The organism is Arthrobacter sp. 05T423 (assembly GCF_056396245.1).
The window spans coordinates 112030-168516 of record NZ_JBFTLC010000007.1 but is presented as its reverse complement, the minus strand read 5'-3'; the positions used below and the strand labels follow the sequence as shown (position 1 = coordinate 168516).

The 56487-nt window shown below is 65.9% G+C and carries 51 protein-coding genes and 1 pseudogene (1 of these 52 only partly in view); 18 read left to right on the top strand and 34 right to left on the bottom strand.

All coding sequences use genetic code 11. The features are described from left to right. Window positions 1–185 (top strand): annotated as a pseudogene (locus tag AC1DFE_RS08440) (amino acid permease); the annotation flags it as partial. A 173-nt stretch (window positions 186–358) separates the two neighbouring features. After that, window positions 359–2002 (top strand): thiamine pyrophosphate-dependent enzyme, encoded by a 1644-nt coding sequence (locus tag AC1DFE_RS08435; RefSeq protein ID WP_476905450.1) that lies wholly within the window; start codon window positions 359–361, stop codon window positions 2000–2002. Between the two features lie 77 nt (window positions 2003–2079). Here the strand turns inward: AC1DFE_RS08435 and AC1DFE_RS08430 are convergent, their stop codons facing one another. After that, window positions 2080–2862 (bottom strand): glycoside hydrolase family 16 protein, encoded by a 783-nt coding sequence (locus AC1DFE_RS08430; protein WP_476905443.1) that lies wholly within the window; start codon window positions 2860–2862, stop codon window positions 2080–2082. Window positions 2863–3033: 171 nt separating this feature from the next. After that, on the bottom strand, window positions 3034–3417 hold the full coding sequence (locus AC1DFE_RS08425; RefSeq protein WP_476905442.1) for a VOC family protein: 384 nt from the start codon (window positions 3415–3417) through the stop codon (window positions 3034–3036). 98 nt (window positions 3418–3515) lie between these two features. Here AC1DFE_RS08425 and AC1DFE_RS08420 point away from each other — a divergent pair, with 98 nt between their 5' ends. Both AC1DFE_RS08420 and AC1DFE_RS08415 read left to right on the top strand, forming a co-directional pair. Next, complete coding sequence (locus tag AC1DFE_RS08420; protein WP_476905441.1) at window positions 3516–3926, top strand: DUF3054 domain-containing protein; 411 nt, start codon at window positions 3516–3518, stop codon at window positions 3924–3926. A 113-nt stretch (window positions 3927–4039) separates the two neighbouring features. Beyond that, window positions 4040–4321 carry an Lrp/AsnC family transcriptional regulator gene (locus AC1DFE_RS08415; protein ID WP_476905440.1) on the top strand — a complete coding sequence of 94 codons (282 nt, stop codon included), beginning with the start codon at window positions 4040–4042 and terminating at the stop codon, window positions 4319–4321. 84 nt (window positions 4322–4405) lie between these two features. Here the strand turns inward: AC1DFE_RS08415 and trpD are convergent, their stop codons facing one another. Next, complete coding sequence (trpD, locus tag AC1DFE_RS08410; RefSeq protein WP_476905439.1) at window positions 4406–5467, bottom strand: anthranilate phosphoribosyltransferase; 1062 nt, start codon at window positions 5465–5467, stop codon at window positions 4406–4408. A 148-nt stretch (window positions 5468–5615) separates the two neighbouring features. Here trpD and ctaE point away from each other — a divergent pair, with 148 nt between their 5' ends. The 4 genes from ctaE to qcrB all read left to right on the top strand — a co-directional run bounded on the left by ctaE (window position 5616) and on the right by qcrB (window position 9951). Then, window positions 5616–6254, top strand: a complete 639-nt coding sequence (ctaE, locus tag AC1DFE_RS08405; protein WP_476905438.1) for an aa3-type cytochrome oxidase subunit III — start codon at window positions 5616–5618, stop codon at window positions 6252–6254. A gap of 88 nt (window positions 6255–6342) precedes the next feature. Further along, a complete protein-coding gene (gene qcrC / locus AC1DFE_RS08400; protein WP_476905437.1) occupies window positions 6343–7131 on the top strand; it encodes a cytochrome bc1 complex diheme cytochrome c subunit in 789 nt (262 codons plus the stop codon). A gap of 101 nt (window positions 7132–7232) precedes the next feature. Further along, window positions 7233–8303: a cytochrome bc1 complex Rieske iron-sulfur subunit gene (qcrA, locus tag AC1DFE_RS08395; protein ID WP_476905436.1), complete on the top strand. Its 1071-nt coding sequence runs from the start codon at window positions 7233–7235 to the stop codon at window positions 8301–8303. Next, entirely contained in the window at window positions 8281–9951 is a 1671-nt protein-coding gene (qcrB, locus tag AC1DFE_RS08390; protein ID WP_476905435.1) for a cytochrome bc1 complex cytochrome b subunit, read from the top strand. Before qcrA ends, qcrB begins: the two co-directional genes overlap by 23 nt. Window positions 9952–10121: 170 nt before the next feature. On the opposite strand, the gene AC1DFE_RS08385 is transcribed toward qcrB, so the two are convergent. After that, the gene (locus AC1DFE_RS08385) at window positions 10122–10913 is read right to left on the bottom strand and encodes a GntR family transcriptional regulator (RefSeq protein ID WP_003800861.1); all 792 of its coding nucleotides are present in this window, start codon (window positions 10911–10913) and stop codon (window positions 10122–10124) included. Between the two features lie 183 nt (window positions 10914–11096). On the opposite strand from AC1DFE_RS08385, the gene AC1DFE_RS08380 reads away from it, so the two are divergent. After that, a complete protein-coding gene (locus tag AC1DFE_RS08380) occupies window positions 11097–11390 on the top strand; it encodes an HPr family phosphocarrier protein (RefSeq protein ID WP_476905434.1) in 294 nt (97 codons plus the stop codon). Between the two features lie 80 nt (window positions 11391–11470). Here AC1DFE_RS08380 and AC1DFE_RS08375 read toward each other — a convergent pair whose 3' ends face one another. The 5 genes from AC1DFE_RS08375 to AC1DFE_RS08355 all read right to left on the bottom strand — a co-directional run bounded on the left by AC1DFE_RS08375 (window position 11471) and on the right by AC1DFE_RS08355 (window position 16641). Beyond that, window positions 11471–11872, bottom strand: coding sequence for a cytochrome c oxidase subunit 4 (locus tag AC1DFE_RS08375; RefSeq protein WP_476905433.1), 402 nt, complete (start codon window positions 11870–11872; stop codon window positions 11471–11473). After that, window positions 11869–13590, bottom strand: coding sequence for an aa3-type cytochrome oxidase subunit I (ctaD, locus tag AC1DFE_RS08370; RefSeq protein ID WP_476905432.1), 1722 nt, complete (start codon window positions 13588–13590; stop codon window positions 11869–11871). The genes AC1DFE_RS08375 and ctaD overlap by 4 nt, the downstream gene beginning before the upstream one ends. Before the next feature lie 10 nt (window positions 13591–13600). After that, the gene (ctaC, locus tag AC1DFE_RS08365; RefSeq protein WP_476905431.1) at window positions 13601–14473 is read right to left on the bottom strand and encodes an aa3-type cytochrome oxidase subunit II; all 873 of its coding nucleotides are present in this window, start codon (window positions 14471–14473) and stop codon (window positions 13601–13603) included. A 185-nt stretch (window positions 14474–14658) separates the two neighbouring features. Continuing rightward, complete coding sequence (locus AC1DFE_RS08360) at window positions 14659–15048, bottom strand: HesB/IscA family protein (protein WP_476905430.1); 390 nt, start codon at window positions 15046–15048, stop codon at window positions 14659–14661. Window positions 15049–15210: 162 nt separating this feature from the next. Next, window positions 15211–16641, bottom strand: coding sequence for a M20/M25/M40 family metallo-hydrolase (locus AC1DFE_RS08355; protein WP_476905429.1), 1431 nt, complete (start codon window positions 16639–16641; stop codon window positions 15211–15213). Window positions 16642–16772: 131 nt separating this feature from the next. On the opposite strand from AC1DFE_RS08355, the gene AC1DFE_RS08350 reads away from it, so the two are divergent. After that, window positions 16773–17363 (top strand): DUF3043 domain-containing protein, encoded by a 591-nt coding sequence (locus tag AC1DFE_RS08350; protein WP_476905428.1) that lies wholly within the window; start codon window positions 16773–16775, stop codon window positions 17361–17363. Between the two features lie 117 nt (window positions 17364–17480). On the opposite strand, the gene AC1DFE_RS08345 is transcribed toward AC1DFE_RS08350, so the two are convergent. After that, window positions 17481–18557 (bottom strand): quinone-dependent dihydroorotate dehydrogenase, encoded by a 1077-nt coding sequence (locus AC1DFE_RS08345; RefSeq protein ID WP_476905427.1) that lies wholly within the window; start codon window positions 18555–18557, stop codon window positions 17481–17483. An 89-nt stretch (window positions 18558–18646) separates the two neighbouring features. Between AC1DFE_RS08345 and AC1DFE_RS08340 the strand changes: the two genes are divergently transcribed. Then, entirely contained in the window at window positions 18647–19618 is a 972-nt protein-coding gene (locus tag AC1DFE_RS08340) for an alpha/beta hydrolase (protein ID WP_476905426.1), read from the top strand. A 48-nt stretch (window positions 19619–19666) separates the two neighbouring features. On the opposite strand, the gene AC1DFE_RS08335 is transcribed toward AC1DFE_RS08340, so the two are convergent. Genes AC1DFE_RS08335 through leuA form a run of 3 tightly spaced genes read right to left on the bottom strand, consistent with a single transcriptional unit; the run spans window position 19667 to window position 23053 of the window. Continuing rightward, window positions 19667–20488, bottom strand: a complete 822-nt coding sequence (locus tag AC1DFE_RS08335; RefSeq protein ID WP_476905425.1) for an isoprenyl transferase — start codon at window positions 20486–20488, stop codon at window positions 19667–19669. A 2-nt stretch (window positions 20489–20490) separates the two neighbouring features. Beyond that, on the bottom strand, window positions 20491–21255 hold the full coding sequence (gene recO / locus AC1DFE_RS08330; RefSeq protein ID WP_476905424.1) for a DNA repair protein RecO: 765 nt from the start codon (window positions 21253–21255) through the stop codon (window positions 20491–20493). Between the two features lie 58 nt (window positions 21256–21313). Then, window positions 21314–23053, bottom strand: coding sequence for a 2-isopropylmalate synthase (gene leuA, locus AC1DFE_RS08325; protein WP_476905423.1), 1740 nt, complete (start codon window positions 23051–23053; stop codon window positions 21314–21316). 248 nt (window positions 23054–23301) lie between these two features. Between leuA and AC1DFE_RS08320 the strand changes: the two genes are divergently transcribed. After that, window positions 23302–25254, top strand: coding sequence for a M13 family metallopeptidase (locus AC1DFE_RS08320; RefSeq protein ID WP_476905422.1), 1953 nt, complete (start codon window positions 23302–23304; stop codon window positions 25252–25254). A gap of 90 nt (window positions 25255–25344) precedes the next feature. Here the strand turns inward: AC1DFE_RS08320 and AC1DFE_RS08315 are convergent, their stop codons facing one another. From AC1DFE_RS08315 to AC1DFE_RS08295, 5 genes are all read right to left on the bottom strand, one after another. Then, window positions 25345–26916, bottom strand: coding sequence for an LCP family protein (locus AC1DFE_RS08315; protein WP_476905421.1), 1572 nt, complete (start codon window positions 26914–26916; stop codon window positions 25345–25347). Window positions 26917–27024: 108 nt separating this feature from the next. Further along, the gene (gene era, locus AC1DFE_RS08310) at window positions 27025–27984 is read right to left on the bottom strand and encodes a GTPase Era (RefSeq protein ID WP_476905420.1); all 960 of its coding nucleotides are present in this window, start codon (window positions 27982–27984) and stop codon (window positions 27025–27027) included. Then, window positions 27968–29311 (bottom strand): hemolysin family protein, encoded by a 1344-nt coding sequence (locus tag AC1DFE_RS08305; RefSeq protein ID WP_476905419.1) that lies wholly within the window; start codon window positions 29309–29311, stop codon window positions 27968–27970. The genes era and AC1DFE_RS08305 overlap by 17 nt, the downstream gene beginning before the upstream one ends. After that, window positions 29308–29781 (bottom strand): rRNA maturation RNase YbeY, encoded by a 474-nt coding sequence (gene ybeY / locus AC1DFE_RS08300; RefSeq protein ID WP_476905418.1) that lies wholly within the window; start codon window positions 29779–29781, stop codon window positions 29308–29310. The genes AC1DFE_RS08305 and ybeY overlap by 4 nt, the downstream gene beginning before the upstream one ends. Further along, a complete protein-coding gene (locus AC1DFE_RS08295) occupies window positions 29765–30865 on the bottom strand; it encodes a PhoH family protein (protein ID WP_476905417.1) in 1101 nt (366 codons plus the stop codon). Before AC1DFE_RS08295 ends, ybeY begins: the two co-directional genes overlap by 17 nt. A 344-nt stretch (window positions 30866–31209) precedes the next feature. Between AC1DFE_RS08295 and AC1DFE_RS08290 the strand changes: the two genes are divergently transcribed. Then, complete coding sequence (locus AC1DFE_RS08290; protein WP_476905416.1) at window positions 31210–32127, top strand: GerMN domain-containing protein; 918 nt, start codon at window positions 31210–31212, stop codon at window positions 32125–32127. Window positions 32128–32160: 33 nt separating this feature from the next. Here AC1DFE_RS08290 and AC1DFE_RS08285 read toward each other — a convergent pair whose 3' ends face one another. From AC1DFE_RS08285 to hrcA, 3 genes are read right to left on the bottom strand one after another with little or no spacing between them, the layout of a single operon-like run. Then, the gene (locus AC1DFE_RS08285; protein WP_476905415.1) at window positions 32161–32931 is read right to left on the bottom strand and encodes a 16S rRNA (uracil(1498)-N(3))-methyltransferase; all 771 of its coding nucleotides are present in this window, start codon (window positions 32929–32931) and stop codon (window positions 32161–32163) included. 2 nt (window positions 32932–32933) lie between these two features. Then, window positions 32934–34061 carry a molecular chaperone DnaJ gene (gene dnaJ / locus AC1DFE_RS08280; RefSeq protein WP_476905414.1) on the bottom strand — a complete coding sequence of 376 codons (1128 nt, stop codon included), beginning with the start codon at window positions 34059–34061 and terminating at the stop codon, window positions 32934–32936. A 58-nt stretch (window positions 34062–34119) separates the two neighbouring features. Continuing rightward, window positions 34120–35133 carry a heat-inducible transcriptional repressor HrcA gene (gene hrcA, locus AC1DFE_RS08275; RefSeq protein ID WP_476905413.1) on the bottom strand — a complete coding sequence of 338 codons (1014 nt, stop codon included), beginning with the start codon at window positions 35131–35133 and terminating at the stop codon, window positions 34120–34122. Between the two features lie 212 nt (window positions 35134–35345). Here hrcA and AC1DFE_RS08270 point away from each other — a divergent pair, with 212 nt between their 5' ends. Both AC1DFE_RS08270 and AC1DFE_RS08265 read left to right on the top strand, forming a co-directional pair. Next, window positions 35346–36200, top strand: coding sequence for a DUF3097 domain-containing protein (locus AC1DFE_RS08270; protein WP_476905412.1), 855 nt, complete (start codon window positions 35346–35348; stop codon window positions 36198–36200). 134 nt (window positions 36201–36334) lie between these two features. After that, complete coding sequence (locus AC1DFE_RS08265) at window positions 36335–36754, top strand: DUF4870 domain-containing protein (RefSeq protein ID WP_476905411.1); 420 nt, start codon at window positions 36335–36337, stop codon at window positions 36752–36754. Between the two features lie 143 nt (window positions 36755–36897). Here AC1DFE_RS08265 and hemW read toward each other — a convergent pair whose 3' ends face one another. Then, the gene (hemW, locus tag AC1DFE_RS08260; protein WP_476905410.1) at window positions 36898–38127 is read right to left on the bottom strand and encodes a radical SAM family heme chaperone HemW; all 1230 of its coding nucleotides are present in this window, start codon (window positions 38125–38127) and stop codon (window positions 36898–36900) included. Window positions 38128–38163: 36 nt separating this feature from the next. After that, window positions 38164–40017 carry a translation elongation factor 4 gene (gene lepA / locus AC1DFE_RS08255; RefSeq protein WP_476905409.1) on the bottom strand — a complete coding sequence of 618 codons (1854 nt, stop codon included), beginning with the start codon at window positions 40015–40017 and terminating at the stop codon, window positions 38164–38166. A 180-nt stretch (window positions 40018–40197) separates the two neighbouring features. On the opposite strand from lepA, the gene AC1DFE_RS08250 reads away from it, so the two are divergent. Beyond that, window positions 40198–40743, top strand: a complete 546-nt coding sequence (locus AC1DFE_RS08250) for a type II toxin-antitoxin system PemK/MazF family toxin (RefSeq protein WP_476905408.1) — start codon at window positions 40198–40200, stop codon at window positions 40741–40743. A gap of 185 nt (window positions 40744–40928) precedes the next feature. Beyond that, entirely contained in the window at window positions 40929–41189 is a 261-nt protein-coding gene (rpsT, locus tag AC1DFE_RS08245; protein WP_214856828.1) for a 30S ribosomal protein S20, read from the top strand. A gap of 256 nt (window positions 41190–41445) precedes the next feature. Here rpsT and AC1DFE_RS08240 read toward each other — a convergent pair whose 3' ends face one another. The 10 genes from AC1DFE_RS08240 to AC1DFE_RS08195 form a co-directional block, all read right to left on the bottom strand. Then, on the bottom strand, window positions 41446–42411 hold the full coding sequence (locus AC1DFE_RS08240) for a hypothetical protein (RefSeq protein WP_476905407.1): 966 nt from the start codon (window positions 42409–42411) through the stop codon (window positions 41446–41448). A gap of 182 nt (window positions 42412–42593) precedes the next feature. Beyond that, window positions 42594–43607, bottom strand: coding sequence for a DNA polymerase III subunit delta (gene holA, locus AC1DFE_RS08235; RefSeq protein ID WP_476905406.1), 1014 nt, complete (start codon window positions 43605–43607; stop codon window positions 42594–42596). Next, window positions 43544–45433, bottom strand: coding sequence for a ComEC/Rec2 family competence protein (locus AC1DFE_RS08230; RefSeq protein WP_476905405.1), 1890 nt, complete (start codon window positions 45431–45433; stop codon window positions 43544–43546). The genes holA and AC1DFE_RS08230 overlap by 64 nt, the downstream gene beginning before the upstream one ends. Window positions 45434–45491: 58 nt before the next feature. Further along, window positions 45492–46445 carry a ComEA family DNA-binding protein gene (locus AC1DFE_RS08225; RefSeq protein WP_476905404.1) on the bottom strand — a complete coding sequence of 318 codons (954 nt, stop codon included), beginning with the start codon at window positions 46443–46445 and terminating at the stop codon, window positions 45492–45494. Window positions 46446–46631: 186 nt separating this feature from the next. Beyond that, on the bottom strand, window positions 46632–46817 hold the full coding sequence (locus AC1DFE_RS08220; RefSeq protein WP_307103089.1) for a hypothetical protein: 186 nt from the start codon (window positions 46815–46817) through the stop codon (window positions 46632–46634). Window positions 46818–46885: 68 nt separating this feature from the next. Beyond that, entirely contained in the window at window positions 46886–47914 is a 1029-nt protein-coding gene (locus tag AC1DFE_RS08215; protein WP_476905403.1) for a DegV family protein, read from the bottom strand. 91 nt (window positions 47915–48005) lie between these two features. Beyond that, window positions 48006–50531, bottom strand: a complete 2526-nt coding sequence (leuS, locus tag AC1DFE_RS08210) for a leucine--tRNA ligase (RefSeq protein WP_476905449.1) — start codon at window positions 50529–50531, stop codon at window positions 48006–48008. A gap of 439 nt (window positions 50532–50970) precedes the next feature. Then, on the bottom strand, window positions 50971–52485 hold the full coding sequence (gene glpK / locus AC1DFE_RS08205) for a glycerol kinase GlpK (protein ID WP_476905402.1): 1515 nt from the start codon (window positions 52483–52485) through the stop codon (window positions 50971–50973). A gap of 105 nt (window positions 52486–52590) precedes the next feature. Next, the gene (locus AC1DFE_RS08200) at window positions 52591–53337 is read right to left on the bottom strand and encodes an MIP/aquaporin family protein (protein ID WP_476905401.1); all 747 of its coding nucleotides are present in this window, start codon (window positions 53335–53337) and stop codon (window positions 52591–52593) included. Between the two features lie 58 nt (window positions 53338–53395). Further along, complete coding sequence (locus AC1DFE_RS08195; protein ID WP_476905400.1) at window positions 53396–55168, bottom strand: glycerol-3-phosphate dehydrogenase/oxidase; 1773 nt, start codon at window positions 55166–55168, stop codon at window positions 53396–53398. Between the two features lie 140 nt (window positions 55169–55308). Here AC1DFE_RS08195 and AC1DFE_RS08190 point away from each other — a divergent pair, with 140 nt between their 5' ends. Further along, a complete protein-coding gene (locus AC1DFE_RS08190) occupies window positions 55309–56271 on the top strand; it encodes a sugar-binding transcriptional regulator (RefSeq protein ID WP_476905399.1) in 963 nt (320 codons plus the stop codon). Between the two features lie 53 nt (window positions 56272–56324). Here the strand turns inward: AC1DFE_RS08190 and AC1DFE_RS08185 are convergent, their stop codons facing one another. Next, window positions 56325–56487: the end of an NAD-dependent epimerase/dehydratase family protein gene (locus AC1DFE_RS08185; RefSeq protein ID WP_476905398.1), read on the bottom strand. It continues 833 nt past the right edge of the window; the window shows 163 of its 996 coding nt (coding positions 834–996); the start codon falls outside the window, past its right edge; the stop codon is at window positions 56325–56327.

Sequence of the window (56487 nt, the reverse complement as noted above, 5' to 3'; positions counted from 1 at the left end):
TCATCGGCGTGCTCGTCATGGTCTTCATCGACTCACCACTGACACTGTTGGTCACCCTCATCGCCATCGCCCTCATGGTGGCCGGCTGGTACGCCTGCCGCAAACGCATCCACGAGATCGCCGAAGCCCGCGAAGGCTTCACCGGCATGACCCCCGTCATCGCCAACCCGACGCCACTCAGATAACAGTCCGCATCCTCACAAACACCCGCCCATCCAATAACCAAAGAAAGCACATGACAACAGAGTCTCAGTCCACCTTGACCGCAACCGATGTCCCCTCTGATCTGGGGCAGTTCAACGACCAAAAGCTCCAGCAGACTGGCTCCGGGAACAGCACCGCACCGTCGCACACCGGCATGAAATCCGCAGGGCATGTAATTGTTGACTCCCTCGCTGCCCATGGCGTGAAACGCACCTACGTGGTTCCCGGTGAAAGCTTCCTCGACGTACTCGACGGCCTGCACAACAACTCGGAGATGGAAACCATCGTGTGCCGGCACGAGGGCGGGGCAGCGTACATGGCAGAGGCCGACGGAAAAATGAACCAACTGCCCGGAGTGGCGATGGTTACCCGGGGACCGGGCGCAGCCAACGCGCACGTGGGACTGCACACCGCCTGGCAGGACTCGACGCCGATGCTCCTCTTCGTGGGCCTGATTCCGTTCGCGCACCGGGACCGCGAGGCCTTCCAGGAGTTCGACATCAAAGCCTGGTTCGATACCGGCGCCAAGCGCGTCATGGTCCTTGACCACGCGGACCGGGCATCCGAGATCGTGGCGGAGGCAATGTTTGCGGCTATGAGCGGCCGGCCAGGGCCCGTGGTGGTGGGCCTGCCTGAGGACATCCTTCGGCAGTTGGTCGATCCGACACTCCACCCGGCAATCCCGGTGGCAGCCGGTGGCATGAGCAGCAGCGATGCCGAAGCCCTGAGTGCTGCGCTGGCCTCGTCCAGCAAACCTCTTTTTGTGACGGGCGGCAACGACTGGACCCAGTCGGCTGCTGACCAACTCACCGCTTGGCTGGAGCGGCACCAGATTCCAGCAGCAGCGGAATGGCGCACCCAAGGAACCGTTTCCTTTGACTCCCCGTCCTATGTGGGGCCCATCGGGTACGGTCGCCCCCGCCCCACCTTCGACCTGCTCGAGGAAACCGACCTTCTGGTATTTGTGGGCACCGTCCCGGGGGATGTGATTACGGACGGATTCGTCTGCCGGCAGGACTGGGGCAAGAAAAACTTTCTGGTCACCGTCGACCCTTCGCTCCGCGGCCGTTCCGGTCCTGTCTCGCGGCAGATCCTGGCGAAACCGGAGGCCTTTGTCCGCGACCTGGCCGGCATCGACCTGCCAGTGAAGGATGAGTGGAAGGCGTGGACAAGCCGGATGAGGGCCGAGCAGGAGGCTTTTGCCGCGCTCCCCTCTTGCACTCCCGCCGCGGGTCCGGCCAGGATGGACACCTTGATGGCAAACCTGGTCCCCGCACTGCCGGAGGACGCGCTGGTGACGTTCGGAGCGGGCGAGCACACCAACTGGGCCCACCGGTACTTCCCCACCCGCCGCTACGCATCTATGCTCAGTGCCAGGAACGGTTCCATGGGCTACTCCATCCCGTCGGCCGTCGCGGCGTCACTCGCGGAACCACGGCGGCGCGTGGTCACCATCGCTGGTGACGGGGAATTCCTCATGAACGGCCAGGAACTTGCCACCGCCGCCCAGTACGGCGCCACGCCGCTGGTTATTGTGATGGACAACCAGGAGTACGGCACCATCCGCACCCACCAGGAGCGGCACTATCCCGAACGCGTGTCCGGTACCCAGCTGAAGAATCCCAATTTCGGCATGATGGCCACGGCCTTTGGCGGTTTCGGCATTACTGTCACCAAGGACAGCGACGTTCCGGCCGCCTTGGACGCGGCACTTGCCGCCATTGATGACGACCGCGTCTTCGCCCTTATCCATATCGTGGTGGAACAGCGGGTCAAGGCATACCACGCCACTCCCTGACAGAAAAACGACCGGACAGACAACGGACGACGGCGGGACCTCCCGCCGTCGTCCCCCGGAGAGCTTTCCGGTCCGTGCTACCGGTAAACGCGCACCCAGTCGACGATCAACTGTGTTTGCCTGGTGATGGTTCCGTCCGGGAACCAGTCGAGCTGGAGCGTCTGATGCATTCCCACGGCCGGCAGGTGGGCGGGGTTCGTATCGGTGTACCACGGGACCCCGTCGATGTAGCCGGTGATTCCGGTCCGGGTCCACTCGACGGCGTAGTTGTGCCACTGGGTAAGGTCGATGGCCTTGGCCGCCCTGCTCTGATAGTTGGACTTGGTGCAGGCGTAGTGCAGGCTGAACTTGATCACATTGGGATTGGCCAGCGCCTCCGCGTAGTCAACCTCGGCGCAGTTCGGTGAACTGTTGTTGTTGGGCCACAGCAGCGCCACCGGATGGTATTCCAAATCCCGCACGGTGGTCCTCATCCTGGTTTCCCAGCGGCCGTACTTCTGCTGGGCGAACTTCGCGGACATCCCGCCGGTGGTGCCATGGGCGTCGCCGGTGATGAACGCCGCCCCGCTGGCAACCTTCAACGCCTTCGGGCTGCGGATCCCCTTGCCGGCATGGCCCACGCTGTCGTATGCCTTCCATTTGGCCGGGTTGGGCGCCCCCACATAGTTGAACTCGTCGCCGGCCACCACGGGGCCCCATTTGCGCAGGATGGCGGCCTGGACGCCATCTCTCGGTACGACGGCCACGGCGGCCGCGGCGTTAATTTCCCCGACGGAGAAATCGCCATTCAGATTCACTGCCACCACATTGAATGTGACGGCAGCGATGACAGCCGTTGCCAGCTTTCGCCTCCACAGCATGACCTCACCTCGGTTTGCAGCATTCGCAGCGCCCCGCCTACGCGACCTGTTCAGTCCCCCGCCCTTAGGGTACTGACGAACCTTGGGAAAACCTTGGGGTCGGGGGGTGGGGCAGATGCCCGGGTAACTACCGGCCGTCGTTAGCCCGCTGGAGTCCGGCGATGTCCAGCATCAGGCGGGCGCACCGCCGTCGAACGCATGGCTCACCAGTCCGACAGTGTTCCCTTCGCTGTCCCTGATGAACGCCATCCACTCGTCAGTCCCTGCCGGCCCGAGCCGTGCATCATCGTGATGGAAGATCACATGCGGCGCGCCCACCACCTCAACTCCCCTGGACTCCAGCTCAGCCACGCGCTGCTGCACGTCGGGGACGCTGAGGTAAATCATCGACGACGGCGCACCCCGCTCCAGAAGGAGCCGGACGCCGTCGAGATCGAAAAACAGCAGTCCCGGCGGGTCGAAGACCGCCGCCGGGGCAGAGCCCAGCAGTGCGGTGTAGAACTCCGCCGCCCGGTCAAGATCCTCGGCATGCTGCGCGATCTGGGTGAGCTTCATCCGGCCTCCTTGGCGCGGTGCTGATTGTTGCTGCCTGTCATGCTCACCGGATATTCCGGGCGGGGCAAGAGCCGCCAAAAACGGATAGGCTCGGAGGCATGCCTTCCACAACAGACCGTTCCGGAACACGGGCGGTTCCGGCCCTCACAGCAGCCGCAGCAGCGGCGGATTTCGTCCTCATCCTGACCTTCGCCGCCATTGGCCGCGACGCCCATGCGCGCGGCGAATCAGTGACAGGGGTCCTGGCTACTGCCTGGCCGTTCCTGGCCGGCGCGGCCGAGGCCTGGCTGCTTTTTCGTCTTTGGCGGCGGCCCTTGGCGCTGTGGCCGGCAGGGGTGGCTGTGTGGCTGGGCACCGTGGCCATCGGAATGGCGCTGCGGGCGCTCACGGGACAGACCGTGGTCCTGCCGTTTGTCATCGTGGCCCTGCTGAGCCTGGCGGGGTTCCTGCTGGGCTACCGCCTGATTGTCGCCGTCGTTCTCCGCCTGCGGGCACGCCGCCGGGCCTGACTCCCGCGGTCCTTCGCTAGCCGCTGTGCGGCTCGGCGGGTGGCCGCCATGGACGGCATTGCCCATGTATTAGGCTGGCAGCACAGCGCTCAACAGATCCGGAAGGGTTCACAGTGATCACCGCATTCGTCCTGATCAAGACAGACGCCTCGCGCATCCCCGAAACGGCCGAGGAGATATCCGCCATTGAGGGGATCAGCGAGGTTTACTCAGTGACGGGGGAATGGGACCTGATCGCCGTTGTGCGCGTGGCCCAGCACGAAGATCTCGCGGACGTCATCGCCGACAAGCTGTCCAAGGTGCCCGCCGTCGTGCACACCACCACGCACATTGCCTTCCGTGCCTACTCCCAGCACGACCTCGATGCCGCCTTCGCGCTGGGGTTCGAGGAATAGCAGATCGCTCTTACGGCAGAGGGGCCGGGCACCTGCAGGTGCCCGGCCCCTCTGTGCTCGGCGAGTCCCCCTGTTCTCGACGCCTCAGGCAGCCTGCGTGAGGCTGACCCATTTCTCCAAGACGGCGGCGGCTGCGCCTGAGCCAATCGACTCAGCAGCCCGGTCCATCGCGCGCCGCATCCGGTCAGTAAGGGGGCCCTTGGCCTCCAGGTCGTAGGCCACCAGGCCTGCCGCCGCGTTCAGCAGGACGGCGTCCCGGACCGGTCCGGCCTCCCCGGCCAGGACATTGCGGACGACGCCGGCGTTCTCCTGGGCGTTTCCGCCTCGCAGCTGCTCGACAGTCGCCGCAGGAATCCCCAGTTCCCGGGGTGAAAACATCTGTTCCGTCACTTCCCCGCCGCGGATCTCCCACACCGTCGACGGCCCGGTGGTGGTCAGTTCGTCCAGGCCGTCACTTCCCCGGAACACCAGGCCGCGGCTGCCGCGCCGCGCCAGCACGCCGGCCACCAGCGGCGCCATGCGGGCGTTCGCCACGCCGACCGCGGATGCCTGGACCCGAGCCGGGTTGGTGAGGGGGCCCAGAAAGTTGAAGGCGGTGGGAATCGCGAGCTCACGCCGGGGCACCGCGGTGTGGCGGAACGACGGGTGGAAAACCTGGGCAAAGCAGAACGTGATGCCGGCCTCCTCCGCGTTGCGGGCGACGTCAGCGATGGGGAGGTCGAGCCGTACGCCCAGCGCTTCCAGGACGTCCGCGGATCCGGACGACGATGACGCCGCCCTGTTGCCGTGCTTAACGACCTTCGCACCTGCCCCGGCACAAACCAGTGCGGCCATGGTGGAGATGTTGACAGTGTTGAGTTGGTCACCGCCGGTGCCCACGATGTCCAGTTTTTCACCGGAGATGGAGATCGGGTTGGCATGGGACACCATCGCGTCAACGAGGCCGGCAATTTCCTCCACAGTCTCGCCCTTGGCCCGCAGCGCCACCAGGAAACCGGCGATCTGTACGGGCGTGGCAGCCCCGGACATGATGGTGTCCATGGCCCAAGCCGTACTGTCCGCGCTCAGGTGTTCACCGTTCAACAGTGCCGAGATGAGGCGCGGCCAGGTGTTCCCTGCCGCCGGTGCCGATACCTGTGAAGTCACCTCCTGATGCTATCGAGGTGCCTGTCGCAAAGACCAATATGAACACCGCCGGGAACTTTTCAGCGCGATTTCGCGTCTTTGTAGAAAAAGTCTCCGCAAAAGGCGGTTTGCGTTGGGCAAGCCGAAGTTTTACAGACATAATGTCTATGTGACATCTGCGACCCATGCCCCCAGTACCCCCGCGCACCCCACGCTGAACCGCCCGAATATGGTCTCCGTCGGGACCGTCGTCTGGCTCTCCAGCGAGTTGATGTTCTTCGCCGGTCTCTTCGCCATGTACTTCACACTCCGGTCCACTTCCGGCCAGTTGTGGGCGGAAGAGACGGCAAAGCTCAACTTCCCCTTTGCGCTCGTTAACACCATCGTCCTCGTGGCAAGTTCCTTCACTTGCCAGATGGGCGTTTTCGCCGCCGAAAGGCTCCAGCCGCGACGCAGCGGCGGGCCCCTCCAGTTCACCCGCTGGGGCATGAACGAATGGTTCACCCTGACCTTCCTCATGGGCGCCTTCTTCGTTGCCGGCCAGACCACCGAATACGCCATGCTGGTTTCGGAGCACGTGTCGCTGTCCTCCAACGCCTACGGCTCTGCCTTCTACATGACCACCGGTTTCCACGGCATGCACGTCATCGGCGGCCTGGTCGCGTTCCTGCTCATCATGGGCCGCTCCTTCGCCGCCAAGAAGTTCGGTCACTTCGAGGCGACCTCGGCAATTGTCACCTCTTACTACTGGCACTTCGTGGACGTCGTGTGGATCGGCCTCTTCCTGGTCATCTACGTCCTCAAGTAGTCCGGACTTTTCCCCCTCTTCTCCAAGAGAACGAATTTCAAGAAGCGGCTCACGGAGCCGACGCACGATCGAATAAAGGAACCACCACGTGAAGGCACTCTCGCAGAAGCGACGTCACCCACTGGCAGCAATAGCCCTGCTGTTGATGGGCCTCATCCTCACTGGTGGGCTGTACGCCGTTGCCACCACCGTCAACGAGGCCAAAGCCAGCACTGCAGAGTTCACCGCGAGCGATACCCAGGAAGGCCAGAAGCTCTTCGAAGCCAACTGCGCCACCTGCCACGGCATGGGTGCCAGCGGATCGCAGGCGGGACCCTCACTGGTTGGCGTCGGCGCCGCCGCTGTTGACTTCCAGGTTGGCACCGGCCGTATGCCCATGCAGATGAACGGCCCGCAGGCCTACAAGAAGCCGGCCCAGTTCAACGACACGCAGACCCACCAGCTGGCTGCCTACGTTTCCTCGCTGGGCGCAGGTCCTGCTATCCCCGCCGACGAATACCTCGACGAGAAGGGCGACGCCGCCAAGGGTGGCGAGCTGTTCCGCACCAACTGCGCCATGTGCCACAACGCTGCGGCGGCCGGCGGTGCGCTGACCCGCGGAAAGTTCGCCCCGGCGCTGGCCGACGTCACCGGCAAGCACATCTACGAAGCCATGGCCACCGGTCCGCAGAACATGCCGGTGTTCAACGACTCGAACATCACCCCCGAGGGCAAGCGCGACATCGTCACCTTCCTGAAGCAGATTGAAGCCAACGGCTCCCCGGGCGGCGCTGACCTGGGTGCCCTGGGCCCCGTTTCCGAAGGCCTGTTCGTGTGGATCGCCGGCCTGGGCGTCATCATCGCCTTCACGATCTGGCTGACGTCCCGTACGTCCTAGCCAATCCGGCACAAGTAAGAATGTCCTGCTGATCACTCGGCAGGTTTGGAACTGAACATTAACTCGGCGAAGGCCGAGACGAGAGAAGGATGAGGCGAATCATGGGCAACCATAGTGACGGCAGTCCGAACCACTCGGGCACCGTAGCTACGGCTGGTCAGCATGAGGTGGAGAAATTCCAGGATCCTGGAATTCCCCCGCACCGCTTGCGCCTGGCTGACACGGACCCGAAGGCCGCCAAACGGGCAGAACGGCAGGTTGCCGCACTGTTCGCAATCTCAGTCGTTGGAACCATAATCTTCCTGGTGGCGTACTTCGCCATCGACCTGGGAGACGACTCCAGCGTAGCCACGATCCGGCTGCAGAATGCACTGCTCGGCATCGGAACAGCGTTTGCCATGCTCGGCATTGGCACCGGCATCGTGCACTGGGCCAAGGCCCTCATGCCGGACCACGAAGTCTCCGAGGAACGCCACGCAATCCGCACCGAGGATGACCGCCAGGCCGCCGTCCGCATCGTTGACGACATCGTGGAGGAGACGGGCATCAAGCGCCGTCCCCTCATCCGGAACACCCTGCTTGGCGCAGTGGCCCTCGCGCCGCTGCCCGCCCTGGCAGTCTTCGGCGACCTCGGTCCCCGTCCCGACGACAAGCTGGCGCACACCATGTGGGCCCCGCTGGACGGAAAGCTCAAGCGCCTGACCCGCGACCCCGATGGCACCCCCATCAAGGCCTCGGACGTCACCATCGGTTCCGCCTTCCACGTCATCCCGGAAGGCCTCAACGAACTGCAGGAAGGCAAGCTCAACGCAAAGGCCAAGGCCGTCGTTCTGCTTATGCGCCTCGACCCGGCCTCGCTGAACCCCTCCGCGGGACGCGAGAACTGGGGCTACAACGGCATCGTGGCCTACTCCAAGATCTGCACCCACGTCGGTTGCCCTGTTGCCCTCTACGAGCAGCAGACGCACCACCTGCTGTGCCCGTGCCACCAGTCAACCTTCGACCTGACCCAGGAATGCAAGGTTATCTTCGGCCCGGCCAGCCGCCCGCTCCCCCAGCTGCCCATCGCAGTTGACGACGAGGGCTATCTGGTCGCTACCAGCGACTTCAAAGAACCTGTAGGACCAAGTTACTGGGAGCGTGATGAGCATGAGCGCAGCATCAAGAGCTGAAGCCCCCGCCTACGTAGCCAACACCAAAGTCGGACGCATTACTGACTTCGTCGACGAGCGCGTCGGCGGATCCGGGATCCTCCGCGAATTCGGCCGCAAGGTATTCCCGGACCACTGGTCCTTCATGTTCGGCGAGGTGGCGCTGTACTCCTTCGTCATCCTGCTCATGACCGGCACGTTCCTGACGTTCTTCTTCGATCCGTCCATGGCGGAGACGCACTACGCCGGCTCCTACACGCCGCTGAAGAACGTGGAAATGTCCGTCGCTTACAGCTCGTCGCTGGACATCTCCTTCGACGTCCGCGGCGGCCTGTTCATGCGCCAGGTCCACCACTGGGCTGCCCTGCTGTTCGTGGCCTCCGTGGCGGTGCATATGCTCCGTGTGTTCTTCACCGGCGCCTTCCGCAAGCCCCGTGAAATGAACTGGGTGGTGGGCGGTGTCCTGCTGATCCTGTCGATGGCTGCCGGCTTCACCGGTTACTCCCTCCCTGACGACCTGCTCTCCGGTAACGGCCTGCGCATCATCGACGGCGTCATCAAGTCGATCCCCGTGATCGGCACCTACATTTCCTTCTTCCTGTTCGGTGGAGAGTTCCCCGGCACGGTCATCATCAGCCGCCTCTACACGCTGCACATCCTGCTCGTGCCGGCGCTGATCCTTCTCATGATCGTCATCCACCTCTTCATGGTGGTTGTCCACAAGCACACGCAGTACCCCGGCCCGGGCCGCAACGACCGCAACGTCGTCGGCTACCCCCTGGGTCCGGTCTACGCTGCGAAGGCCGGCGGCTTCTTCTTCATCGTGTTCGGTGTCATCGCGCTCATGGCCGGGTTCTTCACCATCAACCCGATCTGGAACTACGGACCGTACGACCCCTCCCCCGTGTCCGCAGGCACCCAACCTGACTGGTACATCGGCTTTGTCGACGGTGCCCTGCGCCTGATGCCCGGTGTGGTCAGCGGCTTCCACTTCGAATACATCATCTTTGGCCACGTCCTCACGCTGAATGTCCTGCTTCCGGCACTTGTTCCGGCTGGCATCATCTTTACCGTGCTGTTCACCTACCCGTGGATCGAGCGCTGGATCACCAAGGACAACCGGGAGCACCACGTTCTGGACCGTCCCCGGAACGCTCCCACGCGTACCGCGATCGGTGTAGCCGGCTTCACCTGGTACAGCGTCATGTGGGCAGCCGCCGGTTCGGACCTCATCGCCACGCACTTCCACGTGGCATTGAATGACGTCACTTACTGGCTGCGTGCACTGTTCTTCGTAGGCCCGTTCATCGCTTTCGCTGTCACCAAGCGCGTGGCCCTGGCCCTGCAGCGTAAGGACCGTGAAATCGCCCTGCACGGCCGCGAGACTGGACGCATCGTCCGCCTCCCGCACGGCGAGTTCATTGAGGTGCACGCCCCGCTGGACGAGTACAAGCGCTACAAGCTGGTTGGCTTCGAGTCGCTCGCACCCCTGCCCGCGGAGCCGAACGAGCACGGTGTGGTGACCCGCAAGGAAAACCGCCGCGCCAAGCTGTCCCGCTGGTTCTTCGAGGACAGGGTCGCTCCGGCAACGCCTGCCGAGCTTGAAGCCGGCCACGGCCACCACGAGGCAGTCGAAGCCGGCGAGGGACAGAAGACCCTCAGCCACTAAGAGCCAGGCCACTTAGAAGCCAGGCCCCTGGGCAACGCTTCACCGCTGGCAACACACAGAATAGGCCCGGTCCACCAGGACCGGGCCTATTCTGTGTCCGGCTTCTCCATCCGGATTGTGCATCCCTAAAGCAAACGCAGTGTCCGTGAAGAAGGCAGCAGCCGCTCCGGCTACTGCTGCCGGTAACCGGACGCGTAGTTGCGGGTGGGCCGGACGCCGGGCCGCTGCAGCGGCACCCAGAGCTTGTAGCGGTCGGCCCGGTAATAGGAGACGGAGTAGTCCACCATGGCCCGGGCGACGAACGCGTGCCGTTGGATCTTCAGCAGCGGCGCGCCGATCTCGACGTTGAGGAGCCGCGCGGTGGAGGGCGACGCCGCCGTGGCCTCAATCATGTCCTCGCCCCATTCCATGACCAGGCCGAACTGTTCGCTCAGGACGTTGTAGAGCGAGGTGGGCGGCTCGCCGTCGAGAAGCCCCGGCACCCGGTGGGCGGGGATGAAGTTCTCATCCACGCTCATTGGCTCATTGTCGGCCAACAGAAGCCGCCGGAAGCGCACCAGGGGCGTTCCTTCCTCCAGCTGGAGTTCGCGGGCCAGGAAGGCGCTGGCGGCGATCTGCTCAAAGCTCAGCACCTTCGCAGCCGGCACCATACCGCGGCGCTGCATCTCCTCGCTGTAGGAGGTCAGCTTGACCTGCAGGTCCAGCTTCGGTTTCCGGACAAAGGTGCCCAGGCCCACCACCCGTTCGATGACCTCCTCCCCCACGAGGGCGTCGATGGCCTGGCGGACAGTCATGCGCGCCAGTCCGAAGCGCTCAGCCAGGTCCCGCTCGGAAGGCAACGCCGAGCCTGGCGGGCAGGACGTTGCAATGTAGGTCCTGAGGATCTCGCGGAGCTGGACGTAGATTGGGGTCCCGCTGGTCCTGTCGATTTCACCGGCGATGCCGGCCACGTTAGCCGCCACAGCGGGCGCCCCTGTATTGCATGTTCACAGATTAAGGGTAAGCCAATCCGCCAACAGGTCTAGACCAGGTCCGCCCCCGTCAGAGAGGCGGCGGAGGGGCCGATATTCTTAGAGACGAACAAAATGAAAGACGACGGCGGCTTCCCCCCAATGTGCCATCCCGTCCAAGACAAAGGAGTCCAGTTGCCCGTTCGTAAGGCAATCGTTTCTGCGGCCATCGGCCTGCACGCCCGCCCGGCAGCGGTGTTCGTACGGGCCGTGACGGACACAGGGTTACCGGTGACCATCCGCAAGGACGGCATTGACGCCGTCGACGCCCGCTCATTGCTTGAGGTCATGACGGCCGACTTCAACTGCGGCTGCGAAGTGGAACTGGCCGTGAAGGAATCAGCCCTGCCTGCCGGCCGAAGCCTTGGGGAGGCCGAGGCGGCTCTGTCCGGTCTCGTTGACCTGCTGGCGTCGCAGAAAGCCAACTAGGGCTGGCTTAAATACAAAGAGAACGACGGCGGGCCCCACCAAAAGGTGGGGCCCGCCGTCGTTCTCCTGGAACTGAACTGCTAGTGTGCGTGGTCTCCGCGGCTGTACTCGTAGACCCAGCCCACGAGGGCCACTACCGCCATACCACCGGCGATGAAGACGATCCAGAAGCCGACGGCTAGGCCGAGGAACCCTGCTGCGCAGGAGAGGCCCAGAACCAACGGCCACCAGCTCCAGGGGCTGAAGTGGCCCTGCTCGCCGGCGCCTTCGTGGATTTCGGCATCCGCACGGTCCTCGGGGCGCATGCCCACGCGCTTCCCGGTGAAGCCGAGGTAGGCACCGATCATGCCCGCCAGGCCGCCCACCAGGAGGATGCCCAGGGTTCCGACCCACTCGGACCAGTGGGTAAGGAAGCCATAGATGATGGAAACCGGAACGAAGAAGAAGACTCCCGCTCCAAAAATCCAGGACTCGATTCTCATTGCGCAGCGTCCTTCTGATCGGCGTTGCCGAGCACTGATGCTGCAGGTGCCGGCGACTCAATGGTGTGTGACTGGGAGAGCTCAGGGTGGTGCAGGTCCAGTGCCGGACGCTCCGAACGGATGCGCGGCAGGGAGGTGAAGTTATGCCGCGGCGGCGGGCAGGACGTGGCCCATTCCAGGGAAGCTCCGAAGCCCCAGGGATCGTCCACCTGAACCCTTTCCGAGCTGCGTGCGGTGATGTACACGTTCCAGAAGAACGGGATCAGGGACGCACCCAGGACGAATGAGGAAATCGTGGAGAACTGGTTCATCCAGGTGAAGCCATCCTCCGGCAGGTAGTCGGCGTAGCGGCGCGGCATGCCCTCAACGCCGAGCCAGTGCTGGATCAGGAAGGTGCCGTGGAAGCCCAGGAACAGGAGCCAGAAGTGGATCTTGCCGAGGCGCTCGTTGAGCATCTTGCCCGTCCACTTCGGCCACCAGAAGTAGAAGCCCGCGAACATGGCGAACACCACGGTGCCGAACACCACGTAGTGGAAGTGCGCCACCACGAAGTAGGAGTCGGAGACGTGGAAGTCCAGCGGTGGGGAGGCCAGGATGATGCCGGTCAGGCCGCCGAAGAGGAACGTGATGAGGAAGCCGATGCTCCACAGCATGGGAGTTTCAAAGGTGATGGAACCACGCCACATGGTGCCGATCCAGTTGAAGAACTTCACACCGGTCGGAACCGCGATCAGCATCGTCATGAAGGAGAAGAACGGCAGCAGCACGGAGCCGGTGACGTACATGTGGTGCGCCCAGACGGTCACCGAGAGGGCCGCGATGGCGATGGTCGCGTAGACCAGGCCCTTGTAGCCGAAAATCGGCTTGCGGCTGAAGACCGGGAAGATCTCGGACACGATGCCAAAGAACGGCAGTGCGATGATGTACACCTCGGGGTGGCCGAAGAACCAGAAAAGGTGCTGCCACAGAACGGCGCCGCCGTTCTCCGGGTCGAAGATGTGGGCACCGAAGCGGCGGTCCGCGCCGAGCGCGAAGAGGGCTGCGGCCAGCGGCGGGAATGCCATCAGGACCAGGATGGCAGTAACCAGGGTGTTCCAGGTGAAGATCGGCATGCGCCACATGGTCATGCCGGGAGCACGCATGCAGATGATGGTGGTGATGAAGTTGACCGCGCCCAGGATGGTGCCGAAGCCGGACAGTGCCAGGCCGAAGACCCACAGGTCACCGCCGACGCCGGGGCTGAAGGTGGTGTTGGAGAGCGGTGCGTAGGCGAACCAGCCGAACGATGCAGCACCCTGAGGGGTGATGAAACCGGAAACGGCGATGGTGGAGCCGAACAGGAAGAACCAGAAGGCCAGCGCGTTCAGCCGGGGGAACGCGACGTCCGGTGCGCCGATCTGCAGGGGCATGATCACGTTGGCAAAGCCGGCGAACAGCGGGGTGGCGAACATGAGCAGCATGACCGTGCCGTGCATGGTGAACAGCTGGTTGTACTGTTCCTTGGTCTGCAGGATCTGCATGCCAGGTTCGAAGAGCTCGGCGCGGATGAGCAGGGCCATCACGCCGCCGAAGCAGAAGAACACGAAGGACGCGATCAGGTACATGTACCCGATGGTCTTGTGGTCGGTGGAGGTGATCCAGTTGACGACGATGCGCCCCTTGGATTTGGGGACTACGGGAGCCTCAAGGATCCCGGGGGTCTGCGTGTAAGTAGCCACTTCGCTTCCCTTACTTCTTCTCGTTCAGGTTCGGGTTGCGGTCGTACTCAGAGCCAAGCAGGCCCGTGTTGCCGTCCTGGCGAAGCTGGTTCATGTGAGCCTGGAACTCGGACTCGGAAACAACCTTGACGCGGAACAGCATCTCGGAGTGGTACTCACCGCAGAGCTCGGCGCACTTGCCGTCGTAGGTGCCCTCTTTGGTGGGGGTCAAGCGGATGTAGTTGGTCTTGCCCGGGATCATGTCCCGCTTCTGCAGGAACGCGGGAACCCAGAAGGAGTGGATCACGTCGCGGGAGTTCAGTTCCAGGTCAACGGACTTGTTGACAGGCAGGTACAGCGTGGGGAGCTTCTCCTTGTCGATCGCTTCACCCGTCAGGTGCGCCTGAACGCCGGCCTCGTGGAGGTCCTCGGTGACGACGTCGCCCTTTTTGTAGTTGAAGTCCCAAGCCCACTGCTTGCCGCGGACGTCGACTACGACGTCGGCCGGCTGAGAGCGGTCATCGATCGCCTGCTGGTCACGGTCGGTGAAGTAGAAGAACACCAGGACCATGAAGAGCGGGATCGTCAGGTAAAAGACCTCAAGGGGCAGGTTGAAGCTGGTCTGCCGCGGGAAACCCACGGTGCCCTTGCGGCGGCGGTAGGCCACCAGGCACCAGACGATCAGGCCCCAAGTGATGATGCCCACCACGAGGGCGGCAATCCATGAGTTGACCCAGAGGTCCATGATGCGGTCAGTGTGATTGGTGGTGCCACGCTCGGTGGGCAGCCACCCCTTCTCTACCTCTGGCGAACATCCAGTCAAAACCAACGCGCCGGCAGATGCCAAGCCAGTGATCATAGTGATCGTTTTGCGTCGGCTGCCGGTTCGGTTCTGCGAACTCACAGACGGCCCTTCCTACTTGTTGCTGTTGCCAGGGCGGCGAAAAGCTTCCCGGGCACACTAAAAGTTTTACTACTCGGTGTAGAGCTTACCGCTCCCCGCAGGTTTTCGCCCACATGTCCCCACCGTGTGGCGGCGCCGGTTTTCACCGGCGCCGCCAAGAGGTTCACGAAGGGCCTACTGACCCTTTAGTGGAACGAATCACCGCAAGCGCATGAGCCGCCCGCATTCGGGTTGTCGATGGTGAAGCCCTGCTTGGAGATGGTGTCTTCAAAGTCGATACTGGCACCACTGAGGTACGGCACGCTCATCTTGTCGACGACCACCTCGACACCGTCGTAGTCGCGTACTGCGTCACCTTCGAGGAGGCGCTCGTCGAAGTACAGCTGGTAAATGAGGCCGGAGCAGCCACCGGGCTGCACGGCTACGCGGAGGCGAAGATCGGTGCGGCCTTCCTGCTCCAGGAGGCTGCGGACCTTGCCCGCTGCAACGTCAGTCAGCTGAACCTCGTGGCTCGCCAGTTCCTCACTGGCCGTGCCGGTGGATTCGGTGCTGTTTTCATTGGTCGTAGTGCTCATTGGCCTACCTTACTAACGACGGTTGTGGCTGCCCCGCTTGCACGGTGCCCGCCCCTACGGAAACGGTACGGGCTATAGCTACATGCTACGTCGATCCGGCGCGGAGCTCTAACTTCAGGCGTAACCCTCACGGGCCCTCAGTTGTTCCCCCCCCGGAGCCCGCTAGCGCAGGCCCTCCGCGTTCAGCCGCGCCAGCAGCAGGGCCTCGGCAACCACGGCCTTGCGGAAGTCGCCGAGATGCAGTGACTCGTTGGCGGAGTGGGCACGCGAATCCGGGTCCTCCACGCCCGTCACCAGGATCTGGACCTCGGGATACAGCTCGGTCAGATCGCTGATGAACGGAATGGAGCCGCCGATCCCCATCTCCACGGCCGGAACGCCCCAGGCCTCGCCGAGCGCCCACAAGGCGAACCCCGCAGCTGCGGAACCGGTGTCCGTCTGGAACGCGTTGCCGCTCTCCCCCGGGGTGAACGTCACCTTGGCGCCGAAGGGTGCGTGCGTTTCCACGTGCCGGCGCACGGCGTCCATGGCTTCCGCCGGGTCCTGGCCGGGGGCCAACCGCAGGCTGAACTTGGCCCGGGCGCGGGGCAGCAGGGTGTTGGATGCAACGCTGACGGCCGGTGCATCGAAGCCGATGATTGACAGGGCCGGCTTGGTCCACATGCGAGACGCGATGCTTCCCGTGCCGGCCAGCCTCACGCCGTCGAGCACTGACGAGTCCGCCCGGTACTCCTCCTCCGTCAGATCCACGCCAACTTCATCCCGGCTCACCAGTCCGGCAATCGCCACGCTGCCATCGTCGTCGTGCAGTGTGGCGATCAGGCGGGAGAGCAGGGTGGGCGCATCGAGCACCGGTCCGCCGAACATGCCCGAATGCACGGCATGATCGAGGACCTGCACCTCGATGGTTCCGTCAACCAGTCCGCGCAGGCTCGTGGTGAGCGCCGGCACGCCCACCTTCCAGTTGCTCGAGTCGGCCACCACAATGACGTCCGCCCGGAGCAGTTCGCGGTGGGTTTCAAGGAACCTCCTGAAGGTCGGAGAACCGGCCTCTTCCTCCCCTTCAAAGAACAGCGTGACGCCCAGTCCGAATTCATCGCCGAGCACCCGGGTCACAGCCCCATAGGCAGCGACGTGAGCCATGATCCCTGCCTTATCGTCGGCAGCGCCGCGCCCGTACAGGCGGCCGTCGCGTTCGACCGCGGTAAACGGCTCGGACTCCCACAACGCCGGATCCCCGGGCGGCTGGACGTCGTGATGGGCGTAAAGGAGGATGGTCGGCTTGCCTGGCGCCGCCTCGCGGCGGGCCACCACGGCGGGCCCGCCGGGCGTGCCGTCTTCCTTGTCACAGCGCAGGATCCGTACATCCCCGATGCCGGCTGCCCGGACCAGCGCGGCGACGGCCTCGGCGCTGGCGTCCAGCGGGGCGGGGTCAAAGCTGGGCCAGGCTATGCCGGGTATGGCCACCAGGTCCTTCAGCTGCGCAACTGTGGTGTCAAAGGCCGCGTCAACGGCGGCCCGCACGGTGTCGGCGTCGATGCCAGCGACGGAGTCGCCGTATTGTTGCGGGGTCGCTGCCGGGAATGTAGTCATGGCCAAACACTACCTGTGTCACAGGCCACAACAAACACTGCAGTCCTCGCACCCGCGCGTGCCGCAGCACGGCGCTCCGCGGGCTGCCGGGGCATGACCGGGGGCACATCCTGCCAAGGTATTCTGGTCTGGTGTTCGGACGTAAAAAGGAAGCGCCAGCGGCGCAGGATTTAGTTGACCAGCAGGCTGCCGAGGCGGCCGCGATAGCAGGCAAAGGCGCACCCACGCCCAAGCGCAAAGCACAGGAGGCTGCCCGCAAGCGCCCGCTCGTGCCGGAGGACCGCAAGGCCTCCAAAGAAGCGGAGCGTGCCGCCGCCCAGGAGCAGCGACTGAAGGCGCGCCAGGCACTGGACACCGGCGACGAAAGGTTCCTGCCTATCCGCGACAAGGGCCCGCAGAAGCGGTTTGCCCGTGACTACGTGGACGCCCGCTTCAGCCTCGGCGAGTACTTGATGTTCGGTGCTTTGGTGTTCGTCGTCGTCTCCCTCGTCGTTCCGGCCAGCAGCAACTCGATGGTCTACGTGCTGGGCGGTTTCTGGGTGATGTTCCTGGCAGTATTCGTGGACGTGTTCATCCTGTCCCGCAAGCTCCGCAGGCGGCTCGCCGATAAGTTTGGCGAGGTTGAGCGCGGCACCGTCTGGTACGGCTCCATGCGGTCGCTGCAGTTCCGGAAGCTCCGCCTGCCCAAGCCCCAGGTCCGCCGCGGGCAGTACCCCTCCTGATTCCCCGTTTTCCTCCTGAGGCACAGCCCCTCAGGCGGCGGTCCCGGACCTCAACACAGCAGCCCGGCGGGGGTTACCGCCGGGCTGCTGTGTTTAACGTCGGCGGGGTTCTGGCGTCTACCGCACGTTCTGGCGGTTCCTGGCCAGTTCCCGGTTGATCCGGGACGCCCAGAACGGCCCCTCGTACAGGAAGGCCGTGTAGCCCTGGACCAGGGTAGCGCCGGCGTCCAGCCGTTCCTGGACGTCGCGGCCGGACTCCACGCCGCCCACGGAAATCAGCGTCAGCCGGTCCTGGGTGACCGACTTCAGCCGGCGCAGCACCTCCAGCGAACGGCTCTTCAACGGAGCGCCGGACAAACCACCGGCACCGCACGCGTCCACCTTGTCCGCTGCAGAGCTGAGCCCGTCGCGGCCGATAGTGGTGTTCGTGGCGATGATGCCATCCAGGCCCAGATCCATCGCCAGGCGGGCGACGTCGTCAACATCCTCGTCGGTGAGGTCAGGAGCGATCTTGACCAGCAGCGGGACGTGCCTGCCCGCGGACTTGTCCGCCTCCTCCCCCACTGCCTTCAGCAGCGGCCGGAGCGTCTCCACGTTCTGCAGGAGCCGCAGCCCGGGCGTGTTCGGCGAGCTGACGTTCACCACAAGGTAGTCAGCCGCCGGCGCGAGGCTGCGGGCACTGATGAGGTAATCCTCCACGGCGTCCTCGAGCTCAACCACTTTGGTCTTGCCGATGTTGACGCCGATCACGGGCCTCAGCCTGGCGTGGCGGCGCTGCAGCGCGGCCCGGGCGGACTTGAGGCGCGGAGCCACGGCAGCGGCGCCGTCGTTGTTGAATCCCATCCGGTTAATCACCGCACGGTCCTCAATCAGCCGGAACAGCCGGGGCTGCTCGTTGCCGGGCTGCGCCTGGCCAGTAATGGTGCCCACCTCGACGTGGCCGAATCCAAGTTCGGTCAGCGCCTCAATCCCGTGACCCTCCTTGTCGAAACCGGCGGCCAGGCCAAACGGCGACGGAAAGGTCAGGCCGAGCGCGTTCGTCTGCAGCGACGCCGGCGGTGCCGTGAACCGCTCCAGCAGGCGTCCCGCCCCCACGGAATGGACCAGCCGGATCCCCTTGAAACCAATCTTGTGGGCGCGTTCGGCGTCCATCCATGAAAAGGCCAGCCTGAAAAAAGTGGGGTATACGCGCATGCCTCTAGTTTTCCGCCTTCGGCGGCGCAGACCAAACCGGGCTGACACAACCCCACCCCGGCGGCGACCGGAAAGCCTACGCTGGTGGCATGGAGTGGCAGAGCGACATCCTGGGGCCGGGGTTCGAATCCTGTGCCTTCGAGGCCGCGGGCGCGGACGGTATCCGCCGCCGGGCGACGCTGGTCCGTTTCACTCCCCCGGACGCCCCGGACGCACGTTCCGCGGCGCTGCGCAAGGCGGTGCTCTTCCTGCACGGCTGGAGCGACTACTTCTTCAACATCGAACTGGCGCGGTTCTGGGACGCCCAGGGCTTCGAGTTCTTTGCTCTGGACATGCACAACCACGGCCGCAGCCTCCAGCCGGACACCCCCGGCGGCTACGTCGCGGATCTCGAGCACTACGACGCCGAAATCGGCACCGCGGTGGGAATGATCGCCGAATCCGCCGGCGCAGACCCCCAGCGGCTCGCCCTCATGGGCCATTCGACGGGAGGCCTCGTGGCAGCACTCTGGGCCAGCCGCAATCCCGGCGCTTTTTCCCACCTGGTCCTGAACAGTCCCTGGCTGGAAATGCACCGCAGCGCGCTGGTCCGTCGCGCGGCCTGGACCATGGTGGAGCCGATCGCCCGGCTGCGGCCCGAGGCCGTGCTCAGGCTGCCGGAGCGCGGCTTCTACTGGCGGAGCATCAGCAGTTCGGCCGAGGGCGAGTGGACCCTGGACGATGCCTACCGGCCGCCCCTGGCCTTTCCGGTGCGCGCCGCCTGGCTCAGCGCCATCCTGGCCGGCCAGGCCAGGGTGGCGCGCGGCCTGGGCATCGGGGCGCCCGTTCTGGTCCTGCTGTCGGCGGCCAGTGAGAACGGCCTCGTGTGGAACGAGGAAATGCGACGGACCGACGCGGTGCTGGACGTCAACATCATTGCCGCCCGTGCCATGTCGCTGGGCAGGAGCGTCACCGTGGAGCGCATCGACGGAGCCCTCCACGACGTGTTCCTTTCCCGCGCCGACGTGCGGGCCGACGCCTACCGGCGGCTGGCCCGCTGGATCAGGGGCTACGCCGCCTAACTGGAGGGCCCGGTTGCTGGAGGGCCCGGTTGCTGGAGGGCCCGGTTGCTAGAGGGCCTGGGCGGCGTCCACCGCACCGCCGTACCGGCGGTCCCGTTTTGCATAGACCTCCACGGCATCCCAAAGGGTGCGGCGGTCGACGTCGGGCCACAGGGTGTCCATAAAAACGAACTCTGCGTATGCGGACTGCCACAGCATGAAGTTGGACAGGCGCTGTTCACCGGAACTGCGGAGGAAGAGGTCGACGTCGGGAAGGTCCGGCTCGTCGAGGTACTTTTGGATGGTTTTCTCGGTGATGGCGCCGGGTTTGAGCCGGCCGTCGGCAACGTCGCGGGCAATGGCGGACACTGCGTCTGCTATTTCCGCGCGGCCGCCGTAGTTGACGCACATGGTCAGGGTGCAGGTGCTGTTCCCGGCGGTGTACGCCTCGGCCTCCTCCAGTTCCCGGATGACCGAACCCCAGAGCCGCGGACGCCGGCCGGACCAGCGGATCCGCACGCCCCATTCGTCCAGCTGGTTGCGCTGCCTGCGCAGCACCTCCTTGTTGAATCCCATCAGGAAGCGCACTTCCTCGGGTGACCGCCGCCAGTTCTCCGTGGAGAAGGCGTACACGCTGACGTATTCGATGCCCATCTCAATGGCGCCGGCCACGACGTCCAGCAGTGCCGGCTCCCCCGCCTTGTGGCCCTCGATGCGCGGCAGGCCGCGCTGGTTGGCCCACCTGCCGTTGCCGTCCATCACGATGGCCACATGCCGGGGCACGAACTCGGCCGGAATCGACGGCGCTACCGCCCCCGACTGATGCGGGTACGGTGCCACCACCGGGGCGGTGCGGCGCCGGGCAGGACTCGTCTTCTTTCCCAAGGACACTGTTAGGTACGCTCCACATGTTTGAGGGATTTCAGGACACGCTCCAGGTGCCACTGCAGATAACTTGCCACCAGGCCCGCAGATTCCCTGCGGTGGACCGAAAGGGAAGCATCCGCCGTCGGCCAGTCCCCCGTGAGGAGCGCACCCAGCAGGGAGACCGTCTCCGGTGCCGGCGCCGAGGACCCCGGCGGGCGGCAGTCACCGCAGACCATGCCGCCGAGTGGGGCGGAGAAGGCTGTGTGCGGTCCGCGCGCGCCGCAGCGCGCGCAGTCGGTGAAGCTCGGCGCCCAGCCGCCTGTCGACAAGGCCCGCAGCAGGTAGGAATCCAGGATCAGCTCCGGCGCGTGGTCCCCGCGGCTCAGCGACGCCAGGGCGCCCACCAGCAGGTTGTACTGGGCGGTCCCGGCTTCACCGTCGACGTCGGTCAGCTTTTCGGCGGTCTCGGTCATGGCCGCAGCCGCCGTGTACCGCCCGTAGTCCGCGGCGATGTTGCCCCCGTACGCCCCTTTCGCGACGGCCTGCGTCACGATGTCGAGGGTCTTGCCGGACACGAGCTGCAGGTCTGCCACCATGAAGGGTTCAAGGCGGGCGCCGAACCGGCTGGTGGTCCGCCGGATTCCTTTCGCCACTGCCCTGACCTGGCCGTGATGCTTGGTCAGCAGGGTGATGATGCGGTCCGCCTCGCCCAGCTTGTGGGTGCGCAGCACCACGGCGTCGTCGCGGTAGCTGCGCGCTGCAAATGATTGGACCACGCTTAATCTTCCCATTGACTCCCGGATACAGGTGCGCCGTCGGCGTGAACCGGCGGCGCACCTGTCAGGAATCTCAGGCCTGGGCGTCCCGGATGGCCCGGTTCACAGCGGAGATGACCGCCTTCAGCGCCGAGGTGCTGGTGTTGGAATCGATGCCGACGCCCCACAGGACACGCTCTCCGACGGCGCATTCAACGTACGCCGCGGCGAGGGCGCTGCCGCCTTCGGACAGGGCGTGCTCGCTGTAGTCCAGGACCCGGACGTCTACACCGTCCTGACCGAGGATGTCCAGCAGCGCGGCGATGGGGCCATTGCCGGTTCCGGTGCGGCTGACGTGGGTGCCGTCCACGCCCAGGGAGGCGAGCAGGGTCATGGAGCCATCCTCGTCGGCCTCGGTTTTCACCGAGCCGAGTGAGTACCGGCCCCACTGGCTTTCCGCCTTGGCGGAAGGCAGGTACTCGTCCTGGAACAGCTGCCACAGCTGCGCACCGCTGACCTCCCCGCCCACGGTATCCGTGCGACGCTGGATGACGCCGGAGAATTCGATCTGCGCCCGGCGCGGCAGGTCCAGGCTGTGCTCGTTCTTCAGGAGGTAGGCCACCCCGCCCTTGCCGGACTGCGAGTTGACGCGGATCACGGCCTCGTAGCTGCGGCCGAGGTCCTTCGGGTCCACGGGCAGGTAGGGCACCTGCCAGGTGACGTCGCTAACATCCTTGCCAGCGGCCGCCGCGTCCTTCTCCAGGGCTTCGAGGCCCTTCTTAATGGCATCCTGGTGGGATCCGGAGAACGCGGTGAACACGAGGTCGCCGCCGTAGGGGGCTCGCTCTGCCACCGGCAGCTGGTTGCAGTACTCCACGGTGCGCCGGACGTCGTCGATGTCCGAGAAGTCGATCATCGGGTCGACGCCCTGCACGAACATGTTCAGGCCGAGGGTCACGAGGTCAACGTTGCCGGTCCGCTCCCCGTTGCCGAACAGGCAGCCCTCGATGCGGTCAGCGCCGGCCTGGTAGCCCAGCTCGGCTGCGGCCACGCCTGTGCCGCGATCGTTGTGCGGGTGCAGGGAGAGGATGATGCCTTCGCGCGGGTGCAGGTGGCGGCTCATCCACTCGATGGAGTCCGCATAGATGTTCGGGGTGGCCATTTCCACGGTGGCCGGCAGGTTGATGATCACCTGGCGGTCGGCGGAAGCCTCAAAGACGTCGGCGACGGCATTGCAGACGCGGAGGGCGTACTCCAACTCCGTGCCGGTGAAGGACTCGGGCGAGTACTCGTAGGTGATGTCGGTGTCAGCCAGCGTTTCTTCGTACTTCTTGCAGAGGCGGGCGCCCTGCAGGGCGATGTCCAGGATGCCGTCCTCGTCCTGGTTGAACACCACGCGGCGCTGCAGGACGGAGGTGGAGTTGTACAGGTGCACGATGGCCTGCTTGGCGCCCACCAGGGACTCGTAGGTGCGCTCGATGAGGTGTTCGCGGGCCTGGGTCAGCACCTGGATGGTGACGTCGTCCGGGATGTGGTTGCCCTCGATCAGCTGGCGGACGAAGTCGAAGTCGGTCTGCGACGCCGAAGGGAAGCCGACCTCGATTTCCTTGTAGCCCATTCGGACCAGCAGGTCGAACATCTTCATCTTGCGGGCCGGGCTCATGGGGTCGATCAGTGCCTGGTTGCCGTCCCGGAGGTCCACTGCGCACCAGCGCGGGGCCGTGGTGATGAGCTTGTCCGGCCAGGTGCGGTCCGGCAGATCGACCTTGATCTGGTCCTGGAAGGGGACGTAGCGGTGGATCGGCATTCCCGAGGGCTTCTGTGCGTTTCGCATTAATCTGGCCTTTTCTGTGATTCCTGAGTGAAAGGGTGGCCGGGCAACACAAACTCCGCGACGAGGGTGGGCCTTGCGCTAGATCGCGTCTGAGGCCTCGCCGCGGCAGCTAAGAAGAAGGAGCTCTGCACGCACGATTTCACAGTAACACGGGTGCGTAAGATGAAGGAGCAACACCTCCAGCTACGTCCACCATGCAGACGCTGCACCGGTGAAAGTGCCGGCCGCAGCTCATCGAAGGAGCTCCTGTGCCAATTTCGGGGATCGCCCTGTCAAACATCGACCGCAGCGTGAGGCCACAGGACGACCTCTACCAGCATGTGAACGGCGCCTGGCTGAAGGACACCACCATCCCTGACGACCGCCCGCTGGAAGGTACCTTCACCGCCCTGCGCGACGGCTCCGAACTGGCCGTCCGGGAAATCATCGAAGAAGCCGCCGCCAAGGGGTCCGGGGCCAGCGGCATTGAGCGGAAGATCGGCGACCTCTACAGCAGCTTCATGGATGAGGCAGCCGCAGAGGCCAAGGGTATGGACCCCATCCGCGGACGTCTGGCCGAGGTGTTCGCCACGGCCAGCATTTCGGAACTGCTGGCACTGGCAGGCCGGCTCTTCCGCGCCGATGTGTCGGGGCTTTTCTACATCTACCCGGCACCCGACGCCGGAAACCCCGACCGCGTGCTGCTGTACACGGGCCAGGGCGGCCTCGGCCTCCCCGACGAGTCCTACTACCGTGAGGAGAAGTTCGCCCCGGTGGTGCAGTCCTACCGGGACTACGTGGGCACCATGTTCGGCCTGGCCGGCGTGGCCGATCCCGAGGATGCCGCGGCCCGGGTGGTGGCACTGGAAACCGCCCTCGCCTCGCACCACTGGGACAACGTCACGCTCCGCAATCCGCAGAAGACCTACAACCTGAAGTCGGCAGACGAGGCAAGCGAACTGTTCCCGCTGCTGGACACCTGGTTTGACGCCGCGGACATCGCTGCCGAGAAGCGGCAGGAGATCGTGGTCAGCACCCCCGACTTCTTCGCCGGCGCCGCCGCGCTGCTGACCTCGGAGTCACTGCCCGTGTGGCAAGAATGGCTTGCCCTGCGGGTCATCAACTCCGCAGCACCCTACCTTTCGTCCGCCTTCGTGGACACGAACTTCACCTTCTACGGAACCACCATCAGCGGCACCCCGCGGAACAAGGACCGCTGGAAGCGTGGTGTCGCCGTCGTCGAGGCAGCACTTGGCGAGGCCGTCGGCCAGATCTATGTGGCCCGGCACTTCCCGGAGGGCCACAAGGCCCGCATGCAGACGCTCGTGGGCAACCTGATCGAGGCCTACCGGGACAGCATCAGCGGCCTGGAATGGATGGGCGAGGACACCAAAGCCGAGGCACTACGGAAACTCGGGGCGTTCCGCGCCAAGATCGGTTTCCCGGACGAGTGGATCGACTACTCGGCGGTGGTGATCGACCCCGCAGACCTGCTGGGGAACGTCGAACGCGCCCACAACGCCGACGTCGACCGCCACCTCGACGAGGTGGGCAAGCCGGTGGACCGCAACAAGTGGCTCATGACGCCGCAGACCGTCAACGCCTACTACCACCCGATGCTCAACGAGATCGTTTTCCCGGCGGCCATCCTGCAGCCGCCGTTCTTCACGGCCGACGCCGACGATGCGGTGAACTACGGCGGCATCGGGGCCGTGATAGGGCACGAGATCGGCCATGGTTTCGATGACCAGGGCTCGCAGTTCGACGGCAAGGGCGAACTGCGCAACTGGTGGACCGAGGACGACCGCAAGGCCTTCGAAGCGCTGACCGGACGCCTCGTGGACCAGTTCGACGCGCTGTCCCCGTACGCCGCGCCGGGCCACAACGTCAACGGCAAGCTCACCCTGGGCGAAAACATCGGCGACCTGGGCGGCCTGACCATCGCGCACAAGGCCTACCGCCTCAGCCTCGACGGCCAGGAACCTCCCCTGCTCGACGGGCTGACCGGTGAGCAGCGCTTCTTCGCGTCCTGGGCGGCCGGCTGGCGCCAGGTGATCCGCACCGAGGAAGCCATCCGGCGACTGGCCACGGACCCGCACTCCCCCAATGAGTTCCGCACGAACGCGATCGCCAAGAACCTGGACTCCTTCCATGCCGCGTTCAGCGTCACGGAGGAGGACGGCATGTGGATGCCGCCGGCGGAGCGCGTCAGCATCTGGTAAAAGCAGAAAAATGCCGGGCTGCCCCGTTAGGGGCGGCCCGGCATTTTTTGTGTGCTGCCTGTACCGCTTGCGAGCTGCTATCCGGTCAAGCTACTGGGTGACCAGCTCCGGATTAGCTTTCTGGCAGACGGTGTCGCTCGCGGTCTGGTTAACGATGTCCTTGGGTACGGTGGTCTTGCCGTACTTGGTCCCGGACGGGAAGTCCGTGCCCAGGTACAGCTGCACGCCAGCGACGCCCGACGACGGCGCCACCTGGGCGGCCGGAATGCCGAAAAGGGCCGCCACGTCGGCGGCGACGTCCGCGAACTCAGGCCCGTAGTAAACCATGGTCTTCGCCATGGTGTCGGCCTCCAGCTGCCCCACCTGGCTGAAGCCGCCGGCAACAACCGCGTCAGCGATTTCCTGGGTCCTGGTGCCCGTGCCGGTTCCGTTGGCCACGGTGATGGGCTGCAGCGCCTTGTCGTACGGCGCCGCCGTCGCCGTGGGCTTGGGCGTGGCGCTCGGCGTGGGGCTGGCCGAAGGCTTGGGCGTCGCTGACGGGGTGGCTTTCCCGTCCGGGTCCGTCAGGTCGACGTCCTTACGCAGTGCTGCGAACAGCTGACCGGCGGCCGGCGCGGCTTCGAGCCGGTTGGGATCGCTGGCGGCAGGAACTGTCGGCATCGCCACGAAGGCGACCTTGCCGACGTCGATCGTCTTGAGCCGGTTGGCGATGGTGATCATCGCCGGCACCGAGGCGAGCCCGTCATCGACTGTGAGGTTCTTGGTGATGACGTCGGCGATGTTCAGCAGCTTGGCCGGGTTGGAGAGGGTGCCGTCATCCTTGATCTTCCGGGTCAGCGAGGACAGGAAGCCCTGCTGCGCCTTGATGCGGCCGAGGTCGCCGCCGTCGCCGAACGCGTGGCGGGTGCGAAGGAAGGCAAGGGCCTGTTCGCCCTGCACCTGCGAGGTGCCCTTGGGCAGCCGCAGCCGCGAGTCGGGGTCGTAGACGGCATCGCTGATGCACACCGAGACGCCGCCCACGGCATTCGAGAGTTCCTTGACGGCGTTGAAGTCGGCCATCATGAAGTGGTCCACCTCCATGCCGGTCAGCTTGTTGACGGTGTCCACGGCGCAGCCGATGCCTGCCTCTTTCATGGCCTCGTTGATCATGATGCCGCTGCGGGCCGGGTACTGCTTGCCGGTCTTCTGGTCGGTGCATTTGGGGATGTCAACCAGCAGGTCGCGCGGAAAGCTGATGACGTTGACCCGCTTGTTGTCCTCCGAGATATCCATGAGCATCATGACGTCGGAGTTGCCGTAGCCGGTGGAATCCGCGGTGCTGCCGTAATTGGAGTTCTTGCCGTCGCGGGTGTCCGAGCCCAGAATCAGGATCTGCAGCCTGCCGGTGGCGTCGTCAGTGGTGTCGGTGCGGCTGCTTCCGGCGCCGAGTGCGGCCGTGGAGATGTTGGACTGCAGCCTGAAGTACCAGTAGCCGGCAAAGGCCAGTCCGCTGGCCAGGACCACAGCGACCACGGCGGTGGTCACCTTGAGCCATGCGGGCATGTGGCGGATATTCAGGTGCCGGGCATTGCCCAGCCGGGCGTCCTCGGCATGCCGGGCAGCTGGCTCGGACCGGGCAGGGGTGCCCGGTCCTTGGGCGCGGTTGTCGCGGCGTCGCACCACAGGGTGTACCTTCCTCGAAAAAATGGGATCCGGGCTATTTTAGTAGCCGTTTCTGGGAAAACCCCGCAAATCAGGCCGTTCGCGGCCCGGCGGGCTGGCGTGAGCGGGTCAGAACCCTAGCTTCACCAGCTGCTTTGGGTCGCGCTGCCAGTCCTTGGCCACCTTGACGTGGAGGTCAAGGTAGATCCGGGTGCCCAGGAGCGCCTCGATGCCCTTCCGGGCGTTGGTGCCGACTTCCCGCAGGCGGCTTCCGCCCTTGCCGATGATGATCGCCTTCTGCGACGGGCGCTCCACGTAGAGGTTGACGCGGACGTCGAGAAGCGGGTTGTCCTCGGTCCGGCCCTCGCGCGGAACGATCTCCTCAACCACTACGGCCAGTGAGTGCGGCAGCTCGTCGCGGACGCCCTCCAGCGCCGCTTCCCGGATGAGTTCGGCCACCATCACGGCCTCGGGCTCATCGGTCAGCTCGCCGTCCGGATAGAGCGGCGGCGACGGCGGCATGTGGCTGATCAGAATGTCCGCCACCGTGCCCACCTGGAATCCGTCAGCGGCCGAGACCGGAACGATGTCCTTCCAGCCTTCCTCGCCCAGTACTTCCCTGCCGAGCTCGGCAACGGCCAGCAGCTGCTCCGTCAGCGCCTGCCGGTCAACCAGGTCGGCCTTGGTGACGATGGCGATCACCGGCTTGCGGCCCACGGCGGCAAGCTGGGCCGCGATGAACTTGTCACCTGGGCCGATCTTTTCGTTGGCGGGCAGGCAGAACCCGATGGCGTCCACTTCCGAGAGGGTGTCGGCAACGAGGTCGTTCAGGCGCTTGCCCAGCAGCGTGCGTGGCCGGTGCAGGCCCGGGGTGTCCACGAGGATCAGCTGGGCATCCTCGCGGTGGACGATCCCGCGGATCGTGTGCCGCGTGGTCTGCGGCTTGGCGGACGTGATGGCCACCTTCTTGCCCACCAGAGCGTTGGTGAGGGTGGATTTGCCGGCGTTGGGCCGGCCCACCAGCACCGAGAATCCGGCATGGTACCCGCCGAACGGTTCGCCGCCGTCGGCCTTATTCTGCTTGCTCACGTGGAACTCCCTGTTGCATTGATTCGGCCTCGTCGAAAAGTTCTTCAAGGTCAGTATTGTTTGGAACGGCGCCTGTCGGCGCGGCGGCCGCGATGATGTGACTGACGCGGTTACGGCGGCCCTCCAGCCGCTCGGCCCGCAGCGATACGCCGTCGACGTCCACGGCACTGCCGACGATCGGAACCCGGCCCAGGGCCTTGGCGAGCAGGCCGCCCACGGTGTCCACCTCGTCGTCGTCCAGTTCGATGCCGAACAGTTCGCCGAGGTCGTCGATGCCCATCCGGGCGCTGACCCGGAACGTTCCGTCGCCCAGATCGACGACGGCGGCGCTCTCGGAATCGTATTCATCGACGATTTCGCCGACGAGCTCCTCGATCAGGTCCTCGAGCGTCACCAGCCCTGCGGTCCCGCCGTATTCGTCGATCACGATGGCCACATGGGTGGACTCCTTCTGGAGTTCCCGCAGGAGGTCGCTCACCGGCTTGGAATCCGGCACGTAGCGGACGCCGCGGGCCAGCTCGTCCACCACGGGCGGCTCGGATTCCGGGTCCATGCCGTGAATCGCGGCGGCCACATCCTTGAGGTAGATGATGCCCAGGATCTGGTCGGTGTTTTCGCCGATGACCGGGATCCTGGAATAACCCGACCGCAGGAACAGTGACATCGCACTGTGCAGGCTCGAGCCGGCGTCGATGGTCAGGATGTCCGTGCGCGGGACCATCACGGCGCGGACCAGGGTGTCGCCGAACTCGAAGACGGACTGGATGAGTTCGGCCTCATTGTCCTCGATCATGTCTGATTCAGTGGCCCGGTCCACCAGTTCGCGGAACTCCTCCTCACTGAAGTAGGAGTCGTCACCGTTGGGCGAGCCCGGTGCCACGGCGCTGCCCAGCCGGACCAGCCAGGCGGGGATCGGGCCGAGTATCCACGCCAGGAACCGGACCAGCGACGCCGAATAGTGCACTACGGCAGCCGGATGGGAACGGCCCAGCTGGCGCGGCGACACACCCACAAGCACAAAGCCCAGCACCGCCATGATGCCTGTGGCCGCCAGGCCGGCCAGCCAGACGTTGCCCAGGACGCTGTAAAGGAGCACCGCCACGGCCACGGCAGATGCCGATTCGAACCAGATCCGCCAGAAGCGCAGGGCGCGCATGTGCGTCATCGGCTGGTCGAGGATCCTCCGCAGTGCGTTGCCCTGGCTCCCCTGGACTGCCTGCTCGGCGTCGTGGCGCGGAAGGAAGCTGAACGCCGCCTCGGCAGCAGTCAGCAGCGCTGCGGCACCGAGAAACGCCAGCGCCATGCAGACAAGGAGCAGGGAGGTCACTGGGTGGTCTCGGCCGGTGCTTCTTTGCCGGTGAATGCCGTCAGCAGCTCGCGCTGCAGGCCGAACATTTCTTCCTTCTCCTCGGGTTCTGCGTGGTCGTAGCCGAGCAGGTGGAGGATTCCGTGGGTGGTCAGCAGCAGCATCTCGTCCTGCGTGGAGTGACCGGCATTGCGGGCCTGGACCTCGGCCACCTGGGGGCAGATCGCGATGTCGCCCAGCATGCCCTGGGGCGTGGGCTTGTCCGGGGTTCCGGGGGTCAGTTCGTCCATCGGCACGGAGAGCACGTCGGTGGCTCCCGGCTCATCCATGAGCTCGATGTGAAGCTTTTCCATGGCCGGCTCGTCCACCAGCAGGATGGACAGTTCCGCCTGCGGGTGGATGTACAGCTGCTCGAAGATGAACCGGGACAGCGCCACCAGCCGGGCCTCGTCCACCTGGATGCCCGATTCGTTGTTAACTTCGATGCTCATGCGTGCTCTCCCGTCGTTCCCGGGGAACGGAATGCTTGACCCGGTTGCGTTGTGCTTCATCCCAAATGCTGTAGGCGTTGACAATGTCCCCCACCAGCCGGTGGCGGACGACGTCTGCGGCGTCCAGAACGGAGAAGCTGACGTCGTCGATGCCGCTGAGTATCTCCTCGACGATACGCAGGCCCGAGCGGGTCCCGAACGGAAGGTCCACCTGCGTGACGTCGCCGGTGACCACCATCTTGGAACCGAAGCCGAGGCGGGTCAGGAACATCTTCATCTGTTCCGGCGTGGTGTTCTGCGCCTCATCCAGGATGATGAAGGCGTCGTTCAGCGTCCGGCCCCTCATATAGGCCAGCGGCGCGACCTCGATGGTTCCGGCCGCCATCAGCCGGGGAATGGACTCCGGGTCCATCATGTCGTGGAGCGCGTCGTAGAGCGGCCGCAGGTACGGGTCGATCTTGTCGCTGAGCGTGCCAGGGAGGAACCCGAGCCGCTCGCCCGCTTCGACGGCGGGGCGGGTGAGGATGATCCGGCTGACTTCCTTCTGCTGCAGCGCCTGCACCGCCTTGGCCACCGCCAGGTAGGTCTTGCCGGTGCCGGCCGGGCCGATGCCGAAGATCACCGTGTTGGCGTCAATGGCGTCAACATAGTTCTTCTGGTTCAGCGTCTTGGGGCGGATGGTCTTGCCGCGGCTGGACAGGATGTCGTGGGTCAGCACCTCCACCGGGTTCTGCAGCGACTGGCTGCGTAGCAGCAAAACCAGCTGCTGGAGGACCGCCGGTGTAATCACGGTGCCACGGGCTACGAGCCCCCTGACCTCGTGGAGCAGGCGCATGATCCGCGGCACATCTGCCGCGGGTCCGTTAATGGAGAGCTCATTGCCCCGGACATGGAAGCTGACGGCCGGGAACTGGTCCTCGATAAAGCGGAGGGCTTCGTCGTGGCTGCCCAGCGACTGCACCATCTGATCAGAGTTATCGAAGATGACCACCTCCGTCCGGACACCGGGGAGAGTATGGGGGAATTCACCGGTGGTGCGGTCCCCCGTGTTGAGGCGGCGCTTTCCGTTTGCTGATTCAGTCATGGTGACGGCCCGCGGGCCTTCGGTTCCCTCCAGTTCGGAATATAACTCGTTTGTGTCTTTACATCTTACGCCAGCGCACGCCCTCGCCCGCCGTGCAGGAAGGGCAGGCAGACCGCATTTCTGTAACGCGTTCCCGCCATTAGGTATCAACTTTGTATCGGCCTCATATCGTTCCCGTTGCAGTTCGGCCGCGTGCGGCGAAAGGCGCCCGGCGCGCCAAAGTCTCGTGTAATGCTGGAAAAGGAGCTCGCCGGCTACGGTCCGGCGTGCCCGCCAGAAACTGCTCATTCGAAGGGACCGCAAGCATCAGTCAGCCAGGAACTCCGGGCCGGAAAGTACCGCGGATGCGCTCCGTGATGCTCTCCGCGCTGCTTCCGGCTGCCCTGCTGCTGTCGGGGTGCGTTGCCGATCCCGATCCCGCGGTGACCTCTGCCAACTCGCCCACCTCCTCCTCACGCCGGGCGGCCGGCGCTGACGGCGTCCCCACCACCAGCGCGCCGTTGGAAACCACGCAGTCCTCGAACAAGGCGCCTATCTACTGGATCGGGCGGAGCAACAGCAACGTTTTTCTGTACCGCGAGTTCCGCGACGTTCCCGACGATGAGAACCCGATCACGCGCGCCCTGCGGGCCATGATGTCGGAGACGCCGCTGGATCCGGACTTCTTCACACCGTGGCAGAACCCCAAGAACCTGGCGACGTCGATTTCGGGCACCAATGTCATTACCGTGGACGTATCCGCGGATGCCTTCAACAGCAACCTCGACGCCGACATGGCCCAGCGCGCCATCCAGCAGCTGGTGTACACCGCGACAGCCGCCGGGGCCAGCTCCGGGCTGATTGACGCCGGCCAGCAAATTGAGGTGGTGATCCTGGTGGATGGGCACACCGACTACCTGGCCTTCAAGCACGTCAAGCTCGGCGCCCCCACATCCCGCAGTGCAGGAATGGTGGCCCCGGTGTGGATCATCGATCCGCAGGAGGGCACCGAGGTCGGGGACGGGCGGGTCAAGATCTCCGGACGAAGCACCGTTCCGAACGGCAAACTCCACTGGCGGATCCTGAAGGTCCAGGACAACGGCGACAAGGAGAGCTACCTGACCGGGGAAGCCAAGGCCGCCGCTGATCCCGCCGCCTCCGGAGTCTTCGGCATCACCGTCAACCTCGCGCCCGGCAACTACGAGGTGCGCGTCTCCCAGATCGATCCGGGCAGACCCGACGACGAACTGAACGTCGACTCGCGCGGGTTCTCCGTCCGCTAGCGGTTCCCGCCGGGCACCTTTAGCTGGCTGAGGCTACCAGCGGCCCAGGACGTCGCTGGCAACAACGACGCCGGCCGGTCCCGCCGTCGATGACCGCAGGACGTGCGGTCCCAACAGTGCCGTAACGGCCCCGGCGCTGCACAGCCTCGTGACCTCGCGGGGGCTGATTCCCCCTTCGGGACCAACGATGAGCAGGACCTCGCTGGGGCCCGCCACCTCTTGGCGCTCCTCGGCCCACTTGCCCAGGACTCTCCGCAGCGGCGTCACCGCGTCCTCGTGCAGGATCACGGCCAGACCGGCTTCCGCAACTTCCTTGGCCAGCGACTGGGTGTCGACGGCGGGACGCACCACGGGGATCCAGGCGCGGCGGGCCTGCTTGGCCGCCGCCGTCACGGCGGACTGCCATTTGCCGTGGGCCTTCGCCGCACGGTCACCCTTCCATCTGACGATGGAGCGTTCCGACTGCCACGGGATCACCGCGTCGATGCCCAGCTCGGTGGCGGTCTCGACCGCCAGTTCATCGCGGTCGCCCTTGGCGAGGGCCTGCACGAGCACCAGGCGGACGTCCGGCCGCTGCTCAACGCTGACGGAGGTGCATTCGACCGTCAGTTCGGCGGGGGCGGCCTCCGTCACGGTTCCCGTGATGCGCCTGCCGGCGCCGTCGGCAATGTCCACCTGCTCCCCCACCGCAAGGCGCTTGACCGTGACCGCATGCCGGGCCTCGGCGCCGTCGAGGACGAACAGCGAACCGGGAACCGTGCTGTCCAGCACCCCGGCCGGGGTGAAGAATACGGGGTTGCTCACCGCTACAGGTTACCGAAGCGGTCCCGCAGCTTTGCGAAGACGCCGCCGCTGGCCGCGAGCTTGCCCTCGGAGAACTGCTCGCCGCGGAGCTTGGCCAGCTGGCGCAGCAGGTCCTCCTGCGCGGGGTCCAGCTTGGACGGGGTCTCCACCTGCAGGTGGACCTTGAGGTCACCGCGGCCGTAGCCCCGAAGGTGCGTGACGCCGAGGCCGCGCAGGGTGATGATCTCGCCGGACTGGGTGCCCGCCTTGACGTCGATGTCCTGCTTGCCGTCGAAGGTCTCCAGGCCCAGTTCCGTGCCAAGGGCGGCAGCGGTCATGGGGATGTTCAGGGTGGCGTGGAGGTCGTCGCCCTCGCGGACGTAGGTGGAGTCGTTGTTGACCCGGATTTCCACGTAGAGGTCGCCGGACGGGCCGCCCGCGGGGCCGGCTTCGCCCTGTCCGGAGAGCTGGATCCGGGTTCCGGTGGCCACGCCCGCCGGAACCTTGATGGTGAGGGAGCGGCGGCTGCGGATCCGGCCCTGGCCGCTGCATTCGTTGCAGGGGTCCTTGATGACCGTGCCGAAGCCTTCGCATGACCCGCAGGGGGCTGCGGTCATGACCTGGCCGAGGATGGAACGTACTGCGCGCTGCACCTGGCCGCTGCCGCCGCAGATGTCGCAGCGCTCCGGGTGGCTGCCCTCGCGGCAGCAGGACCCTTCACAGGTGGGGCAGGTGACGGCCGTGTCCACTTCCAGCTTCTTGTTGACGCCGAAGACCGCATCGCGCAGGTCGATCCGGACGCTGATGAGCGCGTCCTGGCCGCGGCGGACACGGGACGCGGGCCCGGAGGTGCCGCCGGCGCCGAAGAAGGTGTCAAAGATGTCCTGGAACGCGAAGCCCTGGCCGGCGTAGCCGCCGCCGCCGAAGCCGTTGTCGGTGCCGTTCTCGTTGCCGGTGGTGTCGTAGACCCTGCGCTTCTGCGGATCAGACAGCACCTCGTAGGCGTGGGTGACGGCCTTGAACCGTTCGGCGGCGTCGTCCCCGGGGTTGACGTCCGGGTGAAGCGAGCGGGCCAGCTTGCGGTAGGCCTTTTTGATCTCCTCGCCGGTGGCTTCGGGGGAGACTCCAAGAACGTCGTAGTGGCTACTCAAAGTTCGTATCTCTTCCTGGTTGTATTGCCTGTTGTCAGGGGATGTCCGGGGCGTGCGGTCATGGGCCCAGAATCCTCGAAAGGTAGCGGGCCACCGCTCGTACGGCGGCCATGGTGGTGGGATAGTCCATCCGGGTGGGGCCGAGGATGCCTACCTTGGCGGTGGCGTCGGGACCGTACCCGGTGGCCACCACCGACGCCTCGGCCAGTCCGTCGTAGGGGTTTTCGCGGCCGATGCTGACCGCCACGCCGCGCGGGTCCTGTGCCATGTCGCTCAGGAGCCGCAGCATCACCACCTGTTCCTCGAGGGCCTCAAGGACTGGTCCGATGCTGAGCGGGAAGTCCACGTTGGACCGCGCCAGGTTGGCCGTTCCGGCCAGGACCATGCGGTCTTCCCGGCTGTTGTGGGCCAGGCCTTCCAGCCCCTTGCCGAGGGCCACTGCCGCAGGCCGCTCGGCCGGCGTACAGCCGGCCACGACGGCGGACAGGTGCCGGGGCAGGATGGCCACCGGAGTTCCGGCCACACCGGTCAGGAACCGGGTGCGCAGGGCGCCGAGCGTGTCGTCTGACAGGTCCTGCCCGGCGTCGACGACGCGCTGGTCAACCTTGCCGGAGTCTGCGATCAGCACGATCAGCACCTTCCGCGGCGCCAGCAGCACAAATTCGATGTGCCGGACAACTGCCCGGCTCAGGTGCGGGTACTGCACGACGGCGACCTGGTTGGTCAGCTGGGACAGGAGCCGGGCCGTCCGGTCAAGGACGTCGTCCAGGTCCTCGGACCCCTCGAGCAGGGTCTGGATGGCGCGTTTCTCCGCCGGGGAAAGCGGCTTGACCGCCGAGATCTGGTCGACGAACAGGCGGTAGCCCTTGTCCGTGGGAATCCGGCCGGCACTCGTGTGCGGGGCCGTGATGAGGCCCTCATCCTCCAGTGCCGCCATGTCGTTGCGGATGGTGGCACTGGAAACACCCAGATGATGCCGTTCCACCAGGGCCTTGGAGCCGACAGGCTCGCGGGAATGGACATAGTCCTCCACGATGGCGCGCAGCACCTCAAGCTTTCGTGGTTCGCTCACAGTCCACCTCCTTTTGGCCGTAACCGCTCCGGACATTAATCCTGCCCGTCAACGCTGTGGTTAGCACTCGACGTGCCTAAGTGCTAACAAGTCTAATATGAGACGCCGCGTTGTTAGCATTGATACCGCTCCGGGCGGAATTCCGGGCGCCTGTCCCCCGGCGGCAAGCCCGCAGCCGGAGCGGCTCCTTCCTAGTGCAGAGCGGTGAACGAATGCAGTACCAGACCTGGGGCCCGCAGGATATGGCAGCGCCCGCCAAGAACAGCCTTCCCGAGGTTCCGGTGGAGCGCGGCATGGTGCTCGAGGACGTCCAGTCCGGCTGGGTGGGCGCAGTGACCCGGGTGGAGAAGTCCGGCGGCATGCACGTGGTGGCGCTCGAAGACCGCCGCGGAAAATCCCGGTCCTTCAAGCTTGGCTTCGGGTTCCTCTTGGAGGGGCAGCCGATCCGCCTGATGCCTCCGGCCCCCAAGGCCAAGCCCGCAGGGCAGGGCATCTCCGCACGGACGGCGTCGGGTTCGGTGCGGGTGGAAGGACAGCGCGCCCAGGTGGCCAAGGCCAGCCGGATCTGGGTTGAAGGCAAGCATGATGCCGAGCTGGTGGAAAAAGTCTGGGGCGACGACCTCCGGGTGGAGGGCATCGTCGTCGAACCCCTGCATGGCATTGATGACCTGGCGGGGGCGGTGGCCGCCTTCCGCCCAGGTCCCGGCCGCAGGCTGGGAGTTCTGGTGGACCATCTGGTCCCCGATTCCAAGGAGTCCAGGATCGCCGACGCCGTGATGGCCTCCCCCGGCGCCGCCGGAAACGTGCTGATCGTCGGCCACCCCTATGTGGATGTGTGGCAGGCGATCCGGCCGTCGGTGCTGGGCATTCCGGCGTGGCCGGTGGTGCCGCGCGGCACGGATTGGAAAACCGGCATCCTCACCTCCTTCGGTTGGCCGCACGCGACCAAGGAGGACGTTGGCCTCGGCTGGCAGAAACTCCTAGGCGCCGTGCGGACATACGCCGACCTTGAGCCCGCCCTGCTGGGCAGGGTCGAAGAGGTCATCGATTTCCTAACAGTTCCATAGCTACGGCCCCCGGATTCAGCGTTGAGCCCGCGATTGCCCCGACGGCCCGGTATCCTTGGTACGGCGCCACCGCACCGCGGCCCCGGCACCGCACCAATGCATTACCGCACCAACGCAAGCTTAAGGAAGACACCGTGGCAGAAGACGCTCGCGACCGCAGGGACACACAGTCCGGCCAGGACCTGCCCCAGTACCATGGGGTTCCGGCCAACGCGCTTCCGCTGACCGCCAGCGAGGACCGGCAGTGGGCCACCCTGGCGCACTTCGGCGGCATCCTCGGCTGCGTTCCGGCGCTGCTGATCTACCTCATCTTCCGCGACCGCGGCCCCTTCACCGCGCAGGAGTCCAAGGAAGCCCTCAACTTCACCCTGCCGCCGACGATTGCGGCCTTCGTGGCGAACCTGCTGGTGCTGCTGCCCGTCGTCGGGAACCTGTTCGCCGTCCTGGCCACGCTCATCTGGATTGCGCTGACCTGCTTCGCGGTTTCTGCCGGCGTCCACGTCAACAAGGGCCAGCCGCACCGCTACCCGTACAACCTCCGCTGGATCAAGTAGCCACAAGCAACGGGGGCCCACACCCGCAGGGTCCCTGGCCGAGCTTGCGAGGTTAGGGTGCGGGTGGGAAGGGTACTTCCAGCCCAATCCGCTAGGGATATTGGGCTAGAGGTGACCCCGCGTTGCTTTGTCTGTTGTACCGGCTAGTCCGGCAGGATCCGGCGGACCACGGCGTCGGCCAGCAGGCGGCCCTTCAGCGTGAGGACCAGGCGGCCCTTGAAGGCCTCCTCCGGCACCACGAGGCCGTCGGCAATCAGCCCGGCCACGGCCTTCCTTCCGGATGGCGCAAGGGCAGCGGTTCCCAGCCCTGCGGAAAGACGGGCTTCCAGCATAACTTTTTCGACGCCGCGGGTTTCGTCGTCAAGGGTTTCTCGACCGGCCGCCGGGGAGACGCCTGAGCCGAGCCGGCCGGCATAGGCGGTGGGGTGCTTGACGTTCCACCAGCGAACCCCGCCCACGTGCGAATGGGCGCCGGGTCCGATCCCCCACCAGTCGTCACCGCGCCAGTAGGCGAGGTTGTGGCGGCACGCCTGCCCAGGCGTTGCGGACCAGTTGCTGACCTCGTACCAGTGCAGGCCGGCGTCGGTGATCAACTGGTCCGCGAGTTCGTACTTGTCGGCGTGGTCGTCGTCGTCGATTCCCGGAACTTCGCCACGGCGCATCTGGGCGGCGAGCTTGGTGCCGTCCTCCACGATCAGCGCGTAGGCGCTGATGTGGTCCGGCTTGTACGACAGTGCGGTCTCGAGCGAGAAGCGCCAATCCTCCATTGACTCCCCAGGTGTTCCGTAGATGAGGTCCAGGCTGACGGCGAGTCCGGCGTCGCGCGCCCACTGCACCACGAACGGGACACGGCTCGGCGTGTGGGTCCGGTCAAGCACCTTCAGGACATGGGGCACGGCGGATTGCATGCCGAAGGAAACCCGCGTGAAGCCCGCGTCCGCAAGCAGCTGCAGGGACTCCGGCGTGACGGAATCCGGATTGGCTTCCGTGGTCACCTCGGCGCCGGGTTCGATCCCCCAGGTGTCGATGGCGGCACGGAGGATTCTGGCCAGGTCCTCGGCAGGCAGGAGCGTCGGTGTGCCGCCACCGAAAAATACGGTGCTCAGCTTGCGGGCAGGCAGGCCCGAGCGCTCCAGGACCCGCGCGGCAAAGTCCACTTCAGAGATGGCAGTGGAGGCGTACGCGTCCTGGGACGCGCCGCCGCCGAGCTCGGTTGCGGTGTACGTGTTGAAGTCGCAGTAACCGCAGCGCACCGCGCAGAACGGGATGTGCACGTAGAGCCCGAAGGCCCGGCTGGCTGCACCCTCCGCGGCCTGCTGCGGCAGCAGGCCGTCCGGCGGCGCGGGGTCACCGAGGGGAAGAACGCTAGGCATGTGTGCGGCCTCCGGAGGTTTCGGCCACGGTCATCACTACTTCTTGGCCTTGTCCTTGGATTCGTCGGTGGTCAGGGCAGCGATAAAGGCTTCCTGCGGCACTTCGACACGTCCCACCATCTTCATGCGCTTCTTGCCTTCCTTCTGCTTTTCCAGCAATTTGCGCTTACGGGAGATGTCACCGCCGTAGCACTTGGCCAGAACGTCCTTGCGGATGGCGCGGATGGACTCTCGGGCGATGATCCGGGACCCGATGGCTGCCTGGATGGGTACCTCGAACTGCTGCCGCGGGATGAGTTCGCGCAGCTTGCCGGTCATCATCACGCCGTAGGCGTAGGCCTTGTCCTTGTGGGTGATGGCGCTGAAGGCATCCACCTGTTCGCCTTGAAGCAGGATGTCCACCTTGACCAGGTCGGCGACCTGTTCGCCGTCGGCCTTCCAGTCCAGCGAAGCGTAGCCGCGCGTCTTGGACTTGAGCAGGTCGAAGAAGTCGAAGACGATTTCAGCCAGGGGCATCCAGTACCGCAGCTCCACCCGGTCCTCGGACAGGTAGTCCATGCCGCGCATGATGCCGCGACGGCCCTGGCAGAGCTCCATGATGGCGCCGACGAACTCGTTGGGGGCCAGGATGGTGGCGGCCACCATGGGTTCGCGGACCTCGTTGATCTTTCCGGAGGGGAACTCGCTGGGGTTCGTCACGGTGACCACGTTCTTGTCCTCGAGCGTGACCTCGTAGACCACGTTCGGTGCGGTGGAGATCAGATCCAGGTTGAATTCGCGTTCGAGGCGTTCACGGACGATCTCCAGGTGCAGGAGGCCGAGGAAGCCCACGCGGAAGCCGAAGCCGAGGGCGGCGGAGGTTTCCGGTTCGTAGATCAGGGCCGCGTCGTTCAGCTTGAGCTTGTCCAGGGCGTCGCGCAGCACCGGGTAATCGGTGCCGTCGAGGGGGTACAGGCCGGAGAACACCATTGGCTTGGGGTCTGCGTAGCCGCTCAGCGATTCCGAGGCGGGCTTGGCGAGGTTGGTGACGGTGTCGCCCACCTTCGACTGGCGCACGTCCTTCACGCCGGTGATGAGGTAGCCCACCTCGCCGACGCCAAGGCCCTTGGAGGGCGTGGGCTCCGGGGAACTGACGCCGATTTCCAGGAGCTCATGGCTGGCTTTGGTGGACATCATCTGGATGCGCTCGCGCGGGTGGAGCATGCCATCCACCACGCGGACATAGGTGACCACGCCGCGGTAGGTGTCGTAGACGGAGTCGAAGATCATCGCCCGGGCAGGTGCTTCCGGGTCGCCGACAGGTGCAGGCAGGTCACGCACGATTTTGTCCAGCAGCGCCTCGACGCCCACGCCCGTCTTGCCGGAGACCAGGAGCACGTCTTCGGGATCGCCGCCGATGAGGCTGGCAAGTTCGGCCGCGTACTTCTCCGGTTGCGCGGCCGGCAGATCGATCTTGTTCAGGACCGGGATGATGGTGAGGTCGTTTTCCATCGCCAGATACAGGTTGGCCAGCGTCTGGGCCTCGATGCCCTGCGCGGCGTCAACCAGCAGAACGGCGCCTTCGCAAGCGGCTAGGGAACGGGACACCTCGTAGGTGAAGTCCACGTGGCCCGGCGTGTCGATCATGTTCAGCGCGTAGTTCACACCGCCCAGTTCCCAGGGCATGCGGACAGCCTGGGACTTGATGGTGATGCCGCGCTCTCGCTCGATATCCATGCGGTCCAGATACTGGGCCTTCATGTCGCGGGACTGCACGACGCCGGTGAACTGCAGCATGCGATCGGCCAAGGTGGACTTACCGTGGTCAATGTGCGCGATGATGCAGAAATTCCGAATGATGGCCGGATCTGTCGCGGCGGGCACCGGGGCGGTGCGGGCCATGGGAGACACGCAGGGTCCTTACTGTTGGCATTTCAGCGGCGTTGCTCAGGCTGAAATCTGGCCATCCTGCTGCCTGCCGCATATGTGAACCTCTAGTCTCCCACGTCCCGGGCGCTGGCAGTACATTTTGCGCGGGCGGCACAGCCCGCAGGCCCGGCAGCTGCGGGCCCCGGCGGTATGGTGGCCCGCATGGCCTTGAACTTCTCCACCATCGGCGCCGCCGTCCGCGCTTCGCTCCGCCGCCTCGGCGTGCTACGGAAGCCGGCGGCCCCTGCTCCGGCGTCGGCCCGGGGCAGGTCCGGGATCACACGCCAGCTTCCGGGCGGCTTAACAGGGACGTACCCTGGCGACTTCACCGGCACGGCAACCCTGCGGTACTCCCCCTCCCCGGACGGCCGGCCAGACCCGGGCGAGATCGTGTGGACCTGGGTTCCCTTCGAAGAGGACCATACCCGCGGCAAGGACCGGCCGGTGCTGCTGGTCGGAAACCATGGGAGGTATCTGCTGGGCTTGATGCTCACCAGCAAGGACCATGACGGCCACCCCCGGGGCCACCTCGACTACGTGGATATAGGCACCGGCCCGTGGGACAGGCAGGGCCGTCCCAGCGAGGCCAAGCTGGACCGCGTCCTCCAGATCCATCCGGCCGACATCCGGCGCGAGGGGGCGGTCCTTGAGCGGAAGAAGTTTAGGCTGGTGGCAGACGAGTTGCGGCGGCTGCACGGCTGGAAGTGACGGCGGCGCGCCGCCCATGCCCTGAATGGCCACGGACCGCCCGGACCTGCTAATATTCATAGCTGTGTGTCCGTGCAGGTCGACGGTCACTGATGGCTGGCCGCCATAGGTATCCCCACGCCGCTCAGTCAAGGCCAGCTTGAAAGCCCTCTAGACCATTTCCGCATTACAAAGAGAGTTCACACGTGGCAAATATCAAGTCCCAGAAGAAGCGCATCCTCACCAACGAGAAGGCTCGCCTGCGCAACAACGCAGTCAAGTCCGAGCTGAAGACGGCCATCCGCGCCGTCAACACTGCCGTTGAGTCCTCCGACAAGGACGCTGCTTCTACTGCGCTCGTTTCTGCCAGCCGTAAGCTGGACAAGGCTGTCAGCAAGGGTGTTCTGCACAAGAACAACGCTGCAAACCGCAAGTCGGCGATCTCCAAGAAGGTCAACGCACTCTAAGGTTTTCCAGTTCAACTGAACTGATGCTTGTGGCCGGCACCATTGGTGCCGGCCACTTCTCTTTTAAGTTCCGGCGGCTCTTTTTAAGTTCCGGTGGCCGGAAAACCGACGGCGGTCTCCGTACTTCCGACGGCGGGCCCAGACTTCCGGCCCACGGGCCGCAGCCCGGGCTGTTGGGGCTGACCGCCCTGTCTGGACCCTTCTGCGTTGATCACTCCTGTTTTGATCACTTCTGTTTTGATCACTTCTGTCTTGATCAACCCTGTCCTGACCACCGACCGGATCCGTCACTGCGCCAGTCCGAGGGGGCGGCGCCCGGCGTGAGGAGGCCGTTGAGCCAATAGGTCTCATCGGGATTCCAGCCCGCCAGGACTGTCCGCTCAAGCACTGCTGCGGACGGTCCGGCAGTGGACGGCCCGGCGGCGAGGGCGCGTCCGGCAGTCATGAGGTATCCCAACAGGGTGAGGTGGACGCCGTCGTAGTCGGCAGCGACGGCGAGCCAGTCCGGAACCAGCCAGGGACCGGCGATCCCTGTGGTCCGCCACCAGTCGTGGCGTTTGGCGAGGCTGACATCCATTGGGTACCGTGCGGCCAGTCTCGCCCACGCCGCCGGGCCATCGATCTCATACACGCGGGATTCGGGCCGCAGTACAAGTGGCCAGACGGTTGCCTGCTTCCACCCAAGGCTGTCCTCGACCAGCAGGAGACTGGTGGCGCCGAGTCCCGGCAGGCTTCGGGTGGTTGTGAGCAGCCCGGATGGCGTTGGCGTGGACCACCACCAGCCGCCCCAGTTGGCTGCCGGGTTCTTCGGCCGTTTAGCCGCCTGGCGTTCGTCCGCCACGGCCGCGGCTTTCCAAGCGGCCAGCTTTATGGCTTCCCCGCCGGGATCCGGCGGCTGCCCTAGTCGTTCGTCGGTCCACTGCACGAAACACTGGTGTTCCCGGTCCAGGAGCCCCGAACCCCACCATGCGGCAAGGGCATTGGTCAGGGCATGGGCGACCGGACCCAAAGCCAACCGGATGGCAGGCTGTGCGAGGAGGGCGTCCGTTTCGTCAGGAGGCTGCCAGTAGCGCGCGGTATCGACCGCCTCCTTGAGGCCAGCCAGCAGCGTCTCGCCACCGGCTGATTCAGCAGCCCATACGGCTGCCGGACTGCCGAGCGCCTCGGCCAGTTGGTTGGCAACTCCCTGATCCTGGGGACGTTCCGCCGCTCTGGCAGCCAAGGTCCGGATTTCCGGTTGCGTCGCCGTGAGAAAGCCCACGCAGAAGCGGCGCCCGCGCGGACCGCTCAACAGGTCGTCCGCCACAACCGCATCCCCCTGACCCCGAGCAAACAAGCTGACCCGAGCCTACAAGCTGACCCCGGCCTGCAAGCTAGTCCCGAAGCGCACAAGCCAGCGAGGCGCTAACGGCCTCGGGCAGCCGCCGCTATCACCGTGACGGCGTGCTCGACGGCGTAGACCGGATCCCGGGAGAGCCCTTTGACCTGCGCATCGGCTTCGGCCGTGACCTGGATGGACCTGGCCAGGCCCTCGGGCGTCCACCTCCGGACGTCCCGCTGCGCCTGCTCCACCAGCCACGGCTGCATGCCCAACTGCTTGGCGATCTGCGCCGACGAGCCCTTGGCACCGGCCACCTTGGCGACTGTCCGCAGCTTAGCTGCCAAAGCCGCCACCAGCGGCACGGGATCGGCGCCGGTCGCCAGCGCATGCCGCAGGGTGGAGAGGGCCACTGGACCATTGCCGGCCATGGCAGCGTCGGCCACCTTGAAGGCCGTGGCTTCCACCCTTCCGCCGTAATAGCGGTCGATCATGTCCGCATCAACGGCGGTGGAGGCATCGGCAATGAGCTGGCTGCACGCGGCCGCGAGCTCGGACAGGTTGGCACCCACGGCATTGACCAGGGACTGGACTGCTTCCGGAGTGATTCTCCTGCCGTCAGCCTTAAACTCCGCGGTGACAAAGGCCGTCTTTTCCGCGTCCTTCTTCAGCGGCTGGCAGTCAACAGACGGCCATCCCCCGGCCTTCACCGCGTCGAGGAGTTTCTTGCCACGGGTTCCGCCGCTGTGCCGGAGCACGAGGACGGCGTCCTGTTCCACGTGCTTGAGGTAGGTCAGTGCGTCGGCCAGGAAAGCGTCGTTCATCGCTTCGAGGCCATCCACCTCGATCAGCTTGCTCTCACCGAACAATGAAGGACTGACATTCATCGCCAGCGCCCCGGCTTCATATGCCCCGGCAGTGAGCCTGCTGACCTCCACGTCAGGCGCAGCCGCCCGTACCTGGGACCGGACGCGGTCCATCGCCCGCATGCCGAGGTACTCCTCGGGACCCGTAATCAGGACGACCGATGCAGGGGTTACGTCCCGCCAGGTCGCCGAATTGCCTGCCGGCGTCTTCGGTCGTTGCTGGGCAGCGGCCACTGGTGATTCCTCCCGGGGTTCAGATTGCAGACTCTAAGTCTCCCACGGTCCCTGCGGCTCCCGCGGCGGAAGTGCGCTTCCGGGAGCCGGTCAAGGAGCCGGGCGGTGCCGGCGTGCGCGTCAAGGACCAGCTTGACGGTCCGGCCGGGATGGGCAGCCATCCATACGGCGAGCATAGTCATGGCGGAAAACAGCATCATGGTCAGCAGTCCGAACACACCCTCAGGCCAGGGCGGTGCCGCGCCCGGCAGACCGGCGGTGAACCGGGCGAGGGCTGCCACCGCACCGGCAAAGAAGCCGGCCACTCCGATCAGTACCGCCGCCAGCCATGGAACCAGGGGCAGGAGCGCCACGGCAGCGGTGCCCAGGATGGTGACGGGCGCTACGAGCGGGGCTACGAGCACGTTGGCCAGCAGCGAGTAGGTGGCGAACTGCGGCTGCAGGACCACAATGACAGGGCCGCACAGCACCTGGGCTGACAGGGGCACGGCGACGGCTGCCGCCACCCAGCGCGGCACACTCGGCGGAAACCAGCCCATGATGCCCCGGCCCAGCACAATGATCCCCAGCGTGGCCAGTACCGACAGCAGGAACCCGAAGCTGACGCCGAGTTCGGGCTGCACGAGCAGCAGGCCAATTACCGCCAGGCAGAGGAAACTCAGCCCGCGGCCGGCCCGCCCGCCTGCCAGGGATGCCACAGCCACCGCTCCCATCAGCGATGCCCTCAATACGCTGGCGTCCGGACCCACCATGAGCACGAACAGGCCCAGCGCGGTAAGGGCGACGGTAGCGGCCGGAATCCTGGCCAGGCGCAGCGAGCGGGCCGCGAGCAGCACGGCACCGAGTATCAGGCTGCAGTTGGCGCCGGAGACGGCCGTCAGGTGCGTCAGCCCGACTGTTTTCATCGCCGTCTCGAGGTCCTCGCTGAGCCCGCCGGTGTCGCCGGTGACCATGCCGGGGAGAAGGCCGCGGGCATCGGGAGCCAGCCAGGCGGCCGCCGCAGCAAACCGCTTCCCCAGCGCTGCCGCGGCCTGCTGCCAGTCTTGCCCTGCTGCGAGACGGGCGGGTGGTGATGACGCAGTCAGAATGGCCGCCTCCACCTGCCCGGCATCCGGCGGCCGCAGCTTCCCGGTTGCCCGGACCAACTCGCCGGAAGCGGCGTGCTGCCATTCCTGCCCGGCGATGATCACCACCGGTACACGGGCGTGCATAACCTGGCCTCCCGACGTCAATGAACGGGCCACCGCCCCCACAGCCCAGCGTTCTGCCCGGCCGGAGGGGCCAGGCGTCTTGAGTGCACGCGGTGCCACGGTAATCTCGACTTCCGCTACTACTGACGCGTGCCCGGCGACCAGACCTGCCACGTGGTCGTCGTGGCGCTGGGCCGACGACACTGCCGAATGCGCCGTCGATGCGGCGGCAAGCATGAGTGCCGCCGTCAGGGTGGTCAGGAAACTGCGCCGCCCGCGTCCACCGGACTTCTTCCTCCGCAAAACCAGCCCCAGCAGCACTCCAGCGAACGCGGCCAGGCCGCCCCACGCTACCAGGAGTGCGCCCGGAGTCAGCCACGGCCCCGCGACGGTAGCTGCCCACACCAGCAGCGCGGCCGGGGCAAGGCGAAGGTCGGCACGGCGGCGGTTCTGTTCGGTTGCGCCAGCGCCCTGTCCGTCCGGCAAAAGACGACGGCGGATGTCAGCCCGGATCTTCTGCCCGAGGGCGCTGGCGGGCCCGGAGCGGGACCGAGACGGTGCGGGTACGGAATCAAGAGGGGCAGAATCCCCGGAGTGGGAATTACGTGGCGCGGAGTCTGCCCGTGGGAAGTCCACGGCCGCTTGCACATAGCGGTGCCATCGGCTGGGCGCACGTCCGTTCCTGCCGTCCATTTCAGACGGTCACCAGCGGAAGCAGCGTTTCCAGCATTTTGGGTCCGACTCCGTCCACCGCGTCCAGTTCCTCGGGTGACTTGAAGGGGCCCTGCTGGGTCCGCCAGTCGACGATGCGCTGGGCCAGGACGGGGCCAACTTTCGGGAGCTCATCGAGTTGTTCCACCGTGGCAGTGTTGAGGTTTATCTTGCCCCCGGCTCCGCCGCTTGCAGTCCCGCTGGACCCTTCGGCACCAGGGTCGTCAGCGCCGGAAGTGTCAGCCGGTCCGGCCTCACCGCGGCGCGGGACATAGATCTTCTGGCCGTCCTCCAGCAGAGAGGCGAGATTGAGCCGGTCCAGGTCGGCTTCCTGGGCGGCGCCGCCGGCCGCGGCGATGGCCTGATGCACCCGGCTTCCGCGCGGGAGCCGGACCACGCCGGTCTTCTTCACGGCTCCGGCAACGTGCACTACAACGTTTCCCGCCGCCCCGGTACCGTTCGTCCCTGCGCCGTCTTTCCCGCCGGTGTCCGCCCCCTCAGCGCCTTTGCCGTCACTGTCCGGCCCGCCGCTTTCCGTGCCGCCGCTTTCCGGGTTGTTGGCTTCTGCGTCGTTGCCCTCCGGGCCAGGTGCGCTGGCCGCTGGATTTCCCGCCGCATCGTGTGTCACTGAGCGAAGTGGAATGACTTCCGGCCCGTTGGCAGCCACCTGCCACCAGAGCATGGCGCCGGCAACCAGCGACAGGGCGCCCACCAGTACGGCGGCACGGAGGCCAAGACGCCAGCGGAACCGCGGCTCGGGCACTTCTCCGGACGACGCACGGTCCGCAGCACCGGTCTGCCTCCCGTAGGCGAAGCCGCCGCCCCTTTCGGCCTCCAGCAGCCCCATGGTGGCGCCTCGCGGCGGAGCGGTTTCTTCACCTGCCTCTTCCTCGCCGGGAAGGCCGGGCGTGTCAGGCGGTCCGAGTGTCGCGGCCAACCGCCGCGCCACCCGGCCATCTGCTGCCCTATCCTGCATGGAGCCGCGTCCACGGCCGGCCTGGCCCTCGCCAACCCGCGGCTGAGCGCTGGTTGAGGCTCCAGCGGTCCGGCGTGACATACCCACCACGCTAGGAAGCCGGCGGGCCTCCCGACAGTCCCCACCTGCCCTATGTGGATAGCACCACTACCGCTGGTAGGTGATGTAAGCCTCGTACTGCACGCGCCACTTCTCCGGTTCCTTGGGATCGGGGATCGTGGTGGTGAGGAACTGGACGCTCGTCACCTGGCCCTTCAAGTACTTCAGCCATTTCGTGACTTCGTCGGCCACGTCCCGGTCCAACTGGGCGACGTGGTGGACTTGCATGGACATGGGAGCCTCCTCGCTCGGTGGGGAGACTGTACTACCAGCGGTCTGGCTCTGCTAGGGCTTGCGGAGCCTTAGGGGGCGGCCTCAGTACCGCCGGCACCGGCGGCGAGGCAACCGGCAACCGACGAGCTACTCTCCCCCACAATCACCGCAAGTACGCCAAGGCCGGCGTGGGCGGCCAGGACAGCAGGCAGTGAGCTGATCTGAGCCGGCGGACAGGCCGGAAGCTTCGCCGCCAGGCGTGCCGCGAGCATCTCGGCCTCGGGCCGGTTGCCGAAGTGGTGGATGGCCAGCCGCGCCTCCCCCAATGGCCGGTCCGCGGCCTCCGCCACCACGATCTCCTCAAGCCGGGCGATGGCCCTCGGTGCGGAGCGGACCTTTTCCAGCGGAACGATCTTGCCGCCGTCGACCGCGAGGATCGGCTTGATGGACAGCATGGCCCCGACCAGCGAAGCTGCGGCGCCAATGCGTCCGCCGCGCCGCAACTGCTCCAGGCTGGGCACGTAGAAATAGACTTTGGTTCTTGCGGTGCGCTCCTCGGCGAGCCGACGCACTTCGGCTGCATCGCGGCCGTCCGCGGCCGCCACCACGGCGCTCTGGACGGCGAGTCCCTGCGCCATCCCCACGGTGCGCGTGTCCAGCACCTCCACGGGGATCTTCACCCGGCCGGCGGCAAGGCGGGCCGCGTCAGCCGTTCCGGAGAGTCCGCCGGAGATGTGGATTGACACGACGGACTCGAAGCCCTGCCGTTCGGCGGCGAGATAAGCCTGCTCGAACTGGCCCGGTGACGGCCGGGAGGTCTTGACCGGCGTCGCGGCGGCCAGCGCCACCGCGATGGTCCCGGCGATGTCGTCCTCGCCCTCGCCGTAGATCTCCTCGCCCACCATGACAGGCATGGGGATGACGGCCAGCCGGCCGTTAATGGAGAAAGCCCGCACCCAGTCGGCGGGCAGCGCAGCGGCAGAGTCCGTCACCACGGCGGTGCGGACGACGATGGCGGGCTCGCCCGAAGGCGGGGCCTGCCCGGGCCTGGTGGCCTGGCGGAGGCGGACCAGATGCTCCTTCAACCACAGCCAGGCGGCCGGCTCACGGTCAATCACGGCACACCCCCTGCAGTTGTTGTCCGGCCGCCGGCACTGCCGGCGGCCGGACCCGGCCCATCAGTCGCCCAGGGCTCCTGAAATAACCCTGCTAGGCCGGGACGATGTTCACCAGTTTAGGTGCCCGCACGATCACAGTCCGGATACCCCGGCCGTCGAGGGCGCGCTGGACATTCTCGGAGGCCAGTGCCAGCTCACGAAGCTCGTCCTCGGAGATGGCCGGCGATACCTCGAGCCGGTCCCTGACCTTGCCCTGGACCTGGACCACCGCGGTGATCGTCTCCTGCACCAGGAGCGCTTCGTCGTGCGAAGGCCAGCCGGCGTTGGCCACCGACGCGGGGTGCCCCAGGACGTTCCACAGGTCTTCCGCCGTGTAGGGCGCGAAGAGGCTGAGGATGACGGCCACAGCCTCCGCGGCCTCACGGACTGCCGGATCGGCGCCGCCCGCGCCGGAATCAATCGTCTTGCGCGTGGCGTTGACCAGCTCCATCAGCTTGGCCACCACGACGTTGAACTTGTTGTTGTCCAGCAGCTCCGCGGCGTCCGCGATGGTGCGGTGCGTTACGGAGCGCAGCGTGCGGTCACCGGCGCTGAAGTCAACCCCTGGCGCGCTGGATACGTCCTGGCCGAGGCGCCAGGCGCGGGCCAGGAATTTAGCGGACCCCGACGGCGAAACGTCCGCCCAGTCGACGTCGTCCTCGGGCGGGGAGGCAAAAATCATGGTGAGCCGGACGGCGTCGACGCCGTACTTGTCCAGCTGCTCGCCCAGGTCAACACCGTTGCCCAGCGACTTGCTCATCGCCTTGCCACCGTTGAGCACCTGGCCCTGGTTGAGTAGGGCGCTGAACGGCTCGTTGGCTTCAATCAGGCCCAGGTCGTTAATGACCTTGGTGAAGAACCGCGCGTAGAGCAGGTGCAGGATGGCGTGCTCCACGCCGCCCACATACTGTCCCACCGGCATCCAGTCGTTGATCTTTTCGGGATCGAACGGGCCGTCCGTGTAGTGCGGCGAGACGAAGCGCAGGAAGTACCAGGACGAATCCACGAAGGTGTCCATGGTGTCCGTGTCCCGGCGGGCCGGTCCGTGGCAGCTGGGGCACTCGACGTTGACCCAGGCTTCTGCCGCGGCCAGCGGCGAGGTGCCCTTCGGGGCCAGGTCCTCGCCGCGGAGGTCTGCCGGCAGTTCGACGGGCAGCTGCTCGTCCGGAACCGGCACCTCGCCGCAGGAGGGGCAGTGGATGATCGGGATGGGCGTACCCCAAAAACGCTGGCGGCTGAGCAGCCAGTCGCGCAGGCGGAAGTTGACGAACTTTTCGCCCGTACCCTGCTGTTCGAGGATCCGAATGGCTTCCGGGATGGCCTCGCTCTTGGGCATTCCGTCCAGTGAACCGGAATTGATCAGCGTGCCTTCGCCGGCTGTCGCCGTGCCGGACACGGCAGGGTCCTCTTCGCCGGTGTCCAGCACCGCGCGCACGGGGAGGCCGAACTCCTTGGCGAAGTCGAGGTCGCGCTGGTCGTGTGCAGGGACGGCCATGATGGCGCCCGTGCCGTAGTCGGCCAGGACGTAGTCGGCGGCCCAGACCGGCAGCTTTTCGCCGTTGAGCGGGTTGATGGCGTAGCGGCCGGTGAAGACACCGGTCTTTTCGCGCTCGGTGGACTGGCGTTCGATCTCCGATAGCGCCGTGACCTTGTCCAGGTAGGCGTCCAGGGCCTGGGCGTGCTCCTCGGTGACCAGTTCCAGGGCCAGCGGGGCGTCGGCGGCGACGACGAAGAACGTGGCGCCGTACAGGGTGTCCGGGCGCGTGGTGAAGACGGTGACGTCCTTGGCGGGCTTATCGCCGTCGGCCTCGATGACGAAGTTGACGTGGGCGCCCTCGGAGCGGCCAATCCAGTTCTTCTGCATGGCCAGCACGCGCTCGGGCCAGTGGCCGCGGAGCTGCTCCATGTCGTCCAGGAGCCGGTCGGCGTACTCGGTGATCTTGAAGTACCACTGGTTCAGCGACTTCTTGGTCACCGCGGTGCCGCAGCGTTCGCAGGCGCCGTTAACGACCTGCTCGTTGGCCAGCACGGTCTGGTCCTTGGGGCACCAGTTGACGGGGTGGTCCTTGCGGTAGGCCAGGCCGCGTTCGTAGAAGCGCTTGAACAGCCACTGCGTCCAGCGGTAGTACTCGGGATCGGACGTGTGCAGCCGGCGGGACCAGTCAGCGGAGATGGCGTAGCGCTTGAAGGAGGCAGCCTGGGTGTCGATGTTGGCGTAGGTCCACTCGCTCGGGTGGGCGTTGCGCTTGATCGCCGCGTTTTCCGCGGGGAGCCCGAACGAGTCCCAGCCGATCGGGTGCAGCACGTCGTAACCCTGCTGGCGCAGGTACCGCGCCACCACATCGCCCATGGCGAACGCCTCGGCGTGGCCCATGTGAAGGTCGCCGGACGGGTACGGGAACATGTCCAGGACGTAGCGGCGCTCCCGCGATCCGTCGTCGGCGGGGGTGAAGACCTTCAGGTCTTCCCACACCTGCGGCCACCGGGCCTCCATCGCCGCGAAGCTGTACGCGCCCTCGTCGGGCGTCTCCGTTCCACCTGCTGCTGTTCCGGTTTCGGTCTCCGGCTGAACGCTCACTGCTGCCCTCTTCTGTTCTGTCATGACCTCTGTCCTGTCACAACGGTCTGATCCCCGCCGCGTGCCGGGAAGGTCTCCCCGGACACACAAAAGCCCCTCGACATGGAGGGGCGGCCGCTCGATAATCCGTATTTGTTCGGGATACCAAGCGGCTAGCTAAGCAGAAGGATCGCACGCATACACCTACTTTAGCGCACCCCTACCCCCTTCCCGTCGACCCGAGCGGCTGAGTGGGCTTGGACACGACGCGATGGTGAGCCAAGAGCGGAACGAGGAAGGCGGCCCCTCGCCCGGGTGTGGTGGGCACCGCGATGGGCCCCCGGCTGCGAGGGCCCCGACACGAGCTTGCGAGTGTCAGGGAGCAGCCGGGGACGGGCGGGGCAGGGGCCGCCTTCCTCGTGGAGGCAAGGCGGCCCCCTCTCGCCAGCGAGGCGAGGACCTACCTCACGTCCTCGTCGACCCAGTCCATGGACTTGGTGACGGCCTTCTTCCAGAGCCGCAGCTGCCGTTCGCGCTCCCCGGCGTCCAGGTTCGGCTCCCAGCGCTTGTCCTCTGACCAGTTGGCGGACAGCTCGCCGAGGTCCTTCCAGAATCCGACGGCGAGTCCGGCCGCGTACGCCGCACCCAGCGCCGTGGTTTCCACGACCTTCGGCCGGATGACCGGCACGCCAAGGATGTCCGCCTGGAACTGCATGAGGGCATCGTTGGCGACCATGCCGCCGTCGACCTTCAGTTCGGTGAGCGGGACGCCGGAGTCGGCGTTGACGGCATCCAGCACCTCGCGGGTCTGGAAGGCCGTGGCCTCGAGCGCGGCCCTGGCGATGTGGCTCTTGTTGACGAACCTGGTCAGGCCCACGATGGCGCCACGGGCATCCGAGCGCCAGTAGGGTGCAAAGAGTCCGGAGAACGCGGGCACGATATACACGCCGCCACTGTCCTTCACCGAAGCGGCGAGGGACTCCACCTCGGGGGCGCTGCTGATCATGTTCAGGTTGTCGCGCAGCCACTGGATGAGCGAACCCGTGACGGCGATCGATCCTTCCAGCGCGTAGTGCGGTGCCGCGTCCCCCAGCTTGTAGCCGACGGTGGTCAGCAGCCCGTTCTTGGAGTGGACGATTTCCTCGCCGGTGTTGAAGATCAGGAAGCACCCGGTGCCGTAGGTGTTCTTCGCTTCGCCGGTCTCGAATGCCGCCTGGCCGAAGGTGGCCGCCTGCTGGTCGCCAAGGATGCCCGCCACCGGGACCTCCCGCAGCAGCTGCGAGGTGTGGACCGTGCCGTAGACCTCGGAGGAGGACTTGATGGCGGGCATCATGGACGCCGGAACCCCGAAGATGCCCAGGATCTCCTGGTCCCACTGCAGCGTGTCGAGGTCCATGAACATGGTCCTGGAGGCGTTGGTGACATCCGTGACGTGCACGCCGCCGTCCACACCTCCGGTGAGGTTCCACAGCACCCAGCAGTCGGTGTTGCCGAAGACGAGATCTCCGGCCTCGGCCTTCTCCCGGGCGCCGTCGACGTTGTCCAGGATCCACTTGATCTTGGTTCCGGAGAAGTACGTGGCCAGCGGCAGCCCCACCTTCTGCTTGAACCGGTCCGCTCCCCCGTCCTTCGCCAGTTCATCGACGATGGGCTGGGTGCGGGTGTCCTGCCAGACGATCGCGTTGTAGATCGGCTTGCCGGTGGTCTTGTCCCAGACCACCGCCGTTTCGCGCTGGTTGGTGATGCCGACGGCGGCGATGTCGTGCCGGGTCAGGTTCGCCTTGGACAGGGCGGAACCGATGACCTCCCGGGTGTTGTCCCAGATCTCCGTGGGATTGTGCTCCACCCAGCCGGCCTGCGGGAAGATCTGCTCGTGTTCCATCTGGCCGGATGACACGATGCTGCCGCTGTGGTCGAAGACAATGGCGCGGGTACTGGTGGTGCCCTGGTCGACGGCGATTACGTATTGGCTCATGATGACGTCCTTGTCGTTGTGATTGCGTTTGAACAGATGTGGTTATGGATGTGGTTTCGAAAATGGGTACCGCGGCTCAGCGCCGCGCGAATAAAGTGCCGGGGCTCATGTGGCTGCCTTGAACACGATGGGCAGCAGCCCCACGAGTCCGGCCAGCGTCCCGCCCACCAGCGGGCCGACCACCGGAATCCAGGAGTAGCTCCAGTCGCTGGATCCTTTGCCCTTGATGGGCAGGATGGCGTGCGCGATGCGGGGTCCGAGGTCACGCGCGGGGTTGATGGCATAGCCGGTGGGTCCGCCCAGGGATACACCGATGCCGACGACGAGCAGGGCCACCGCCAGCGGGCCCAGGCCGGACGGCGTTCCCCCGAAGGTGAGGATCACGAAGACGAGCACGAACGTGCCGATGATTTCCGTAATCAGGTTCCAGGGGGTGGAACGGATCGCCGGTCCGGTGGAGAAGACGCCGAGCTTGTTCGCGGGCTCGGGTTCGGCGTCGAAATGCTGTTTGTGGGCCAGCCAGGTGACCACGGCACCCAGGAAGGCGCCGAAGAGCTCACCGCCGTAGTAGGTCAGCGTGGACGCGAGGTCAACCGGAACGCCCGGCGCGTATTCGGCCTTGCCGTTGACTAAAAGGCCCGTGGTGACGGCGGGGTTGAGGTGGGCGCCGGACCTTGCGGCGACGTACACACCGGCGAAGACGGCGATGCCCCACCCCCAAGTGACCATCAGGAATCCCCCGTTGTTGCCCTTGGTGCCTTTGAGCGCAACGTTGGCCACCACGCCACAACCCAACAGGGTCAGCATGGCGGTTCCGAAAACTTCGGAAAGAAAAACCAATCCAAGAGACATCTTTGACTCCTCTATTTTCTGTTGTCAGTCCTTCGCCTGTTTGAAGGACTGTTTTCCGCTAGGCGACGAGGCTGTGGACCTCGACGCCGTGGTACCGCTTCAGCACCTCCTGCGCGTGGTTGATCTCCGCGGCAACCCCTGCCGCATCCCAGCCGAGCGGCCCGGCCAAGGCTTCAGCAACTTCGTTCAGCAGCTCACCGGTGACCAGGCCCCGGAAGGCGAGCGACGTACGGCGGATCAGGACGTCCACGAGGTGTCCGATCTGTTCGTTGGCGGCCATGAACTGCAGTTCCCTGAGGCTCAGCTCCCGGGTGGAGCGCAGCGCGCGGTCGGGGCCGGCGTCGAGGTAGTTGACGACTTCCTCGGCGCGGGTGCCGTACCTGGTGAGCAGGCCCGCGGCCCGGTTTGCGTCGCGGGTGGCGGTCATGTGCGCCTTGATCCACGTTTGGATTCCGGCGTCGGTGCCCGGAAACCCGGAGCCGCCCCCGATGGCGAGCTTCGCCGTCGATATTTTCCGTTCCGTGCCCAGTTCGGCGAGTACGTCGTCGGTCAGATTCTCGGCCAACGCACGGAAGGTGGTCCATTTGCCGCCCACCAGACTGAGAACGACGGCGCCGCCCTCCTGGGCGCCTGCTTCCGGGGCGCGCCGTTCGATGCGGTAGTCACGCGACACGAATCCCGGCTGGGTGGAATCGTGTCGCGGCAGCGGACGCACGCCCGAGAAGGTGTAGACGATCTGGCCGCGGTTCACGGCGATGTCCGGGAAGACATGGCCGATGAGGTCGAAGAAGTAGTCAATTTCCTCATCTGTGCAGACGGCGTCCTGCGACATGTCGGCGTCGACGTCGGTGGTTCCCACCAGCACGCGGTCACCCATGGGGTAGATCAGCACGATCCGGCCGTCGGTGTGTTCGAAGAAGATCTCGCGTCCGCCGCAGGCTGCTAGCAGGCCGGGGTGGTCAAGGACGATGTGGGAGCCCTTCGTCCCGCCCATAAAGGTGGTGGGGGCACCCATGGCCTGGTTGGTGAGGTCCACCCACGCACCGGTGGTGTTGACGATGACGTCGGCGGTGAAATCGAATGTCCCGCCGGTCAGCTCGTCTCGGAGCATTGCCGTGCTTGAACCGTCCGCATTGGACCTGACGGACGTTAGGGACAGGTAGTTGCTGGCCCGGCCGCCCGCCTTCTCGCCGTCCTGCAGGACGTCCAGGGTGAGGCGCTCGGGGTTGTGCACGGACGCGTCGAAGTAGGTGGCCGTGTATTTGACGCCGGGATGCAGCATCGGGAGTTCGGCCAGCGCCTTGTGCCGTGCGCGGAACTGGTGGCGCGGGACGCTGCCGCCGTCGCGGGAGAAGGAGTCGTACAGGCTGAGACCCAGCTTGATCAGGAAAGCGCCGCGCTCCTTGGGCTTGCCCTGCTGCTTGTGGGTCAGGAACCTCAGCGGTGCGGCCAGGACTCCGGAGAAGGTGCTGAAGATCGGAATGGTGGTCTGCAGCGGCTTCACGTAATGGGGCGCGATCCGCAGGAGCCTGTTGCGCTCAACCACGGATTCCCGGACCAGGCGAAACTCGCCGTTTTCGAGGTAACGGATCCCCCCGTGAATCATGTGCGAGGAGGCGCCGCTGGCGCCCTGGCAGTAATCGCCGCGCTCCACCAGGGCGACGTCGACGCCCTGCAGGGCGAGGTCCCGGAATGTTCCGACGCCGTTGATGCCGCCGCCAATGATCAGGACCCGGGCGTTGGACCGCCGGCGCAGCCGGGAGACGGACTCGCGCTCCGCACCTGCTGCGGCAGCGGTGTTGGTATGGCCGGGTGAATCCTTGAGTCCCAAATCTGCTCCTTTGGTATTTGGTTCGAAAGGGCTTGTTGCAGGCCGCGCACCGGATGGTGCGGGGCCGTTCACCACTATTGTTTGAATTATTGGAAAATAACGTCAAGCACTATGCACAAACGTGCAGAACGGAACGATGCATGTCCGGTCCCCGACATTCCGAAGCGCTGCGCGCCGCCCAGCTTTACTACATGCAGGACCTCACCATGGACGCCATCGCCCGGGAATTGCGGACCTCCCGTTCCACGGTTTCCCGGCTGCTCTCAACGGCGCGCGAGACGGGCCTGGTACAGATACAGATCCGCAGCCCGCTCGATACCGGACCCGAATTGGAGCGCCTGATCCGGGCGCAGTACAGGGTGGATGTGCACGTGGTGCCGGTCCTGGACACCCTGAATGAGGCAGAGACGCTGGACCGAGTCGCGATGCAGGCCGCGCGCACCATCGGCCCGCTCGTGGACTCCAACGCCATTATCGGCGTGGCCTGGGGATCCACTCTCAGCGCGGTGAGCCGGCACCTGACCCGTAAGATCACCCACGACAGCGTGGTGGTGCAGCTGAACGGCGCGGGCAACATGCAAACCACCGGCATCACTTACGCCAGCGACATCATGCGGCGCTTCGGCAGCGCTTACGGTGCACGGGTTGAACAATTTCCCGTGCCCGCCTTCTTCGACCACGCCGCCACGAAGACCGCGATGTGGAATGAGCGGAGCGTTCAGCGCATCCTCGACCTGCAGTCCCGCATGAGCATCGCGATCTTCGGCGTGGGCTCGGTGGATGCCGACTACCCCAGCCACGTTTATGCCGGCGGCTACCTCGACGAGGACGACCTGGTCACGCTGGCGAACTCCGATGTGGTCGGGGACGTGGCCACGGTCTTCTTCCGCGGCGACGGCTCCTCTGATGGCATCACGCTGAACGAACGCTCCACCGGGCCGTCGCTGGACGAGCTCCGCCAGGTGCGCCGGCGGATCTGCGTGGTGTCCGGTGCGTCCAAGATCAACGGGCTCCGCGGGGCCCTGGTGGCTGGGCTGGCGACTGACCTGATCCTCGACGAGGCCTCGGCCCGGCGGCTGGTCAGCTTCGAGGCCGGGGTCTGAGCGACGGGTAATTCCTCAAGCTCCTCCGGACGAAGCGGCCCTTAACCTGAGGCTCAAGAGCAGTGAATCCGCGCCGCCGACCGGGAACCGTAGTGTTCGGCCAGCCTCGCCAGTCCGTCATCGAGCGAGACGGCGGGCGTCCAGTCGAGGAGTTCACGGGTCTCGCGCTGGTCGAACCAGTGGGCGGTGGAGAGCTGCTCAGCAAGGAACCTGGTC

Coding starts and splice junctions, on each gene's coding strand:
- AC1DFE_RS08435 (WP_476905450.1), top strand. CDS start 359: ATGAAATCCGCAGGGCATGTAATTGTTGACTCCCTCGCTGCCCATGGC.
- AC1DFE_RS08430 (WP_476905443.1), bottom strand. CDS start 2,862: ATGCTGTGGAGGCGAAAGCTGGCAACGGCTGTCATCGCTGCCGTCACA.
- AC1DFE_RS08425 (WP_476905442.1), bottom strand. CDS start 3,417: ATGAAGCTCACCCAGATCGCGCAGCATGCCGAGGATCTTGACCGGGCG.
- AC1DFE_RS08420 (WP_476905441.1), top strand. CDS start 3,516: ATGCCTTCCACAACAGACCGTTCCGGAACACGGGCGGTTCCGGCCCTC.
- qcrA (WP_476905436.1), top strand. CDS start 7,233: ATGGGCAACCATAGTGACGGCAGTCCGAACCACTCGGGCACCGTAGCT.
- qcrB (WP_476905435.1), top strand. CDS start 8,281: ATGAGCGCAGCATCAAGAGCTGAAGCCCCCGCCTACGTAGCCAACACC.
- AC1DFE_RS08375 (WP_476905433.1), bottom strand. CDS start 11,872: ATGAGAATCGAGTCCTGGATTTTTGGAGCGGGAGTCTTCTTCTTCGTT.
- AC1DFE_RS08360 (WP_476905430.1), bottom strand. CDS start 15,048: ATGAGCACTACGACCAATGAAAACAGCACCGAATCCACCGGCACGGCC.
- AC1DFE_RS08355 (WP_476905429.1), bottom strand. CDS start 16,641: ATGACTACATTCCCGGCAGCGACCCCGCAACAATACGGCGACTCCGTC.
- AC1DFE_RS08345 (WP_476905427.1), bottom strand. CDS start 18,557: ATGCGCGTATACCCCACTTTTTTCAGGCTGGCCTTTTCATGGATGGAC.
- AC1DFE_RS08340 (WP_476905426.1), top strand. CDS start 18,647: ATGGAGTGGCAGAGCGACATCCTGGGGCCGGGGTTCGAATCCTGTGCC.
- recO (WP_476905424.1), bottom strand. CDS start 21,255: ATGGGAAGATTAAGCGTGGTCCAATCATTTGCAGCGCGCAGCTACCGC.
- leuA (WP_476905423.1), bottom strand. CDS start 23,053: ATGCGAAACGCACAGAAGCCCTCGGGAATGCCGATCCACCGCTACGTC.
- ybeY (WP_476905418.1), bottom strand. CDS start 29,781: ATGAGCATCGAAGTTAACAACGAATCGGGCATCCAGGTGGACGAGGCC.
- AC1DFE_RS08295 (WP_476905417.1), bottom strand. CDS start 30,865: ATGACTGAATCAGCAAACGGAAAGCGCCGCCTCAACACGGGGGACCGC.
- AC1DFE_RS08290 (WP_476905416.1), top strand. CDS start 31,210: ATGCGCTCCGTGATGCTCTCCGCGCTGCTTCCGGCTGCCCTGCTGCTG.
- AC1DFE_RS08270 (WP_476905412.1), top strand. CDS start 35,346: ATGCAGTACCAGACCTGGGGCCCGCAGGATATGGCAGCGCCCGCCAAG.
- hemW (WP_476905410.1), bottom strand. CDS start 38,127: ATGCCTAGCGTTCTTCCCCTCGGTGACCCCGCGCCGCCGGACGGCCTG.
- AC1DFE_RS08250 (WP_476905408.1), top strand. CDS start 40,198: ATGGCCTTGAACTTCTCCACCATCGGCGCCGCCGTCCGCGCTTCGCTC.
- AC1DFE_RS08220 (WP_307103089.1), bottom strand. CDS start 46,817: ATGTCCATGCAAGTCCACCACGTCGCCCAGTTGGACCGGGACGTGGCC.
- glpK (WP_476905402.1), bottom strand. CDS start 52,485: ATGAGCCAATACGTAATCGCCGTCGACCAGGGCACCACCAGTACCCGC.
- AC1DFE_RS08200 (WP_476905401.1), bottom strand. CDS start 53,337: ATGTCTCTTGGATTGGTTTTTCTTTCCGAAGTTTTCGGAACCGCCATG.
- AC1DFE_RS08190 (WP_476905399.1), top strand. CDS start 55,309: ATGTCCGGTCCCCGACATTCCGAAGCGCTGCGCGCCGCCCAGCTTTAC.